Origin of the sequence: Comamonas sp. CAH-2 (assembly GCF_009668305.1) — a bacterium.
Taxonomy (GTDB): domain Bacteria; phylum Pseudomonadota; class Gammaproteobacteria; order Burkholderiales; family Burkholderiaceae_C; genus Comamonas; species Comamonas aquatica.
The window spans coordinates 1-57,097 of sequence record NZ_VSWF01000010.1 but is presented as its reverse complement, the minus strand read 5'-3'; the positions used below and the strand labels follow the sequence as shown (position 1 = coordinate 57,097).

The window sequence follows — 57,097 nt, the reverse complement described above, 5'->3', positions numbered from 1 at the left end:
TTTGCTGTTGAAGGAAGCCACCCATGCGCATCGACAAGCTCACCACCAAATTCCAGGAAGCCCTGGCCGACGCCCAGACCCTGGCCCTGGGCAACGACCACGCCTACATCGACCCCCTGCACCTGCTGGCCGCCATGCTGCGCCAGAACGACGGCCCCAAGGCCCTGCTGCAGCGCGCCGGCGCCAATGTGGCGGCCATGTCCACGGCCGTGGAAAACGCCGTCAAGCAGTTGCCCGAGGTTCAGGGCCACGACCAGGTCACCATCGGCTCCGAGCTGGGCAAGCTGATGCAGGCCACGGAAAAGGAAGCCATCAAGCGCGGTGACCAGTTCATCGCCAGCGAACTGTTTGTGCTGGCGCTGGCCGACAGCGACACCAAGGCCGCCAAGATCGCCAAGGAGCATGGTCTGACCCGCAAGGCCATGGAGGCCGCCATCAGCGCCGTGCGCGGCGGCCAGACCATGGACAGCGCCGAAGGCGAAAGCCAGCGCGAGGCCCTGAAGAAATACACCCTGGACCTGACCGAGCGCGCCCGCATGGGCAAGCTGGACCCGGTGATCGGCCGCGACGACGAGATCCGCCGCGCCATCCAGGTGCTGCAGCGCCGCAGCAAGAACAATCCCGTGCTGATCGGTGAGCCCGGCGTGGGCAAAACCGCCATCGTCGAAGGCCTGGCGCAGCGCATCGTCGAGGGCGAAGTGCCCGAAACTCTGAAAGACAAGCGCGTGCTGGTGCTGGACATGGCCGGCCTGCTGGCCGGCGCCAAGTACCGCGGCGAGTTCGAGGAGCGGCTGAAGGCCGTGCTCAATGACGTGGCCAAGGACGAGGGCCGCATCATCCTGTTCATCGACGAAATCCACACTATGGTCGGCGCTGGCAAGGCCGAAGGCGCCATGGACGCCGGCAACATGCTCAAGCCCGCGCTGGCGCGCGGCGAGTTGCACTGCATCGGCGCGACCACGCTGGACGAGTACCGCAAGTACATCGAGAAGGACGCGGCGCTGGAGCGGCGCTTCCAGAAGGTGCTGGTGGAAGAACCCTCGGTGGAGGACACCATCGCCATCCTGCGCGGTCTGCAAGTGCGTTATGAGGCACACCATGGCGTGGACATTACGGACCCCGCTATCGTTGCTGCAGCGGAGCTGAGCCACCGCTACATCACCGACCGCTTCCTGCCCGACAAGGCCATCGACCTGATCGACGAGGCCGCGGCCAAGATCAAGATCGAGATCGACTCCAAGCCCGAGAGCATGGACAAGCTCGAGCGCCGCATGATCCAGCTGAAGATCGAGCGCGAGGCCATGAAGAAGGAAAAGGACGAGGCCTCGCAAAAGCGCCTGCAGCTGATCGAGGACGAACTGCTCGAGCTGGAGCGCGAGTACGCCGACCTGGAGGAAATCTGGAAGGCCGAAAAGGCCAGCGCCCAGGGCTCCGAGCAGATCCGCAAGGAAGTGGATGCCATCCGTACCCAGATCGAAGAGCTCAAGCGCAAAGGTGACTTCAACAAGGTGGCCGAGCTGCAGTACGGCAAGCTGCCCGCGCTGGAAAAGCAGCTCAACGAGGCCCAGGCCAGCGAGGCCGATGGCGCCGCGCCCAAGCACAAGCTGCTGCGCACCCAGGTCGGGGCCGAAGAGATTGCCGAGGTGGTCAGCCGCGCCACGGGCATTCCCGTGTCCAAGATGATGCAGGGCGAAAAGGACAAGCTGCTGCACATGGAAGCCAAGCTGCACGAGCGCGTGGTGGGCCAGGACGAGGCGATCTCGGCCGTGGCCAACGCCATCCGCCGCTCGCGCTCGGGCCTGTCCGACCCCAACAAGCCGCTGGGCAGCTTCCTGTTCCTGGGCCCCACGGGCGTGGGTAAGACCGAGCTGTGCAAGGCGCTGGCCGGTTTCATGTTCGACAGCGAAGAGCACCTGGTGCGCATCGACATGAGCGAGTTCATGGAAAAGCATAGCGTGGCACGCTTGATTGGTGCGCCCCCCGGCTATGTGGGCTATGAAGAAGGTGGCTATCTGACCGAGGCCGTGCGCCGCAAGCCCTACAGCGTGCTGCTGCTGGACGAGGTGGAAAAGGCCCACCCCGACGTGTTCAACGTGCTGCTGCAGGTGCTGGACGATGGCCGCCTGACGGACGGCCAGGGCCGCACCGTGGACTTCAAGAACACGGTCATCGTGATGACCAGCAACATCGGCTCGCACCTGATCCAGGCCATGGTCGGTGAGGACAGCGAGGACATCAAGGATGCGGTGTGGGGGGAACTTAAATCCCATTTCCGACCCGAATTCCTCAACCGTATCGATGAAACCGTGGTCTTCCACGGCCTGGATGCGGCGCACATCGAGGCCATTGCCCAGATCCAGCTGCAGTTGCTGCAGCGCCGTCTGCAAAAAATGGACCTGGAAATGCACGTGACAGCGCCTGCTTTGGCAGAGTTGGCTAAAGTAGGGTTTGATCCGGTCTTTGGCGCACGTCCGCTGAAGCGGGCCATCCAGCAGCGCATCGAGAACCCGCTCTCGCGCCTGTTGCTGGAAGGCAAGTTCCCGCCCAAGAGCCGGATCGAGGTTTCGGTGGACCCTGTCCAGGCCCCCGGAGTCTTCAATTTCGGCCTGGATGCTGCCGACGGCAGCATCTGATCCGGAACGGCCAGCGCCGCAAGGGGCTGGCCGCATCGAGAAAGGGATTGCTTTGAACGATTTTTTGAACTGGGCCACCCGGTGGACCGTCCGCATCGTCCTGCTCATGGTCGGTGTCGTGTTCTTTCTGAGCCTGCTCACCGTGGGCTGTCTGCTGGCAGCCCTGTGGGGGCTGCGGGCGCTGTGGGCCAAGCTCACCGGTCAGCCTGTGACGCCCTGGGTCATGCCCATGCGCGCGGCCAGCAGCTGGACCAGCATGTACCAGCGCGCCGGCGGTTTTGGCGGCATGGCGGCGCAATCGGCGGCGGCTGCCGAAACGGCGCCCCCTTTCAGCACTGCGCCCGGCAGCAAGCGTGGCGGCATCCTGTCCCAGGTCGCCGGTGATGTGAGCGACGTGCAACCCCGCGAAGTCCACGAGCGCTGAGCCGGCCTTCCCAGGAAGGTCCCAACGAGAGAGAACGCGACGGAGACAACGCCAGCATGCACCTTCCTTCCCCCTGGCAGCAAGCCTTTGAGCTGCAATACCAGGCCAGCCGCCAGCACGTGGACGTGCCCGAGCTGGTGCGCCGAGAACGCCTGTTGCGCCTGCAGAAATTGCTGCACGAACATGGCACCACCCTGGCGGCCGCAGTGCAGGCCGACTTTGGCGTGCGCTCTCCCCAGTTGACCGAGATGGCCGACCTCATGGTGCTGCGCACCATGCTGCAACAGACGCTGCGCCAGCTCAAGCGCTGGATGCGCACGCAGCGCGTCTGGACCCCCTTGCACCTGTTGCCCGCCACGGCGCGCATCGAACGCCAGCCGCTGGGGGTGGTGGGCATCATCTCGCCGTGGAACTATCCCCTGCAGCTGGCCCTGGGCCCGGCGATTGCGGCCCTAGCGGCCGGCAACCGCGTGCTGCTCAAGCCCAGCGAACTGACACCGCACACCTCGGCCCAGCTGGCGCACGTGATCGGCCAGTTCTTCAGCCCCGAGGAGTTCTGCGTCATCCAGGGCGATGCCCAGGTGGCCAGCCAGTTTGCCGGCCTGCCCTTCGACCACCTGGTGTTCACCGGTTCGACCGCCGTTGGCCGCAAGGTGGCCATGGCCGCGGCCCAGCACCTGACGCCGACCACGCTGGAGCTGGGTGGCAAGTCCCCCTGCATCATCGGCAACGACTGCGATCTGGCACAGGCCGCCGTGCGCATTGCCCACGGCAAGCTGCTGAACGCCGGGCAGACCTGCATCGCCCCCGACTACCTGCTGCTGCCGCGCGGGCGCGAGCAGGCTTTCGAGCAGGCCTACCGCAAGGCCGTGGCCCAGCTGTTTCCCGCCCTGGCCGGCAACCCGGACTACGCCGCCATCATCAACCAGAAGCATTTCAACCGCTTGCGCAACTTGGCCCAGCAGGCGGAAAGCGAGGGCGCACATGTGCAGTGGCTGGAGGCCGGTCCTGCCAGTGCCAGCCCCGCGTCGGCCGCACCCGGCTGGGGCGATGCGGTGCAGCGCCAGATGACACCGGCCCTGGTGTGGAACGTGCACTCTGAGATGGACATCATGCGCGAGGAGATCTTCGGGCCCTTGCTGCCGGTGATCAGCTACGACCACCTGGACGATGTGGTGAAGGCCATCAACGCCGGGGAGCGGCCGCTGGCCCTGTACTGGTTCGGGCAGGATGTGCAGCAGCGTGACAGCGTGCTGCGCCGCACGGTCAGCGGTGGCGTGACCGTCAACGACACCCTGATGCACGTGGCGCACGACAACCTGCCGTTTGGCGGCGTGGGCTCCAGTGGCTGGGGGGCGTACCACGGAGAGCATGGATTTTTACGCTTTTCTCACCAAAAGGGGGTCTTTTTGCAAGCAAAATGGAGCCCTGCTGCTTGGCTCTACCCCCCGTATGGCGCCAAGTTCGAGCGTGTCATGGCGCTCCTCAAGCGCTTGCACTGAGCGCTTGCCACTCTGAAAACGCCCCGAATGGCCTGGCGTGGCTTGCGCTGCGACAGGCCTAGCACATCCTTTTTGAAGGGGCAAGAAACCGGATACAGCCGTACTTGGGCAAATGGCTACAAACGAAAGGCCTGAGGTGAAAAACCGTTTTCACTGACAATTGCCGACTTTCGTTTTCAACACCTGTTCCCGTTTCCGGTTTTTCCATGTCCAATTACCAGGTTCGTCCTGCAACCCTTCGCGATGCGAAGGCGATTGCACAAATCCACACTGCTTCTGCGCTGGAAGCCTACCGTGGCATCGTGCCTGACGATCAACTGAAAGCCATGTCTTCCGTCGAGAAGCGCCAAGCTTACTGGCGTGAGGCCATTGAGTACTGCGAGCCGCAAGTGCAAGTGGCCATCGACGGCGACAAGATCGTAGGCTTTGTTGGCTTTGACCGTTCCCGTGACGAGAAGTCGCGCCAGACCACTGGCGAAATCTGGGCCATCTACGCGGCCCCTTCGCACTGGAACAAGGGCGTCGGCGTGACACTGTGGGACGCTGCGCGCGAAGGCCTGCTCGAAGAAGGCTGCACCAACGTCACCGCCTGGGTCCCTTTGCGCAACGAGCGTGCCCTGCATTTCCATGAGATGGCAGGCTTCAAGCGCGAGATGTCGACCGCCAAGACGGCGGTGATTGCCGGCATCAAGATCGAGGAAGTCCGCCTCAAGCGGCCCTTGAACTGATCGCTGTCCACGGCCCGCTTCGGCGGGCCGATTTTTTTGTACCCTGACCAAGGAAATTTCCATGCTGCACTGGCACCACCAAGGCGTTGACCACCAAGCTGCTTGGCGCAGTGAAAGCGGCCTGCCCGCGCCACGCCGCGTGGTGGTGGCGGACGACACCCTGTCCGCCGATACCGCCTACCGCCTGGCGTGCGAGGGCACGGCCCTGTTGTGGCAGGGAGACTTCCAGAACGCGCGGCACCTGCTGGATGCGCTCAAGCGCCGCCTGGACAAGCCCGCGCGCAAACCGGCCGGCAAGGCCGCAGGCCGGGGCAAGCCACGCCCGGCCGCGGAGCCGGTCAGCTCGGCCCAGGCCTTCCACCTGCACCGCCAGGCCCAGGGCCAGCGCGCCCGGGTGCTGAACAGCCTGCTGGTGCCGCTGCAGCCCGATTACGGCATGCAACTGCGCCGTGCGCCCGACTGGCGCGAAGCCTGCACCCAGGCCTGGGGCGCACCCAGCGGTGATGCCGGTGTGCAGGCGGTGGCGCTGCGCGAGTTGCTGGGCGTGGTCGGTGCCTATGAGTGGCGCAAGAAGGGCGTGGCCATGCCGGTGCTGGGGGCGCAGGCGCGCATCCATCCGCACTATGGCGTGTTCTCGCCGGTGCGCGGAGAGTATGTGGACCTGGTCGCCCAGGCGCCCTTGCCGGCCGTGGGCCAGGCGCTGGCCTTCGACATCGGGGTGGGTACGGGCGTGCTCTCGGCGCTGCTGGTGCAGCGCGGCGTGCGCCAGGTGGTGGGCACGGACCTGTCGCCACGCGCCCTGGCCTGCGCCCAGGAGAATCTGCAGCGCCTGGGCCTGTCGCAGCGCGTGCAGTTGCAGGCCTGCGACCTGTTCCCCGAAGGGCAGGCCGGCCTGATCGTCTGCAACCCGCCCTGGCTGCCGGCCCGCGCCGTGACCACGCTGGAGCAGGCCGTGTACGACGAGCACAGCGCCATGCTGCGGGGCTTTCTGACCGGTCTGCGCGCGCACCTGCTGCCGCAGGGTGAGGGCTGGCTGATCCTGTCGGACCTGGCCGAACACCTGGGCCTGCGCAGCCGTGCCGAGCTGCTGGACTGGATCGAGGTCGCCGGCCTGCAGGTGGTGGGCAAGCTGGACGTGCGCCCGCGCCATGGCAAGGCACAGGACGCGAGCGACCCGCTGCACGCTGCGCGCGCGCAGGAAGTCACCTCGCTGTGGCGCCTGCAGGCGCGTTGATGGCGAGCTGAGAGCGCTTCAGCTGGGCGTGTCCAGGCTGCGCTCGGGCAGCATGTCGGCCAGCTGCTGGCGCAGGGCTTCGGCCCGCTCGGCACCGGCATGCAGGTGCACGGCGCCCAGCAGCTGATCGCGGGCGTGCAGCATGCTGTCCACATCCCGGGCTTCGCGCAGCATCTGGCGCAGGTGGTGGGCGGTGTCGTGCAGGCGGTTGGCAAACATGCGTTCGCACAGGTCGAACAGGTGCATGCGCACGCCCGCCAGGCTGATGGGGGCGCTGGCACTGGGGGGCTCGGATGCTGCCGTGGTCCGTGCAGCGCTGGGTTGCTGCAGGTAGCCGTCCTCCAACAGACGCTGCACCAGCGCCGCCCCCTGGCCGTGGTACATGGCCTGCAGCTGGGTCAGGGGCGTGCCCTCGGCCAGCAGCAGCAGGGAACGCTCGCGCAGGCTCAGGTGGCGCTGGCCAGGGGCCAGCTCCAGCAGGGCTTTGGGCGTGCGTTGCAGGGACATCGGTCGATTGCACACAAGCTGTGTGACAGCACGATGAAGCCGCGGCAGGAATGCCCCAGGCTTGCGACAATGGCAGGCTTGGATGGCTACAAGCCCTCCATATTGATAGCTGCCTGCGCTTGATGGACAAGCGCTGGAGCGTGATTTTGATCTGAATGCACCCGTGGGTGCCGCTGAAAATTCCATGAGACTGTTGTTGGCCCCGATGGAGGGTTTGCTGGACTTTGTGCTGCGCGATGTGCTGACCCGGGTGGGCGGGGTGGACCGCTGCGTCTCGGAGTTCATCCGCGTCAGCGGCTCGCTACTGCCGGACCGGGTGTTTCTGCGCTATATGCCGGAGCTGCGGCACGGTAGCCGCACCCTGGCCGGCGTGCCGGTGCGGGCGCAGTTGCTGGGCTCGGACCCGGTCAGCATGGCCGAGAACGCGGCCGCGCTGGCGCGCCTGCAGCCCGAGGGCATCGATCTGAACTTCGGCTGCCCGGCCAAGACCGTGAACCGCCACGGCGGCGGGGCGTCGATGCTGCAGGACCCCGAGGCGATCGCCACCCTGGTGGCCGCCGTGCGCCGCGCCGTGCCGGCCCACCTGCCGGTGTCGGCCAAGATGCGCCTGGGTTTCAACGACAAAAGCCTGATGCGCGAGTGCGCGCTGGCCATGGCCGAAAACGGCGCCTGCGAGCTGGTGGTGCACGCCCGGACCAAGGTGGAGGGCTACCGCCCGCCGGCCTACTGGGAGCTGATCCCCGAGATTGCGGCCGCCGTGCGCGTGCCCGTGGTGGCCAATGGCGAGATCTGGACCGTGCAGGACGCGCTGCGCTGCCGTGCGCAGTCCGGCTGCAGCGACCTGATGCTGGGCCGCGGCAGCGTGGCCGACCCGGGCCTGGCCCTGGCGGTGCGCCAGGCGCTGGCGCAGGGCGCGCAGGAGGCACCCGCGCTGCCAGCCGCGCTGCCACCCGTGGTGGCCTGGGCGGATTTGCTGCCCCACATCCAGCGCTTTTGGTGGATGGTCTGCCGCGACCTGACGCCCAACCAGCGTGCTGGCCGGCTCAAGCAGTGGCTGAACCTGATGCGCCGTCGCTACCCCGAGGCCGAGGTGGCGTTCCAGTGCGTGCGTGTGATCACCCAGCAAAGCCTGGTGACGGCGTGGATCGAGCAGGAGTGCGCACGCTGCGGCGTGCCCTTCGTGCTACACAAACAAGAGCTCGCTGCGTACGAAGACCGCATGCCTGACGGCGATTACGTGCTGGAATGAAGCACTGACGAGCGCAGGCAGCTGCGCTTTTCAGAGCAAATGGTCGGGCGCCAGCGGGCCGATCAGCTGGATCATCAGCCGCAGCGGCAGGCTGGCATCGGGTTCGCTGCGGCGGTCGCCCCAGTCGCTGCCCGCCGGGGCGCGCCACACCAGGCCGTGCGGCGTGTCCTCGACCCGCCAGGCGGCCTCCTGCAGCGTGGCCTCGATGTTGGCCGTGGCTTCCTGGGCCAGCTGGCGCGAGGCGATGAGCAGGGCGATCTCGGTGTTCTGCAGCTGTGAGCGCATGTCCAGGTTCATAGAGCCGACCACGGTCAGCTTGTGGTCCAGCACCAGCATCTTGGAGTGCAGCATGGCGCGCGACTGGCCTTGCGAGCCGGTGATCGTGCCCGCCGTGCCGCGGAGCGTGCCGGTGCCGACGCGGCCGTCTTGGAGGCTGCGCAACTCATACAACTCGATCCCCTGCTGCAGCAAGGCCAGGCGGTGGCGCGCATAGCCGGCATGGGCCAGCGGTGCATCGTTGGAGGCCAGCGAGTTGGTCAGGATGCGCAGCCGGATGCCCCGCGCGCGTGCGCGGGTAAAGGCCTGCTTCATGTCGTCGCCCGGCACGAAGTAGGGCGAGACGATGAGGATGTCGCTGCTGGCCTGGTCAATCAGGGCCAGCAGACCGCTGACCACATTGTCCTGGCCGACCACCGGGGCCAGCACCTGGCGCAGGGCCTGGCGGTTGGGTGAGGTCGGCTGGCCGCGCGGCGCGGCCTCCTGCGTGGGCGGCAGGCGGATCGGCAGCAACTGGCTGGCATGGCTGTCCTCGGCATCGGCTGGCGGCGTGGCGGCTGTATCGCCGACGGCGGCGCTGCCGGTGTCTGGTGGCGCGTCCTCGGGCGGCGGCGGAATCTTCCCCGGGGCGTCGGCCAGCACCAGGGCTGGCGCCCAGATCCAGGGTACGGCACGCAGGTCCATGGGCTGCAGCTCTGCGGTTTTGCTGCTGGCGATGGCGGCCTGCACCAGCGCCTGTTCATGGTCTTCACTGGTGCGCGCGCGCAGGCGCAGGCGCAGCAGTTCGCGCTCGGACACCAGCGCGCTGACGGGGTAGGCGCGGGCGTCGTTCCAGTAGCGGTCGAAGCTGGCGGACAGCTGGCGCACGGCGGCGCCGGCGGCCATCACATCCAGGTCGATGAAGTTGTCGCTGTCCAGGGCATCGAAGTAGGCGTCGCCCAGGTTGCGCCCGCCGGTGATGCCGATGCTGTTGTCGGCAATGAACAGCTTGTTGTGCATGCGCTGCTGCGCGCGCTGGAAATCGGTCAGCGTGGACAGCGCCCGCAGCATGGTCGAGCCGCGTGGCCCCGTCAGCGGGTTGAACATGCGCATCTCGATGCCGGGCACAAACGCCAGGCGCATGACCTGCGCGTTCTTGCCGGCACCATGGAAGTCATCCAGCAGCACCCGCACGCGCACCCCACGCTGTGCGGCCTGGACCAGGGCTTCCAGCAGGCGGGCGGTGCTGGCATCGGCGTGGATGGCGTAGTACTGCAGGTCCAGGGTCTGGGTGGCGGCCTGCACCAGGGCCAGGCGGCTGGTGAAAGCTGCCTGGGCGCCGCCCAGCAGGGTGAAGCCCGAGGTGTAGCGCGTGCCGGCGGCCTGGCGCTGGTTCTGCACCATCTGCCCCAGGGGCGTGGCCTGTGGGGCCGCCAACGCCGTGCTGGCCGTGCGTGGCGGCATGGGCGGCAGGCTGCCGCAGGCCGTCAAGCCCAGGGCACTGGCGCAGAGCAGGCCGTACAGGGCCAGGCGTCGCCGGGCGCGGCCAAAGCGTGCAGGCAGAAGAAAAGGCATGCAGGAATTTATAAGACGGCGCGGTGGCGCAGGCCTGTCAGACGCCAGAGGTTTTGCACGGGGGCTCAGGCCTAAAACTGGTCGCGTCCCGCCACTCGGGCCACAATGCGCAGGTCGTTGCCGATGCGGCTGACGTCCTGCCACTGCAGCGGCACACCCTGTGCCAGCTCGTCCAGCGGGCCGAAGTTGGCCAGCCCCATGCCGCCGGTGCCCAGCAACTGGGGGGCCAGGTAGAGCAGCAACTCATCGACCAGGCCTTCGCGCAGCAGGGAGCCATTGAGCTTGAAGCCGGCTTCCACATGCAGCTCGTTGGTGCCGCGGGCGGCCAGATCGCGCAGCATGGCGGCCAGATCGACCTTGCCGTGTGCGTTCGGCAGTGCAATCACGGTAGCGCCCAGCGCTTGCAACGCCTGGGTTCTGGATGGATTGTGGCTGGAGGTGTAGATGGTGCAACCGCTGGGTGCTTTTAAAATATGCGCATCGAGGGGCATGTCCAGGTGGCTGTCGATCACTACCAGCTTGGGCTGGCGGGGCGTGGCCACCTCGCGCACATTCAGGCGCGGGTTGTCTTGCAGCACGGTGCCTATCCCTGTGAGGATGGCGCAGGCCCGGGCCCGCCAGGCGTGTCCGTCGGCACGCGCAGCGGGGCCGGTGATCCACTGGCTGCGGCCGTTGTGCAAGGCCGTGCTGCCATCCAGCGAGGTGGCCGCCTTCATGCGCACCCAGGGTGTGCCCCGCACCATGCGGCTGAAGAAACCCAGGTTCAGCTCGCGCGAAGCCAGGCCGGCATCGGTATCCACCTCGACCTGCACCCCGGCGGCCCGCAACTTGGCAAAGCCTTGGCCGGCCACCTGCGGGTTGGGGTCGGTGATGGCGCCGACCACCTGGGCGATGCCGGCGTCGATCAACGCATGGCAGCAGGGGCCGGTGCGCCCGGTGTGGGAGCAGGGCTCCAGCGTGACATAGGCCGTGGCCCCCTGGGTGCTGTGGCCTTGCGCCGCGGCATCGCGCAGCGCCATGACCTCGGCATGCGGCCCGCCGGCTTGCTGGGTGAAGCCCTGGCCGATGACCTGGCCCGTGGCGGACACCAGCACACAGCCCACGCGCGGGTTGGGGTTGGAAATGAAAAGCGCCTGACGGGCCAGATCAAGCGCTTGTTGCATGAAGGGGGAGTGGGTCATCTTGCCCCGGATGGTAATCCAAGCGCGACCAGGCTCATTTGTCCCAGCAACTGGCGTTGTAGCTGCTGTCGCCTTGCTTCTTACCCGCCGCCCCGCGAATGCCGGTGTGGGTCAGTGTGTAGGTACCGCACTGGTCGCTGGCCTGGGGGCCCGGCGATTTGGGGGTTGCCGCCAGGCTGAATGCCATTTCTGTATTGTTGGCGGCAAACCCGATCGTGTAGCGCTTGCTTTTGTCATTCGCCCAGGTCAACGCGTCGGGTAGTTCGGTGGGATAAACACCGGTGGCGGTGGAGGCGCGCTCCAACCACTGCTGGGCCTGAAGCAGCCCCGCCCGAGCATCGGCCCGGTGGCCACGCTGCACATAACTGGTGTAGCTGGGGTAGGCGATCCCCCCCAGAATGCCGATGATCGCGACCACGATCATCAATTCGATGAGAGTAAAACCATCTTGTCGGCTGTGCGAATGCTGGTGCATGAGGTTTGCGTTCCTTCTTCTTACTTCAATTGGCGCCAACTGGGGCGCATGGAGCTTTCTGGCATGCGTGCCAGGGTATCGCGGCCACCCCCACCCCCGGTTAGGTCGACAATCCGGTCTCGTTTGGTGATCAGAATAGGGGTGCCCGTCTTGACCGCCGCACGGTCCACGTTCAGGTCGTCGGCGTTGTAGAGGCCATCGCCGTTGTAGTCCACAAGTTGAATGGTGGCGCGTTTACCGTCCATGATGTTGATCAGGGTGCGGAACTGGCTGCCGGCGCTGGTGTCGACCTTCACCGGGACACAGCTTTCATTGATGTTGTCGCTTTCGCTGTTCTTGATGCCTGAGGGCGTCTCTGAATAAACGGCCAGAATGTTGCTGCCATCAAAGAACTGCATGGGCTTGAGCAGACGCTCACCAGTGACCGGAAAATCGAGGTACCAGCCCTTGTAGTTTTTCCAGGTCTCCGCCTTCAGTTCCTGTGTGGCGGTGACGGTGGCAAAGTCACCGTCCACGGTCGTGATACTCTGTTTGGCCAAGGTCACGCCGGTTGCTCCCATGGTGCCTACAGGGGCTGGCGTGGGAACGCAGCTGGTGTTGGTGCTGCAATCGTTGCTCCCAGGGTGAACCTCCAGCGAGGTTTTGTCGGCATTCATGCGGTAACGCGTGCTGTCGAGCACGGAATACAGTGTTTGCACGTTCTGCGTGATGTCAGTGCGTCGGTCGTTGGATGTGACGTTGCGGCCGGTGCCGAAAGCCACCATCATGCCTCCCACGGGAACCGTCTTGGCATTCTTGCCCTCGCCCACCACCATGCTCCGGTCGTTGGCCCGCACAGTAGGCGGTGCAGTGATGGGTTGAACTTGATTGCGTGTGCCATTCAGTGCCACAGGGCCGCGTGCGGTGAAAAGCGGTCTGTTGTTTCCGAATGCCACCTGCCAATTGCTGTCATTGGCGCTGGTGAGATCAAACTTCCAGAGATTGCCCAGGTTGTCGCCGGCATACACGATGTCGGTTGTGCCGTCTCCGTCTAAATCCGCCAGAGCTGGCGAAGACAATCCGTTGTCCAGTGCATTGCCGGAACCTGTGGCGTCGGTCGTGGCCTGGATGCGCTTGAGTGCCTTGTTCCCATCCAGGTATTGCACCAGTAGCACCGGGCGCTGGTTGGTGCTGTTGTAGCCGTTGCCCATCACCACGGCCCAGCGGCCGTTGTTCATGCGTGTGATTTGCGTGGCCTCCTGCAGGTTGGCGGGGTTGCGTCCGGGTTGGGCTGTGATATGACCAATGTCGCCATCTTCAGCGACGGTTGCGTTACAAGCGGTTTGTGCAGAACCGCTGAGTGCGCTGCAATTCTGGGCGGCTTCCGAGCTGGCGCGGGTGCGGTCCAGCACCACCAGATCGGAGGCTGGCGTGCTGCTGAAGGTCGATGGATTGGTGACGTTCAGCAAGAAATAGCCTTTGCCACCAGCTCCCAGCGTGCCAACCAGCAGGGTCTTCCATGTTTCGTTATCACGGATGTCGCCAGTCATTGGCGAGCCATCCACGTAATAGCGGTGCTGATAATCCTTGTCAGACAGGCTTTTCAGCCCTGGGACCACACCGCGTGGTACATAGGCGAGCAACTCCTTGCCGTCCTTGGCCGAGAAGCCATGCAGCATCCCGTCATTGCCTCCTACGTACAGGATGGGTGTACGATCTTTTTGCGCTTTGACAAAACTTGAATAGCCGAGTGAGTAATTCCCGATGGGGCCACCCGTGTACCAAATTTCAGAGTTGACCACGTCACCTTGTCGGCTATGGCGTATGCGCATCGGCCTTTCTGCCGTTGTGCCTTCCAGGGATTTATCGCCCCGGATGTAATTGATGATGTTTTGTGCCTGGATTTTTTGGGCTGCGGTCAGGTCGCCGGATGTGGTCACACCCAATAAGTTTTTGATTTGGGCTGTGCTGTAGCCGATGGGCGTTTCCATGGATGGCCATTTGAACGCGGTGCCCGCATTGGTGCTGTCACTCCAAGTCAAAATTAGCCGGTTGTCCAACGATGTCAATTCATCCAGTCGCATGGCGGTGGTTTTGCTTTCCCAGCCAGAAATGACATCGGGAAAGCGAATGCATGTTTTTTCAGGTTCGGTTTTGGTTGGGCAAGCGTATTCTTCCGGCTCAATCGCACGTGATGCCGTGATGTAGCCACTCCAGCCATCCTTGGGACTGTAAACCGAGGCAAAGATGCCCGCATTGTTTTGCGATACGTTATAGCCGCTGGTGCTGCCACCGCCCGCTATTTCGTCAGGCAAGGGTGCGCTTTCCTCGTTGATTTTTCCGATGATTTCGGTGAAAGCCTTGGCGAGGTCTTCGGCCTCTGTGATGGCATAAAAGCGGCCGCGTCCATTGATTGCCGAATGCCATAAATCGAGCGATCGCCTGTTTTCATTGCCCATATTGGGCCAGGTCTGCCAGCCAGTGATTAAATCGACAAAACTATTGTCATAACCGAATGGAACTTTGGTGGATGGTGCAATAATTTCGCTGGCTCCAGGCCAGGTAACAGCTTCATCACTGAAGCCGATGGTGTAAGTCACCATGTGAGGCCAAGTGGCTGGATTGTATTTGGGATTCCAATACTTTTGTAAATCTACTGATTTTGTCTCTTGGCGAGTTCCTATTTTTACTTGTTCTGTGCCAATTTGTCCGGTTCCCCATTGGTTGCAGCCCCACCATCTATTGTCTATGCATATTGGGCCATATATAGGTCTGGTTTCGAAAACATCCACGGTTTTTGTCTTGGTGAAGGACTCGATGGCGCTTGCATCATCATAAATTTTGGATGGTTTTAGATTTTCTGAGTCTTTGAGTTTGGTTGGGTCTTGGAGGGGATCCATCCAACTTTTGAAAGCCCAGTCGGACAACGTGTCTGAGGTGTCATCCTGATAAATTCTGGTTTGATCAGAATTGGTGTTATATGCTTGACGTCCATTCAACGCTGACCAGTTTGTCCCGTCCTGATTACCTCCCGATGTATCGCCATTCCATCGGCCGTCGGTCATCATGATGTGGTAGTTGCGACGACATCCTAAATATTCAGTAGATTTGCTGCCAGTCCCGCCGGGATCGGTCGACCAAGGGCTGTTCTTGCTGAGTGTGCGACGCATATAGGCATCGGCTTGACTGAACATCTTGTGCGAAGGGGTGCCGTTGTCAGCCTTGATGCCAGCGACAAAACTCAAAAAATTGGCGCGGTGTGATTTGTTGCTGACGATGGCGTCGATTGGGCGCATGGAGTTTGTATTCATGCTGCTACTGTTGACGTTGCCAGCATCGCTGGATTTGGCGTTGTTATGCATGGTTTGCCATGCAATACGTATTTTGTTATCTGGAATCAGTGTTTTATCTTCAAAAACTGTTTTGAGTGAGTATTTTAAAACGTTGATGCGTTTGGCATTGTCTTTCCACTTTCCATTCGAGTCTGGGTAGGTGTAACCAGCCCCCGTACTGGATGAGCCATCTCGGGATGTCTTGATGCCGTATTCCATACTTCCAGAGTCATCGATCGAGATAATCACGTTCGGTGCGACAAAAGCTGATTTGGAGGTCGGGAGAGGTGGTTCCTGGACCAATTCCAGCGACCAACTGGTTGGTGTGGTTAATACGGCAATAATGGCAATAGTGAGTGCGCTGTACTGAAAGGGCAGCTGCTTGATGCAATGCATGACGTGCTCCTTGTTCGCTAAATAAGAATAGAAGTAAAAATACTGGCTAAGACACAGAAATTGGCCAGCACTCCATGGGTTTCGATGCCTGGTTTCAATCCCTGAGCCGTTGACGTGCGTAGGTTTGCTGCAGGACGACGGTAGTGCCAGGCTTGCGTCCCACAGCTAATGCGGTGATGCGAAATACAACGTAAACATCCAGGTTCAATGGCAGTTGACTGGTGGACGCATCCACGATGAGATTGGCGCTTTTGGCAGCATCGCTGTAGCGCATGATTTCTATCCAGTACCAGCCGCCGCGGTCAGCATCGGTCTCAGTCAGGATGGGGTTGAGCGGACCATTGGCGGTGGTGTTGGCGGCGCCGGTGTACTGACCGTAGCGTGCCCCTACGGCTTTAAGCGCTGAAAGAGGCGCCTCACCCAATGCGGTATTTGCCGCAGGCTTGACCACCGTCCCAGGTGTCGCGTAATTCCAGAAATCCTGCCTTCCTACGCGCCGTGTGCAGAGCGCATCTTTGCAGCGTGTGCTTTCGACCTCCAACAGCGTAAGCAGGGGATTGATTTCCTTGGAGTCGCCTGGGAACTGCAGGCTGCTGGTATAAGCGCGACATGGGGCAGCGCTACAAGTCGATCCATCGGCCATTTCCCCGCGAATATCGAGTTCTGCATCTTGGAGTAGGGCCTGGGCGGCCTCAACTGCGCGTTGGTAGTCGGCATCGTTGCCTGTCAGCATTTCGTTAAACAGCGAAGTGCGCGATGCCCACAGCGCCAGCAACATCGAGAGCATGACAAAGATGATGACGATGAAGAGTGCCACCCCGCGTTGACTGCTCGGCCGAGCATGTCGCTGGCGGGTGTGGATGGACGGTGTCATGGCAAGAGGTCTTGGGCGGTATGGCATGACGATGCTTAAAGGGTTGGAAGCCCTTGGCTGCGCAGCTGGAAGGTATTGCGAAACAGCATGTGCATGCGGTTGGTGCGTGGGCTGGGAAGTTGGGTCATGTCGATGGATTGGCCATCGCAGTCGGTATACCTGCTGCCTTGTGGCATGTCGATCGCGTCGCTGCCGTAGAGCACCAGGCAGACTTGCACGCCTTGTACACGGCGCCATGTGGGATCGGTTGTGTCCGTGGGCATGCTGCTGCCCTTGCGGTATTGGACGGTGGTGCCGGAACCACCCACCACGGTTTGGACCAAGTAGACAATCTGAAATTGTGCAACGTTTTGTGTAATTGGTTGGGCGTTGACGACGCCGTTTCCTCTGCAGCGCAAATTGCCGTCGGCTAGCGTGAAAATGCTCTCAATCCGTTCGTCTGTCTTGGTGTTGGCTGGGGCACCAACACAGTTGCGCGCCAGAAAATCCGTACCTACCGTCGAGTTGGTAGCGTTGTCTGCAATGAACACGTTGTCCTTGTACCGGCGAAAGCCCGTGGTCAAGGTGTCGTCGCCGCCTGCAAGAATGTTTTGCAGTTCAAAGTTGTTGCCTCCACTTTGCCCCAGGGCTTTGATTTCAAAAACGACAGCACTCAGTACGTCCGTGGGGGCGGTTCCCGTGGGGTCGGGGTTCAGATAGAGCGATCCGGCTTGGCGCAACTGCTGACCCAGCACCCGCAGGGTATGGGCACCTTGTTGCTGAAGTCCGCTGGCGTCGCTGACATTGCTGGAAACGTTGCGTGATACAAGCAATGCACCGATGGCCACGGCCACGACCAGCAAACCGATGGAGAGGCCCACCAGCAACTCGAGAAAGGACATGCCGCGCTGCTTGGGTGAAAGTGTCAGAGCGGGGTGCATACGTAGAGTAGTTTTCATGACGAGGCTGTGCTTGGTCATGAGCAATAGGGCGTGCCGCCGCTGCCGTAGGGCGCGCAGCGTGCTGCAACGGACAGGTATTGCAAGTGGCAGGTAAAGCCTTCCGGACAGGCGTTGTCATCGTCGGTGCCTGCGCTGAAACTGCCATCGCTGTTGCGCACTTGGCTGGCGTCAATGGCGTCGGTTTTGGTGTCTGCTCGTTCGTTCTCCCGCCATGCAATCATCACGCCCACTTGGCGGCGGTTGGCATCCACGGTTTCACCGGGAGCCAGAAAGATGCTGGACTGGCCTGCCGGGAGGTTTTGCTGGACTGCAGCCTTCCATTGTTGCAAGTCGTACTCGGCTTGTTGTAAAGGCGTACAGGCGCTGCTCTGGCAACTGACTGTGACTTTGCTTTCGTTGGCTTCCGGTGGTGTATAGCCGGAGATGTAGCTGTTGATGCTGATCAGTGCGTTGGGGTTGACCCGCATACGTTCGCCGAGGTCTTCAATCAGTCGTATCGCCTGACCACGGCGTACGCTGGTCTGGGTGTCCGACAGGGTACGCATTTGTACGCCCAGGATGCCAAGAATTCCTAGCGCGCTGACTAGGATGGCGATCAGGGATTCCAACAGCGTGATGCCTTGCTGGCTATGTGCGTGGTGTGGGATTAGTTGTTGCATGGAACGTCTTCCTGGTTGACCACTCGTATTCGTCCGCCCGACGCCATGCAAAGGCCTTTGGTTGCGGGCGAGGAGATGCCTTGCGGGTGTGGTGCAATCGTGAATCCCACCAGATTGGCTCCATCCATCATTCCCCAGCGGTCTGCGCTGATGGTGACGCCAGATTTGCTTCGGGTCACCGTGATGTTGGGCGGTGTGGTGTAGCTTTGAATTTCTTCGCCTGCGTTCCAGCGTTTGTTGCCGTTGGCGTCCAGAAACACCACCCAGCCGCAATCCCAATCCTGGTTGGTGTTGTCTGTGATGCACCCCGCCGTAGTTGGCGGAAGCTTCTCTAAGTAAACGTTACCGCCGTGTTTGATGGCTTCAGATCGCGCCAGCATCAATGCGGATTTCAGGCCCTCAACGGCCTGCGCGACACGCCAGCGCTCGAGCAATGGCGTAAAGCTGGGGGCTGCCAAGCCTAAGAGCACCGCCAGTATGGAGATGGTGATCAAAAGCTCGATCAGCGTGAGTCCGCGCCGATGGCGGCGTCTCAGGGGTAGGACGGGCAACTGTGAAGCTGTAGGCATGCCGCTAAGCTAAATCGCTCCGTGGCCGAAGAGGGCGCTTGGCAGACTGGTGGATATGTCGACAGGGATGAGCGGCCTGTCTGGGCGGCGGAGTAGACGGTTCGGTGCGGAGGCGGACAGCCTGGAGCGGAGCTGGGGTTTGAGGCGGAATTGCGCGATCGGCTACAATGTCTGGGTTTTGCATGGTGCAAGACGCACGCCACAGGCCCTTCCAGCCCGCGGCGCAAGTAACCAAGGCGGCTCGCAAGGGGCGCCGTAGACAAGGAAATCAAAATGATCGCTGCCTCCAAAAAGGCTGAAGTTGTTAAGGCCAACGCTCGTTCCGAAAACGACACCGGTAGCCCAGAAGTGCAAGTTGCACTGCTGACAGCTCGCATCAACGAACTGACTCCCCACTTCAAGGCCAACGCCAAGGACCACCACGGTCGTCGCGGTCTGCTGCGCATGGTGAGCCGTCGTCGCAAGCTGCTGGACTACCTGAAGTCCAAGGATGCGGACCGCTACACCGCCTTGATCGCCAAGCTGGGCCTGCGCAAGTAAGCACAGTGCAAGATCGAAACGCCTGAGTTAGATGGCCTAGCTCAGGCGTTTTTTACTTTGGAGTTAGCTGAGACAGAGCGAAGCTGTGTCATTCCACCACCGTGTTTATGGCTGAGTGCTTGAGTTTTTATAGCTGTAAGCGCGCTTGTGGAATGGCATCGTGTTCTGTTTAGCCTCCAAGTCATTGCTGGATGCGCGCATCCAGCTATTTCAATAGGAGTACATACATGACCATGTTCAACAAAGTGACCAAGACTTTCCAATGGGGCCAGCACACGGTCACCATGGAAACCGGTGAAATCGCCCGCCAGGCTTCCGGTGCGGTGCTGGTGAACATCGACGACACCGTGGTGCTGGCCACCGTGGTGGGTTCCAAGCAGGCCAAGGCCGGCCAGGACTTCTTCCCCCTGACCGTCGACTACATCGAGAAGACTTATGCCGCCGGCAAGATCCCCGGCAGCTTCTTCAAGCGCGAAGCCAAGCCTTCCGAGCTGGAGACCCTGACCAGCCGTCTGATCGACCGCCCCATCCGCCCACTGTTCCCCGAAGGTTTCTACAACGATGTGCATGTGGTGATCCACACCATCTCGTTGAACCCCGAAGTGGATGCCGACATCGCCGCCATGATTGCCGTGTCTGCCGCCCTGTCGGTCTCGGGCATCCCGTTCAACGGCCCCATCGGTGCCGCCCGTGTGGGTTACATCAACGGCGAATACGTGCTGAACCCCGGCCAGACCCTGCGCAAGAATTCGCTGATGGATCTGGTGGTCGCCGGTACCGAAGCGGCCGTGCTGATGGTGGAATCCGAAGCACAGCAACTGCCCGAAGAAGTGATGCTGGGCGCCGTGGTGTTTGGCCACGAGCAGGGCAAGATCGCCATCGACGCCATCCATGAGCTGGTGCGCGAAGGTGGCAAGCCCGTGTGGGACTGGACTGCGCCTGCCAAGGACGAAGCCCTGATCGCCAAGGTGGCCGAGCTGGGCGAAGCTGCCCTGCGCGCCGCCTACCAGCAGCGCAACAAGCAAGTGCGCACCCAGGCCTGCCGCGAAGCCTATGCGGCGGTGAAGGCTGGCCTGACAGCCCAGGGCGTGGAGTTTGACGGCGTCAAGGTCGAAGGCATGCTGTTCGACATCGAAGCCCGTATCGTGCGCAGCCAGATCCTGGCCGGCGAGCCTCGCATTGACGGTCGCGACACCCGCACCGTGCGCCCCATCGAAATCCGCAACTCCGTGCTGCCTCGCACCCACGGTTCCGCCCTGTTCACGCGCGGTGAAACCCAGGCGCTGGTGGTGACCACGCTGGGTACCGAGCGTGATGCGCAGCGCATCGACGCGCTGGCCGGTGAGTTCGAAGACACTTTCCTGTTCCACTACAACATGCCTCCCTTTGCCACCGGCGAAGTGGGTCGCATGGGTTCGACCAAGCGCCGCGAAATCGGCCACGGCCGTCTGGCCAAACGCGCCCTGGCCGCTTGCCTGCCCACCAAGGAAGAATTCCCCTACACCATCCGCGTGGTGTCGGAAATCACCGAATCCAACGGCTCTTCGTCGATGGCCTCGGTGTGCGGTGGCTGCCTGTCGATGATGGACGCCGGCGTGCCCATGAAGGCGCACGTGGCCGGTATCGCCATGGGTTTGATCAAGGAAGACAACCGCTTCGCCGTGCTGACCGACATCCTGGGTGACGAAGATCACCTGGGTGACATGGACTTCAAGGTGGCTGGCACGACCGCCGGTATCACGGCCCTGCAGATGGACATCAAGATCCAGGGCATCACCAAGGAAATCATGCAAGTGGCCCTGGCCCAAGCCAAGGAAGCGCGCATGCACATCCTGGGTAAGATGCAGGAAGCCATGGGCGAAGCCAAGACCGAAGTGTCGTCCTTCGCGCCCAAGCTGTTCACCATGAAGATCAACCCCGAGAAGATCCGTGACGTGATCGGCAAGGGTGGCGCCACCATCCGTGCGCTGACCGAAGAAACCGGCACCCAGATCAACATTGAGGAAGACGGCACCATCACGATTGCCGCCACCGATGGCGACAAGGCTGAAGCGGCGAAGAAGCGCATCGAAGAGATCACGGCTGAAGTGGAAATCGGCAAGGTCTACGAAGGCCCCATCGTCAAGATCCTGGAGTTCGGCGCACTGGTGAACCTGCTGCCTGGCAAGGATGGTCTGCTGCACATCAGCCAGATCGCGCACGAACGCGTGGAGAAGGTCACCGACTACCTGCAAGAAGGCCAAGTGGTCAAGGTCAAGGTGCTGGAGACCGACGACAAGGGTCGCGTCAAGCTGTCGATGAAGGCGCTGCTGGACCGCCCTGCCGGTGAGCAGCGTGGCGAGCGTCCTGCCCCTGCAGAGCGCCAGTCGCGTGAGCCCCGCGCTCCCCGCGAGCCACGTGCGCCCCGCGGCGAGCAGACCGGTGCCGAGCAGCAGCAACAACAGCAGCAGCAATAAAGCCTCGGCTTTATGGCAAGTGCCATGACCTGTCGGACTGGTTCGTCAGGGCATGGTGCTGCTATTGAGAAGTGAGCTGCTTGCGCTTGTTGCATAAGGATTTAAGTCGTTTTTGGCTTAAATCCTTTTTGTGTCAAGTTGCAGCGGTGCAGGGCTTTTCAAGGCAGTGATCAATTCCATCTTGATGATGTTGTGACCCCATGAAGAAGAAACTGATTGTTGGCAACTGGAAGATGAATGGCAGCCTGTCGGCCAATGTCGACTTGGTGTCGGCGCTGGTCCAGGGGTTGCCAGCCCCGCTGAACTGCGGTGTGGGCGTGGCTGTGCCGGCTGCCTACCTGGCCCAGGTGCAGGCACTGGTGCAGGGATCCGGTGTGGCGCTGGCTGCGCAGGATGTGTCCCAGCACGACAAGGGGGCCTACACCGGCGAGGTGTCGGCGGCGATGTTGCAGGATTTCGGCGTGCGTTATGCCCTGGTGGGGCATTCCGAGCGCCGCCAGTACCACGCCGAGACCGATGCTGTCGTGGCGGCCAAGGCGCAGGCTGCGCTGGCCAAGGGCATCACGCCCATCGTCTGCGTGGGTGAGACCCTGGAAGAGCGTGAAGCCGGTCATACCGAGCAGGTGGTCAAGCGCCAATTGGCGGCGGTGATCCACCAGGTCGGGCATTGCGTGAGTGAGCTGGTGGTGGCTTACGAGCCGGTGTGGGCCATTGGTACGGGCAAGACCGCTTCGCCTGAGCAGGCGCAGGCTGTGCACGCCGTGTTGCGTGCGCAGCTGGCAGCAGCGACCGAACACGCCGACCGTGTGCCGCTGCTCTACGGTGGCAGCATGAATGCCGCGAATGCGGCGCAGTTGCTGGCGCAGGCGGACATTGATGGTGGTCTGGTGGGTGGTGCATCGCTCAAGGCGGCAGACTTTTTGCAGATCGTTGCGGCGGCCCACTGATGGGTTGGCTGAAGGTATTTAACTGAGGAGTGGGAATGAGCGCATTTGCGACATTGATTTTGGCTGTGCAGATGTTGTCGGCCCTGGCCATGATTGGCCTGATCTTGATCCAGCACGGCAAGGGTGCGGACATGGGGGCGGCCTTTGGCAGCGGAACTTCGGGTAGCCTGTTTGGTGCCAGCGGGAGTGCCAACTTCCTGTCGCGCAGCACCGCGGTGCTGGCCACGGTGTTCTTTGTGGCGACTCTGGCGCTGGCGTACCTGGGCAATGCCCGTCCTGCCAGCACGGGGAGTGTGTTGGAGAGCGTGCCCGCGGCCGTGACGGCGCCAGCAGCCCCTGCTGTCGACAGCACCGTGCCTACAGCACCTGTCCAAGGCGTGGATCAGATTCCCGCCAAATAATTGGATCAAACGCCTGATGAATGCTGTGTTGCAGCATTTTTCAGGCTAAAATCCGAGGATTGCTTGGCAAGCGATAGCCCAGTTAGAGGGGGCTCCTCATGCGAGCCAAGCAGTTGAGACTTACAAGCCGTCGTGGTGAAATTGGTAGACACGCTATCTTGAGGGGGTAGTGGCGAAAGCTGTGCGAGTTCGAGTCTCGCCGACGGCACCATCATAAATACAGCCTGCCCATGATCAGGCAGTGGTCGAGGGCAAGGTCAACAAGCGGAAAACGCGACCTCACATGAACCTCGATCAATATCTCCCCGTCCTGCTTTTCATTATGGTGGGCATCGCAGTGGGAGTCGTACCTCTCGCTCTTGGCTATGTGCTGGGTCCGAATCGCCCGGATGCGGCCAAAAACTCTCCCTATGAGTGCGGTTTTGAGGCCTTTGAAGATGCACGCATGAAGTTTGATGTGCGCTTCTACCTGATCGCCATTCTCTTCATCCTGTTTGACCTGGAAATCGCATTCCTGTTGCCTTGGGCCGTTGCGCTGCAAGACGTGGGTATGACCGGTTTCGTTGCTGTTCTCATCTTCCTGACCGTCCTTGTCGTGGGTTTTGCCTACGAATGGAAAAAGGGCGCCCTGGATTGGGAATGAGCACTACGTAATCCTCAAAAAAGGAAACACGATGATTGAAGGCGTGATGAAGGAAGGCTTCGTCACCACGAGCTATGACGCTGTGGTGAACTGGGCCAAGACCGGTTCTATCTGGCCGATGACATTTGGTCTGGCTTGCTGTGCCGTGGAAATGATGCACGCTGCGGCTGCGCGCTATGACTTGGCGCGTTTTGGTGCGGAAGTGTTCCGTCCCTCGCCGCGCCAGTCGGACCTGATGATTGTGGCGGGAACGCTGTGCAACAAAATGGCCCCCGCGCTGCGCAAGGTGTATGACCAGATGTCGGAGCCCCGTTGGGTGCTGTCGATGGGGTCGTGCGCCAATGGTGGCGGCTACTACCACTACAGCTATTCGGTGGTGCGTGGCTGTGACCGGATTGTTCCTGTGGATGTGTACGTGCCGGGCTGCCCGCCCACGGCCGAAGCGCTGATCTACGGCATCATCCAGCTGCAGCAGAAAATCCGCCGCACGAACACCATCGCCCGCGTTTAAGGAGCCGAGAGGATGTCCGCATTTGCAATTCAGCCCGAAGCACTTCGGGATCTGGTGGCGACCGCATTGGGAGACCAGGCGCGCAATGTCACTGTCAAGCATGGCGAGGTGACGGTTGAAGTCGCTGCCGTGCACTACTTGGATGTCATGCGCAAGCTGCGCGACACACCCGGTTGTCAGTTTGAGCAACTGATCGACCTGTGTGGTGTTGACTATTCGACCTACCAGGAAACTGGTGTGGAGGGTGCTCGTTTTGTCGTGGTGTCGCACCTGTTGTCGGTCAGCCTGAACCAGCGTGTGCGCGTGCGTGCCCTGTGTGCAGACGATGACTTCCCGATGATGGCTTCGGTGTGCGAGCTGTGGAGCAGTGCCAATTGGTACGAGCGTGAAGCGTTTGACCTGTATGGCATCGTCTTCGAAGGCCACACCGACCTGCGCCGCATCCTGACCGACTATGGTTTTATCGGTCACCCCTTCCGCAAGGACTTCCCGTTGTCCGGTCACGTGGAAATGACCTATGACACCGAGCAACGCCGCGTGGTCTATCAACCTGTCACGATTGAGCCACGTGAGATCACGCCGCGCATCATCCGTGAGGAGAACTACGGAGGACTGCACTGACAGACGCATTGCGTCTGCCGGTTGACAACCATGGCTGAAATCAAAAACTATTCCATCAACTTCGGACCCCAGCACCCTGCCGCGCACGGTGTGCTGCGCTTGGTGTTGGAGCTGGACGGTGAAGTGGTCCAGCGTGCCGATCCGCACGTGGGTCTGCTGCACCGCGCCACTGAAAAGCTGGCCGAGCACAAGACCTACATCCAGTCGCTGCCCTACATGGACCGACTGGACTACGTGTCCATGATGTGCAATGAGCACGCCTACTGCCTGGCGATCGAAAAGCTGCTGGGCATTGAGGTGCCCAAGCGCGCGCAGTACATCCGTGTGATGTTCAGTGAGATCACGCGCCTGCTGAACCACCTGATGTGGCTGGGCTCCAACGGCATGGACTGCGGTGCATCCACCGTGCTGATGTGGACATTCCGCGAGCGTGAAGACCTGTTCGACATGTACGAGGCCGTATCTGGCGCCCGCATGCACGCTGCCTACTTCCGTCCTGGTGGCGTCTACCGCGATCTGCCCGATACCATGCCCCAGTTCAAGGCCAGCAAGGTGCGCAATGCCAAGGGCATTGAGAAGCTGAATGCCAACCGCCAAGGCTCGTTGCTGGACTTCATCGAAGACTTCACCAACCGCTTCCCCAAGTGCGTGGATGAGTATGAATATCTGCTCACCGAAAACCGCATCTGGAAGCAGCGCATGGTGGGCATTGGCGTCGTGACCCCTGAGCGCGCGCTGAACATGGGTTTCACAGGCCCCATGCTGCGTGGATCCGGGATTGCCTGGGATCTGCGCAAAAAACAGCCGTACGAAGTCTATGGTGAGCTGGACTTTGATGTCCCAGTGGGCAAGACCGGCGATTGCTACGACCGTTACCTGGTGCGCGTCGCAGAAATGCGCCAGTCGAACGAGCTGATCAAGCAGTGTGTGAAGTGGCTGCGTGCCAACCCAGGTCCGGTCATTACCGAGAATCACAAAGTGGCGCCGCCGGCCCGTGAGGACATGAAGTCCAACATGGAGTCACTGATTCACCATTTCAAGCTGTTCACCGAAGGCTTCAAGGTGCCTGAAGGTGAAGCCTATGCGGCGGTGGAGCACCCCAAGGGGGAGTTTGGTATCTACCTGGTGAGCGATGGTGCCAATAAGCCTTATCGCCTGAAGATTCGTGCCCCCGGCTTCGCCCACTTGGCGATGATGGACGAAGTGGTCAGCGGCCACATGCTGTCCGACGTGGTGGCCGTGATCGGCACCATGGATATCGTGTTCGGAGAGATTGACCGATGATTACTGAAGCGACCAAAGCGCGCTTTGCGCGTGAAGTGGCCAAGTACCCGGCCGACCAAAAGCAGTCCGCGGTGATGGCCTGCCTGTCGATTGCCCAGCAAGAGCTGGGCTGGGTCACGCCTGAGAGCGAGGCAGTGATTGCCGAAGTGCTGGACATGCCGCAGATTGCCGTGCATGAAGTCACGACTTTCTACAACATGTACAACCAAAAGCCCGTGGGCAAGTACAAGTTGAACGTGTGCACCAACTTGCCCTGCCAACTGCGCGATGGCTACAAGGCATTGCACCATCTGGAAGCCAAGCTCGGCATCAAGATGGGTGAGACCACGCCGGACGGCATGTTCACTCTGCAGCAGTCGGAGTGCCTGGGCGCTTGCGCTGATTCCCCGGTGATGCTGGTGAACGACCGTTGCATGTGCAGCTTCATGAGCAATGAGAGGCTGGACGAGTTGGTGGACGGCCTGCGTGCAGCGGAGGGCAAGGCATGACGACCATCTTGAACAACCCCGCCGCCAACGATGTGCTGGCCAAATTCGCCGCGTCGGGCAGCGAAACCTGCTTTCACGGTCGCCATATCGAGCCCCAGATCTACAAGGATTTGAACGGCAAGAACTGGACCCTCAAAGATTACGAAGCCCGTGGTGGCTACCAGGCCCTGCGCAAGATCCTGGGCCAAGATGGCGGTCCCGGCCTGACCCAGGACGAGGTGATTGCCACGGTCAAGGAGTCAGCACTGCGCGGTCGTGGTGGTGCAGGCTTCCCCTCGGGTCTGAAGTGGAGCTTCATGCCCCGCCAGTTCCCAGGCCAGAAATACCTGGTCTGCAACTCGGACGAGGGTGAACCAGGCACGTGCAAGGACCGCGAAATCCTGATGCACAACCCCCACATCGTGATCGAAGGCATGGCGATTGCGGCCTATGCGATGGGCATCAACGTGGGCTACAACTACATCCACGGTGAAATCTTTCAAGCCTACGAACGCTTTGAAGCGGCGCTGGAAGAAGCGCGTGCCGCAGGTTTTCTGGGCGACAACATCATGGGTTCGAACTTCAGCTTCCAACTGCATGGTCACCATGGTTTTGGCGCTTACATCTGTGGCGAAGAAACGGCGTTGCTGGAGTCGCTAGAAGGCAAGAAGGGGCAGCCCCGCTTCAAGCCACCCTTCCCTGCCAGCTTCGGCCTGTATGGCAAGCCCACCACGATCAACAACACCGAGACATTTGCCGCGGTGCCCTGGATCATCCGCAACGGTGGCAATGCCTACTTGGAATGCGGCAAGCCCAACAACGGTGGCACCAAGATTTTCTCGGTCAGCGGCGACGTGAATCTGCCCGGTAACTACGAAGTGCCCATGGGGACACCTTTCAGCAAGCTGCTCGAACTGGCCGGTGGCGTGCGCACAGGTCGCAAGCTCAAGGCCGTGATCCCAGGTGGTTCTTCTTCGCCCGTGCTGCCCGCTGACATCATCATGGGGTGCACGATGGACTACGACTCCATCTCCAAGGCTGGTTCCATGCTGGGTTCGGGCGCTGTGATCGTGATGGACGATTCGCGTGACATGGTGGAAAGCCTGCTGCGCCTCTCGTACTTCTATCAGCACGAGTCCTGTGGCCAGTGCACACCTTGCCGCGAAGGCACAGGTTGGCTGTGGCGCGTGGTCAAGCGTATTCAGGAAGGCGAAGGCCGTCCCGAAGACATTGAACTGCTGGATTCCGTATCCGTGAACATCATGGGCCGCACGATTTGTGCGCTGGGCGACGCGGCTGCCATGCCCGTACGCGCCATGATCAAGCATTTCCGCCACGAGTTTGAAGCCAAGATTGCCGCGGCTGCGAAGTCGGGCTCTACAGCTGCCTGATCGCGAGAGGCGAGAGACATATGGTTGAAATTGAACTAGACGGCAAGAAGGTGGAGGTTGCTCCTGGCAGCATGGTTATGCATGCGGCCGAGCGAGCAGGCACCTACATTCCGCACTTTTGCTACCACAAGAAACTTTCCATTGCTGCCAACTGCCGCATGTGTTTGGTGGAAGTGGAAAAGGCCCCCAAACCACTGCCTGCTTGCGCGACCCCGGTCACGCAAGGCATGATCGTGCGCACCAAGAGCGACAAGGCCATCAAGGCCCAGCAGTCGGTCATGGAGTTTCTGCTGATCAACCACCCCTTGGATTGCCCCATCTGCGACCAAGGCGGTGAGTGCCAGCTGCAAGATCTGGCGGTCGGCTATGGCGGTACCGGTTCGCGCTACGAAGAAGAAAAGCGCGTGGTGGCCCACAAGGATGTGGGTCCACTGATCTCGATGGAAGAGATGAGCCGCTGCATCCACTGCACCCGCTGTGTGCGTTTTGGCCAGGAAGTGGCCGGCGTCATGGAGCTGGGCATGGTCAACCGCGGCGAGCACTCGGAGATCACCACCGTGGTGGGCGATACCGTGGACTCCGAGCTGTCGGGCAACATGATCGATCTGTGCCCTGTGGGTGCGTTGACCAGCAAGCCCTTCCGCTACAGCGCCCGTACCTGGGAACTGTCGCGCCGCAAGTCGGTGTCGCCACATGACTCCACCGGTGCCAATCTGATCGTCCAGGTGAAGAACCACAAGGTGATGCGCGTCGTGCCCTTCGAGAACGAAGCCATCAACGAGTGCTGGATTGCCGACCGCGATCGCTTCTCTTACGAAGCCCTGAACAGCGACGAACGCCTGACACAGCCCATGATCAAGCAGGGCGGTGCATGGAAGACGGTCGACTGGCAAACCGCGTTGGAATACGTGGCCAACGGCCTGAAGCAAATCAAGGAACAGCACGGTGCACAAAGCATTGGCGCCTTGGTGAGCCCCCACAGCACACTCGAAGAGCTGTTCCTGACAGGCCAGTTGCTGCGTGGCATCGGTAGCGACAATATCGACTGGCGTCTGCGCCATGCACAGTTCAACGCTGCCGAAGGCGTGCGTTGGCTGGGCATATCGATTGCGGCGTTGTCCGAGCTGCAAGCTGTGCTGGTCGTGGGTTCTAACCTGCGTAAGGACCACCCCTTGTTCGCACAACGCATTCGCCAGGCTGCCAAGAAGGGTGGGCAGGTGTTTGCGCTGAATGCACAGGTGTACGACTGGGCCATGCCCGTCAGCGCATCGGTGGTGGCTGCGCAAGACTGGGCACAGGCTCTGGCCGATGTGGCCGCAGCCGTGGCACAGGCCAAGGGCGTGCAAGCACCCGTGGCAGCACAGGCCAACGCAGAAGCCCAGGCGATTGCCCAGGCCCTGTTGGCGGGTGAGCGCAAGGCCGTGTTGCTGGGCAACGCTGCCGCGCACCATGCACAAGCCGCCGAATTGCTGGCCCTGGCCAACTGGATCGCGGAGCAAACCGGTGCCACCGTGGGTTACCTGACTGAGGCTGCCAACACCGTGGGTGCGCAGTGGGTGAAGGCACAACCTCAGTCCAATGGTCTGAATGCGGCACAAATGGTGGCAGGTGGCCTGAAGGCCGCGATCCTGCTGAACACCGAGCCTGCATTCGACACGGCTGCTGGCCAGCAAGCTCTGCAAGGCCTGAACAAGTCGGAAATGGTGGTGACCTTGAGCCCGTTCAAGGCCAACCTGGACGTCAGCGACGTGCTGCTGCCGATTGCACCGTTCACCGAAACCTCGGGCACCTTCGTGAACGCCGAGGGCCGTGTGCAAAGCTTCCACGCCGTGGTGAAGCCTTTGGCCGAAACCCGCCCCGCCTGGAAGGTGCTGCGTGTCTTGGCCAATCTGTTGGGTGTCCAAGGCGTGGATTACGAATCCTCGCAGGATGTACTGGCCACCGCGATTGGCGCTGCCACCAGCGAAGTGCCAGCCCAGGCGCTGAGCAATGCGACCCAAGCGGCTGCGCAAGTGTTTGGCGGTGCGGTCACTGAGCCGGCTGTGGCAAGCATCTATCAACTGGACAGCATTGTCCGCCGCGCGACGTCGCTGCAACTGACAGCCGATGCGCGCCAGGCACGTGAGGGAGGTGCTGCATGATTGACGCACTCAAGACGGCAGGCGCAGGCCTGATCGAGGCAGCGTGGTGGACCGATGCCGCATGGCCTGTCATCTGGATTTTGCTGGGCATTATCGCCATCGTGGCCCCGCTGATGATTGCGGTGGCCTACCTGACCCTGTGGGAGCGCAAATTCCTGGGGTGGATCCAGGTTCGTCCAGGTCCCAACCGTGTGGGGCCCTGGGGCTTGCTGCAGCCGATGGCCGACGGCCTGAAGTTGTTGACCAAGGAACTGATCATGCCCACGGTGGCATCTAAGGGGCTGTTCTACGTCGGCCCTGTGATGGCCATCATGCCCGCCTTGGCGGCGTGGGTGGCGGTGCCTTTCGGACCTGAAGTTGCCTTGGCCAACGTCAATGCCGGCATCTTGCTGATCATGGCGATCACTTCGATCGAAGTGTATGGCGTGATCATTGCAGGCTGGGCCTCCAACTCCAAGTACGCCTTCCTGGGCGCGCTGCGTGCTTCGGCACAGATGGTGAGCTACGAAATCGCCATGGGCTTCTGCTTCCTGGTGGTCATCATGGTCACCGGCAGCATGAACCTGACGCAAGTGGTGCTCAGCCAGGGTCAAGGTCAGTTTGCCGACATGGGCCTGAGCTTCCTGTCCTGGAACTGGCTGCCCCTGCTGCCGATCTTCCTGGTCTACCTGATCTCGGGTGTGGCAGAAACCAACCGCGCGCCGTTTGACGTGGTGGAAGGCGAGTCGGAAATCGTGGCCGGCCACATGGTCGAGTACTCGGGCATGGGCTTCGCGATCTTCTTCCTGGCGGAATACGCCAGTATGTGGCTCGTCTCGATCCTGGCCGTGATCATGTTCCTCGGCGGTTGGTTGCCACCCGTAGAAGCCCTGGGCTTCATTCCTGGCTGGATCTGGTTGGCGGCCAAGACCGCGTTCGTGGTCACCTGCTTTGTGTGGATCCGTGCCACGTTCCCGCGCTTCCGCTATGACCAGATCATGCGTCTCGGCTGGAAGATCTTCATCCCTGTCACCCTGGTGTGGCTGGTCATCGTGGGTGCATGGTTGCACTCGCCTTGGAATATTTGGAATTAAGCGGGGACACCAATGGCTGCTGTTGCTGCTACACCTTTCTCTATCAAGGACTTCTTCAAGAGCTTCATGCTCGTGGAACTGTTCAAGGGCATGGCCCTGACAGGTCGCAAGGCGTTTTCGCCCCATGTGACCATCCAGTTCCCCGAAGAAAAAACCCCTCTGTCGCCACGTTTCCGTGGCCTGCATGCATTGCGTCGTTATGACAACGGTGAAGAGCGCTGCATCGCCTGCAAACTGTGCGAGGCCGTCTGCCCCGCGATGGCGATCACGATCGAGTCGGACGTGCGGGATGACGGTTCGCGCCGCACCACGCGCTACGACATCGATTTGACCAAGTGCATCTTCTGCGGTTTCTGCGAAGAAAGTTGCCCGGTCGATTCGATCGTGGAAACACAGATCTTCGAATACCACGGTGAAAAGCGTGGCGACCTGTACTTCACCAAGGACATGTTGCTGGCTGTGGGTGATCGCTACGAAGCCGACATCGCTGCTGCCAAGGCAGCGGATGCCAAGTACCGCTAAAGCGGCTCCTGATCCAGAAAGATTCGAATCATGGACGCCAAAACTGGTTTCTTCTATCTCTTCTCGGCGGTGATGCTGTTTGCAGCCTTCCGAGTCATTACATCGCGCAACCCGGTGCACGCCGTGCTCAACCTGATTCTGGCCTTCTCGCAAGCCGCTGGTATCTGGTTGATGCTGAAGGCGGAGTTCCTGGGTATTGCCCTGGTGGTGGTCTACCTGGGCGCCGTGATGGTGCTCTTCATGTTCGTGGTGATGATGCTGGACATCCGCATCGACCGTGTGCGCCAAGGCTTCTGGAAGCATTTCCCGGTCGCGGCGTTTGTCGGTGCCGTGGTGGCGCTGGAGATGGCCCTGGTCCTGATGGCAGGTTTTGGCACCGTGGACGAGGCCAAGCCGGTGGCCGAGCTGCTGAACAAGCAGGGTGAGGTGCTGCCATACTCCAACACCCAGGCCCTGGGTCGTCTGCTGTACACCCAGTACCTGTACCCCGTGGAAATCGCCGCCATCCTGCTGCTGGTGGCCATGATCACCGCGATTGCCCTGACCATGCGTAAGCGCAAGGACACCAACAAAGCGATCAACCCTGCAATCCAGGTGCGAGTGCGTGCGCAAGACCGCATCAGCCTGGTGAAGATGGAGGCCACCAAGGCCCCGGTGGCTGCGGCTGCCGAGGGTGAGACGGCCGTGGAGGAGAAAAAATGACGCTCACACTAGGGCACTTTCTGACGCTGGGAGCGATGCTGTTCGCCATCTCGGTGATCGGTATTTTCCTGAACCGGAAAAACCTGATCGTCTTACTGATGTGCATCGAACTGATGCTTTTGGCGGTCAACACCAACTTCGTGGCCTTCTCCCACTACCTGGGTGACATGCACGGTCAAGTGTTTGTGTTCTTCATCCTGACGGTTGCGGCCGCGGAATCGGCGATTGGCTTGGCCATCCTGGTGCTGCTGTTCCGTAACAAGTCCAGTATCAATGCGGAAGATCTCGACACCCTCAAGGGTTGAGGCACCGGTATTTGCAAGGTTCTGAAGAATGAGTCAAACACTTTCTGCATCCATGCTCCTGGCGGTACCGCTGGCTCCGCTGGCCGGTTCTGTCCTGGCGGGCATATTCGGCACCGCATTTGGTGGCAACAAGTTCGGTCGCGGAGTCAGCCACTCGCTCACCATCCTGGGCGTGCTGGTTTCCTTCATCCTGTCGGCACTGACCTTCCAGGCAGTGGTTTCCGAGGGCGCACGCTTTGATCAGACCATCTATGAATGGATGGTGGTCGGCGGTCTGAAGATGGAGGTCGGTTTCCTGATCGACTCCATCACCGCCATGATGATGTGCGTGGTGACCTTCGTGTCGCTGATGGTGCACATCTACACCATGGGCTACATGGAAGAAGACGACGGCTACAACCGTTTCTTCTCCTACATCTCGCTGTTCACCTTCTCCATGCTGATGCTGGTGATGAGCAACAACCTGCTGCAGCTGTTCTTCGGCTGGGAGGCTGTGGGCCTGGTGTCCTACCTGCTGATCGGTTTCTACTTCAAGAAGGAATCGGCCATCTTCGCCAACATGAAGGCCTTCTTGGTCAACCGTGTGGGTGACTTCGGCTTCATCCTGGGCATCGGTTTGATTGCGGCCTACACGGGCACGCTGAACTACGGCGAAATCTTTGCCAAGTTGCCAGAGCTGCAACAGGCCACCATGCCTGGCACAGGCTGGCTGCTGGTGACCGTGATCGGCATCTGCCTGTTCATCGGTGCCATGGGCAAGTCTGCGCAGTTCCCGCTGCACGCCTGGCTGCCAGACTCCATGGAAGGCCCTACCCCCATCTCCGCCCTGATTCACGCGGCGACCATGGTGACGGCCGGTATCTTCATGGTTTCGCGCATGTCGCCGCTTTATGAGCTGTCGGATGTGGCGTTGAACTTCATCCTGGTGATCGGTTCCATCACGGCCCTGTTCATGGGTATCCTGGGCATCATCCAGAACGACATCAAGCGCGTGATTGCGTATTCCACGCTGTCGCAGCTGGGGTACATGACGATTGCACTGGGTGTGTCGGCCTACTCCGTGGCCACGTTCCACCTGATGACGCACGCCTTCTTCAAGGCCTTGCTGTTCCTTGGAGCCGGTTCTGTGATCATGGGCATGCACCACAACCAAGACATCCGCTGGATGGGTGGCGTGCGCAAGTACATGCCCATCACCTGGATCACGTTCCTGTTGGGCAACCTGGCACTGATCGGTACGCCGTTCTTCTCGGGCTTTTACTCGAAGGACGCGATCATCGAAGCCGTGCATGCCTCGAACCTGCCCGCCTCCGGTTTTGCGAACTTTGCCGTGCTGGCCGGTGTGTTCATCACCGCGTTCTATTCGTTCCGTCTGTACTTCATCGTGTTCCACGGTAAAGAGCGCTACGACCAGAATCCGGATGCCCACCACGATGACCACCATGGTCATGACGATCACGGCCATGGTCACGATGCCAAGCCGCACGAATCGCCTTGGGTGGTGACGGCACCGCTGGTGCTGCTGGCCATTCCTTCGGTGGTGATCGGTGCCATCGCGCTGATGCCCATGCTGTTCGGCGACTTCTTCAAGGGCGTGATCTATGTCGACGCCGCCAAGCACCCCGCGATGACCGAGCTGGCCGAGAAAATCCATGGTTGGCTGCCCATGGCGCTGCATGGCTTCCAGACCGCTCCGTTCTGGCTGGCGCTGGCCGGTGTGGTGGTGTCCTACCTCTTCTACATGGTCAAGCCAGAGATTCCTGCCGCCATCATGGCCTTCTCCAAGAAGATCGGCCTGTACCAGGTGCTGGAAGGCAAGTACGGTGTGGATTGGGTGTACGAAAACATCTTCGCACGTGGTTCGCGCGCCTTCGGTACCGCCTTTTGGAAGGTGGGCGACCAGGCCATCATTGATGGTGCTGTCGTGAATGGTTCCTGGAAGCTGGTCGGCAAGATCGCTGCAGTGGTCCGCTGGTTCCAGTCGGGTTACATCTATCACTACGCGTTGGTCATGATCCTGGGCATCTTCCTGCTCATGACGTACTTCGTGTGGCTCAACAAGTAAGGGAAGAACAAAAATGGGTTTGTTGAGTCTTTCCATCTGGACACCCATCGTCTTTGGTGTCCTGTTGCTGGCCTTCGGCCGCGACAACTGCGCGCGTGGCGTGCGCTGGGTGGCACTGATCGGCTCCTTGCTGGGGCTGGCGGTGACCATTCCGCTGATCACGGGTTTTGACACCTCTTCGGCGCAGATGCAATTCGTCGAGAAGGTGCTGTGGATTGAGCGTTTCAATATCCACTACCACCTGGGCCTGGACGGTCTGTCCTTCTGGTTCGTGCCGCTGACGGCCTTCATCACCGTGATCGTGGTGCTGGCCTCGTGGGAAAGCATCACCGAGCGCGTGAACCAGTACATGGGCGCGTTCCTGGTGCTGTCGGGCCTGATGATCGGCGTGTTTGCGGCCCTGGACGGCTTGCTGTTCTACGTGTTCTTCGAAGCCACCCTGATCCCGATGTACCTGATCATCGGTATCTGGGGCGGTCCCAACAAGATCTACGCGGCGTTCAAGTTCTTCCTGTACACCCTGATGGGCTCGCTGCTCACCCTGGTGGCCATCATCTACCTGTACAACGTCTCGGGTGGCAGCTTTGACATCCAGACCTGGCACAAGCTGCCCCTGGGCTCCTTGCCCCAGACCCTGGTGTTCTTTGCCTTCTTCGCGGCGTTTGCCGTGAAGGTGCCCATGTTCCCGGTGCACACTTGGCTGCCCGACGTGCACGTGGAAGCGCCCACCGGCGGTTCTGCCGTGCTGGCGGCCATCATGCTGAAGCTGGGTGCCTACGGTTTCCTGCGTTTCTCGCTGCCGATTGCACCCGACGCCTCGCGCGAATGGGCCTGGCTGATGATTGCGCTGTCGCTGATCGCCGTGGTCTACGTGGGCATGGTGGCCCTGGTGCAAAAGGACATGAAGAAGCTGGTGGCTTATTCGTCCGTGGCGCACATGGGCTTTGTGACCCTGGGCTTCTTCATCTTCAACGACCTGGGCGTGTCCGGCGGTATCGTGCAGATGATTGCCCACGGCTTTGTCTCGGGCGCCATGTTCCTGTGCATCGGCGTGCTGTACGACCGTGTGCACTCGCGCGACATCGCGGCCTACGGCGGCGTGGTCAATACTATGCCCAAGTTCGCGGCCTTTGCCCTGCTGTTCGCCATGGCCAACTGTGGTCTGCCAGCCACCGCTGGTTTCGTGGGCGAGTGGATGGTGATCCTGGGCGCCGTGAAGTTCAACTTCTGGGTGGGCCTGCTGGCCGCCACCGCACTGATCTTCGGTGCGGCCTACACCCTGTGGATGTACAAGCGCGTGTACCTGGGGCCCGTGGGCAATGACCATGTGAAGGAACTGCAGGACATCAACTGCCGTGAGTTCTTGATCCTGGGCATCCTGGCTGTGGCGGTCCTGTACATGGGTCTGTACCCCAAGCCCTTCACGGATGTGATGGATCCTTCGGTGGCGCAGCTGTTGCAGCACGTGGCCCAATCCAAGCTTCCCTGACCAGACTGAACTGAGAGATTGAGATGATTGACAACATCAGCTGGCTTTCGATCTACCCCGAGATCGTGCTCCTGGTCATGGGATGCGTGATTACCTTGGTGGACCTGAGCGTGAAAAGCGCTCGCCGCACCGGCACCTATGTGCTGACCATGTTGACGCTGGCCGTGGTGGCCATCATGCAGGCCAACTACGCGGCCAGCGGCAACACCTTCTACGGCTGGGGCAACATGGTGGTCTCCGACGCCATGGGCAACTGGCTCAAGTGCTTTGCCACCGTGGCCATGATGGTGACCCTGGTGTATGCACGCCCTTATGCCGCAGACCGCGACATGTTGCGCGGCGGTGAGCTGTTCAGCCTGTCGACCTTTGCGTTGCTGGGCATGTTCATCATGATCAGCGCCAACAACCTGCTGCTGGTCTACCTGGGCCTGGAGCTGCTGACTCTGGCCAGCTACGCCCTGGTGGCCCTGCGCCGCGACCACGCGCCTGCGACCGAAGCGGCCATGAAGTACTTCGTGCTGGGTTCGCTGGCATCGGGTTTCCTGCTGTATGGCCTGTCCATGGTCTACGGTGCGACCGGTTCGTTGGACATCGGCGAGATCTTCAAGGCCATCAGCTCCGGCGAGCTCAAGCACCAGGTGCTGGTCTTCGGTCTGGTGTTCGTGGTGGCCGGTCTGGCGTTCAAGCTGGGTGCCGCGCCCTTCCACATGTGGGTGCCTGACGTCTACCACGGTGCGCCGACGGCCATCACCGCGCTGATCGGTGGCGCGCCCAAGCTGGCAGCCTTCGCCCTGGTGATCCGCCTGCTGGTGGATGGCATGCTGCCCCTGGCGTTCGACTGGCAGCAAATGCTGGCGGTGATGGCGATTGCCTCGCTGCTCGTGGGTAACCTGGCCGCTATTGCCCAGACCAACCTCAAGCGCATGCTGGCGTACTCGACCATCGCGCAGATGGGCTTTGTGCTGCTGGGTCTGCTGTCGGGTGTGATCGGCGGTGAAGTGGATCCGGCCCGTGCGGCCAACGCCTATGGGTCGTCCATGTTCTACGTGGTGACCTATGTGCTGACTACCTTGGCCACCTTCGGTGTGATCCTGCTGCTGTCGCGTGAAGGCTTCGAAAGCGAAGAGATCGCCGACCTGGCCGGTCTGAACCAGCGCAGCCCGCTGTACGCCGGCATCATGGCCGCCTGCCTGTTCTCCATGGCCGGTATCCCTCCGCTGGTGGGTTTCTATGCCAAGCTGTCGGTGCTGCAGGCACTGGTGGCTTCGGGTGACAGCTTCTACATCGGCCTGGCCATCTTCGCCGTGGTCATGTCGCTGATCGGCGCCTTCTACTACCTGCGCGTGGTCAAGGTCATGTACTTTGACAAGCCCTTGACCGCCACCACCGTGTCCGCCCCCTGGGATGTGCGCGCGGTGCTGACCGTGAATGGTGCCCTGGTCTTGATCTTGGGCATTGTTCCTGGTGGTTTGATGGCGCTGTGCGCCGATGCCGTGGTTCGCGCCCTGGCATCCTGACCGATAATGTGAAGCGTGACTCAAACTGCTTCCATTTGGTTAATCATCTTGGCGGCCCTGGTGGCCGCCAATTTGCCTTTTATGAACGAGCGCTGGCTGGTGGCCGGCCCTGTGGCGGCGACCCACCGCAAGCCCCTGTGGGGCCGCCTGGCCGAGCTGGTGCTGCTGTACTTCGTGGTCGGTGGTCTGACCTTGTTGCTGGAGCGCCGTGCAGGGCAGATCTATCCCCAGGGCTGGGAGTTCTACGCCATCACCGCCACGCTGTTTCTGACATTGGCCTTTCCGGGCTTTGTCTGGCGCTACCTCACCAAACGTCGCAGCCGCTAAACTGCGCGCTACGCACACAAGGCAGGGTTGCGACTCTGCCTTTTTTCTTTGGCCCGCTCTTTTTGTTTGTTTGCACCATGAAGGTGTTTGACCTGCGCTGCACCCAGGACCATGTGTTTGAAGGCTGGTTTGGCTCGGAAGATGATTTCCGCAGTCAGCTGGACCGTGGCTTGCTGGAGTGCCCGATGTGCGGCAGCCAGGAGATCACCAAGGGCCTGAGCGCGCCGCGCCTGAACCTGGGCGCGCAGCCGCCTGCAGCGGCTATGCCGGCGCCACGCGACGCGGCTGCCCCGGTGCAGGAGCACCAGCGCAAGTTGCATGCCTTGCAGGCGGCCTGGCTGGAGGCCTCGCGCAAGATCGTGGAAAAGACCGAGGACGTGGGCGATCGCTTCGCCGATGAAGCCCTGCGCATGCACAAGGGCGAAGAGCCCGAGCGACCCATCCGTGGCCAGGCCACGCCCCAGCAGGCCCTGGAGCTGCTGGAAGAGGGCGTGCCAGTGCTGCCCCTGGCCTTGCCCAAGGGCAGCAAGCAAACCTTGCAATAAGGGCCGGCCTGCCACCGGTCTGGCCGTGGCCTCCATCCGGGGCTTATACAAAAAAGTGAGTACTCAGCGCTTGGTTTTCAAGCGTTGCACAGCCTTTGGGCTGCTCAACGCGCTCCAGAAGTGCGCAATCTGCTCCTGATTTATGCAGGTACCCAGCCGGAACCTTCCGGGCTTGGATCAACAAAGCTTACAAAAAGCTGCCAACGACGGAATTGGGCGACAACCAAAAATGCTGGAGAGTGAGTGAATGCTCTTCTTGATGGGACCGCCCAGCAGTGGCCTGGTGCGCGCCCAGGTGGGGATAGGGTAAGTGCTTAGGTTGTAAGTCTTAGGCACAACTCCCAGTGCTTTTGCCAGAACCGCCACATACGATGCACCGCAACATACGACACGGTGCACGCTCCGGAAAAGCCCCCAGCTTTCCGCGCTGCACCCCAACCACGGAGCAGCCTGGGCGCATGAGCGACGTTATTCTTCAAACCACCCATCTCACCAAAGAGTTCAAGGGTTTCACCGCCGTGAGCGATGTGAACCTGTCGGTGCAGCGCGGCAGCATCCACGCACTCATCGGACCCAACGGTGCCGGCAAGACCACCTGCTTTAACCTGCTAACCAAGTTCCTGGAGCCCACTTCGGGGGAAATCCGTTTCAACGGCCACGACATCACCCGCGAGGCCCCGGCCCAGATCGCCCGCCGTGGCGTGATCCGTTCGTTCCAGATTTCGGCTGTGTTCCCGCACCTGACGCTGATGGAGAACGTGCGCGTTGGCCTGCAGCGCAAGCTGGGCACCGAGTTCCACTTCTGGAAGAGCCAGCGTTCGCTGGACCAGCTCAACGGCCGCGCCATGGAACTGCTGGCCGAGGTGGGCCTGGACGACATGGCCGATGAGGTCACGGTCAATCTGCCGTATGGCCGCAAGCGTGCGCTGGAAATTGCCACCACGCTGGCGATGGAGCCCGAGCTGATGCTGCTGGACGAGCCCACCCAGGGCATGGGCCACGAGGACGTGGACCGTGTGACGCAGCTGATCAAGAAGGTCTCGGCCGGTCGCACCATCCTCATGGTGGAGCACAACATGAAGGTGATCTCCACGATTGCCGATCGCATCACCGTGCTGCAACGCGGCGCGGTGCTGGCCGAAGGCAACTACGCCGAAGTTTCAAGCAACCCGCAAGTGATGGAAGCCTATATGGGGACAACCGACGGCCAACTGCAAGGAGCGCACTGAGCCATGGCCGACAACAAGCACACAACACCTGCGCTGGAAATCCGCAATCTCGAAGCCTGGTATGGCGAATCCCATGTGCTGCACGGCGTGGACATGGTGGTCCACCCCGGTGAGGTGGTGACCCTGCTGGGCCGCAATGGCGCGGGCCGCACCTCCACCATGCGCGCCATCATGGGGCTGACCGGCGCCCGCAAGGGATCGGTCAAGATCAACGGCCAGGAAACCGTGGGCCTGCCCACGCACAAGATTGCGCACTTTGGCGTGGGCTACTGCCCCGAGGAGCGCGGCATTTTCTCCAGCCTGTCGTGCGAAGAGAACCTGCTGCTTCCCCCGCCGCTGAAGACCGGCCACGACGGCATGAGCGTGGAGGAAATCTACGCCATGTTCCCCAACCTGGCCGAGCGCCGCCACAGCCAGGGCACGCGCCTGTCGGGCGGCGAGCAGCAGATGTTGGCGGTGGCCCGCATCCTGCGCACCGGCGCACGCCTGCTGCTGCTGGACGAGATTTCCGAAGGGCTGGCGCCCGTGATCGTGCAGGCCCTGGCTCGCATGATCCATACGCTGCGCCAGAAGGGCTACACCATCGTCATGGTGGAGCAGAACTTCCGCTTTGCCGCGCCGCTGGCCGACCGCTTCTACGTGATGGAGCACGGCCGCATCGTCGAGACCTTCGAAGCGGCGCAGCTGGACGCCAAGATGCCCGTCCTCAATGAGTTGCTGGGCGTCTAAGCCCAGGCAGCAAGCTACCGATTTCACACACCACAACAACAAGGAGACTGCAAGATGCACCCCATTCGTACGCCCCTGACCGCCCTGGCCCTGTCGCTGGCTGTGGCAGGCATGGCCCACGCGCAGGAGCCCGACAAGATCAAGATTGGCTTCATCACCGACATGTCCAGCAACTACGCGGACGTGGACGGCAAGAACGGCGCCCTGGCCATCCAGATGGCCATCGATGATTTCGGTGGCAAGGTGCTGGGTAAGCCCATTGAGCTGCTGACCCAGGACCATCAGCACAAGCCTGACATTGCCGCCACCAAGGCGCGCGAATGGATCGACACGCAGAACCTGACCATGCTGTTCGGCGGCACCAACTCCGGCGTGGCCCTGGCGCTGGCCAAGGTGGCCCAGGAGAAGAAGCGCGTCTACATCAACAACGGCGCCGGCTCCTCGGCCCTGACCAACGAGCAGTGCTCGCCCTACACCATCCACTATGCCTATGACACTGTGGCCCTGGCCAAGGGCACGGGCGGTGCGGTGGTGGACAACGGCGGCAAGGACTGGTTCTTCCTGACCGCGGACTATGCCTTCGGCCACTCGCTGGAAGCCGACACCACCAAGGTCATCAAGGCCAAGGGCGGCAACGTCAAGGGCAGCGTGCGCCATCCGCTGAACGCTTCGGACTTCTCCAGCTTCCTGCTGCAGGCGCAGAACTCCAAGGCCCAGATCCTGGGCCTGGCGAATGCCGGCGGCGACACCATCAACGCCATCAAGGCCGCGCGCGAGTTCGGCATCAACAAGAGCATGAAGATGGCCGGCCTGCTGGTGTTCCTGACCGACATCCACTCGCTGGGGCTGAAGAACACCGAAGGCCTGCTGCTGACCAGCAGCTGGGACTGGAACCTGAACGACGAGACCCGTGCATTCGGGCGCAAGTTCCAGGCCAAGACCAAGCGCATGCCCACCGACATCCAGGCGGCCAACTACTCGGCCACCACCAACTACCTGAAGGCCGTCGAAAAGGCTGGCACCACCGATGCGGACAAGGTGATGGCCGTGCTCAAGAGCACGCCGCTCAAGGACTTCTATGCCGAAGGCGTGATCCGTCCGGACGGCCGCTATGCCCACGAGATGTACCTGATGCAGGTCAAGTCGCCCTCGGAGTCCAAGGAAGCCTGGGACTACTACAAGGTGGTCTCCAAGCTGCCAGCAGCCCAGGTCTGGACCACCAAGGAAGAGAGCAAGTGCGCTCTGTGGAAGTGATCGCCTGAGTGCGGCAGCACCCGCCGGACCCGGTGCGGTGCTACCGTGATCAGACGGTGTTTGTGTTCGCGTTATCGAGTTTGCCGCCCCCGCGTCGTCGGAACAAGGGCACTGGTTTTACAAGGCGTCAGCCACACCACCAAGGAGACAAGGCAATGACCAAACAGCGCAATTTCACTCGACTGGCTTGGATGCTCGGTGCCGCCGGCCTGATGGCCGCGACGGCGCATGCGCAGCCGCAGGACAAGGTGCGTATCGGTTTCGTGACCGACATGTCCAGCCTGTATGCGGATGTGGAGGGCAAGAACGGCGCGCTGGCCATGCAGATGGCCATCGACGATTTCGGCGGCAAGGTGCTGGGCAAGCCCATCGAACTGCTGTCGGCCGACCACCAGAACAAGGCCGACATTGCCGCCAGCAAGGCGCGCGAGTGGATTGACACGCAAGGTATCAGCCTGATCTTCAGCGGCACCAACTCCGGCACGGCCCTGGCCGTCTCGCAGGTGGCGAACGAGAAGAAGCGCGTGCACATCAACAACGGCGCCGGCTCCTCGGCCCTGACCAACGACCAGTGCAACCCCTACACCATCCACTATGCCTATGACACCGTGGCCCTGGCCAAGGGCACGGGCGGCGCGGTGGTGGAGCGCGGTGGCAAGGACTGGTTCTTCCTGACGGCGGACTACGCCTTCGGCCAGGCGCTGGAGTCGGACACCACCAAGGTGATCCTGTCCAAGGGCGGCACGGTCAAGGGCAGCGTCAAGCATCCGCTGAACGCCTCGGACTTCTCCAGTTTCCTGCTCCAGGCGCAGAACTCCAAGGCCCACATCCTGGGTCTGGCGAACGCAGGTGGCGACACCATCAACGCCATCAAGGCGGCCAAGGAGTTCGGCATCGACAAGAGCATGAAGACCGCGGGTCTGCTGGTGTTCCTGACCGACATCCACTCCCTGGGCCTGAAGAACACCGCGGGTCTGCTGCACACCACCAGCTGGTACTGGGACATGAATGACGAATCGCGCAAGTTCGCCGAGAAGTTCTTCGCCAAGACCAAGCGCATGCCCACCGATGTGCAGGCCGCCGACTACTCGGCCGTGACGCAGTATCTCAAGGCCGTGCAGGCCGTGGGCAGCACCGATGCCGACAAGGTCATGGCCCACCTCAAGAGCACGCCCTTGTCGGACTTCTATGCCAAGGGAACCATCCGTCCCGATGGCACCTACGCCCACGACATGTACCTCGTGGAAGTCAAAAAGCCTGAGGAATCCAAGCGTCCTTGGGACTATCTGAAGGTTCTGTCCACCTTGCCGGCCGACCAGGTCTGGACCACCAAGGCGGAAACCAAATGCGCCCTGTGGAAGTGACGTAAGCCGTTGCAGCACGCCGCTGGCGTGCTGCGCGCAGTGACTGACGGGCACCTTGTTCACCCAATAGCGTCTCTCTCATGGAAATCTTCGGTGTTTCTTTACCGGGCTTGCTCAGCCAGCTTCTGCTGGGGCTGGTCAACGGCTCGTTTTATGCGATCTTGAGCCTCGGGCTGGCGGTGATCTTCGGCCTGCTCAACGTGATCAACTTTGCGCACGGCGCCTTGTTCATGTTGGGGGCCATGGTCACCTGGATGGCCATGAACTACTTCGGCATCAACTATTGGGTGATGCTCATCCTCGCGCCGATCATCGTCGGGGCGTTCGGGGTGTTGATCGAGCGCTTCCTGCTGCGCTGGATCTACAAGCTCGACCACCTCTACGGCCTGCTGCTGACCCTGGGTCTGTCGCTGCTGATTGAGGGCGTGTTCCGCTCCATCTACGGGGTGTCGGGCCTGGGCTACGATACGCCGGAGCTGCTGGAGGGCGCCACCAACCTTGGCTTCATGATCCTGCCCAACTACCGGGCCTGGGTGGTGGTGGCCTCCATCGTGGTCTGCTTGGCCACCTGGTACGTGATCGAAAAGACCCGCCTCGGGGCCTACCTGCGCGCCGGCACGGAAAACCCGCGCCTGGTCGAAGCCTTCGGCATCAATGTGCCGGTCATGGTCACGCTGACCTATGCCTTCGGCGTGGGTCTGGCGGCCTTCGCCGGGGTGCTGGCGGCACCCGTCTACCAGGTGACGCCGCTGATGGGGCAGAACCTCATCATCATCGTCTTCGCCGTGGTGGTGATCGGTGGCATGGGCTCCATCATGGGCTCCATCCTCACCGGCCTGGGGCTGGGCGTGATCGAAGGCCTGACCAAGGTGTTTTACCCCGAAGCCTCCTCCACCGTGGTGTTCGTCATCATGGTCATCGTTCTCCTGATTCGCCCCGCGGGCCTGTTCGGCAAAGAGAAATAAGCAGGGGCACACCACATGAATTCCAAGCAAATCTCCTTCATCGGCTACGGCGTGCTGCTGCTGGCCCTGATCGTTGCGCCCTTCTTTGGCGCCTATCCCGTGTTCGTCATGAAGCTCATGTGCTTTGCACTGTTCGCTTCGGCCTTCAACCTGTTGCTGGGCTATACCGGTCTGCTGTCCTTTGGCCATGCGGCCTTCCTGGGTGGCGCGGCCTACATGGCCGGCCATGCCATCAAGGTCTGGAGTGTGACGCCCGAGGTCGGCATCGTGCTGGGCACCCTCGGGGGGGCGGCCCTGGGCCTGCTGGCCGGCTGGCTGGCGATCCGCCGCCAGGGCATCTACTTTTCCATGATCACGCTGGCCCTGGCGCAGATGCTGTTCTTCGTCTGTCTGCAAGCCCCGTTCACCGGCGGTGAAGACGGCCTGCAAGGCGTGCCGCGCGGCAAGCTGTTCGGCGTGATCGATCTGGCCAACGACCTGACCATGTACTACGTGGCCCTGGTGATCTGTGTCCTGGGCTTCCTGGTCATCGTGCGCACCGTGCACTCGCCGTTTGGCCAGGTGCTCAAGGCCATCAAGGAGAACGAGCCCCGCGCCATCTCCCTGGGCTATGACGTGAACCGCTTCAAGCTGCTGGTGTTCGTGCTGTCCGCCGCCATCACTGGCCTGGCCGGCTCGCTCAAGACCGTGGTGCTGGGCTTTGCCACCCTGTCCGACGTGCACTGGACGGCTTCCGGCCACGTGGTGCTGATGACGCTGATGGGCGGCATGGGCACGCTGTCCGGCCCCATCGTTGGCTCTGCCATCGTGGTGGCGCTGGAAAACAAGATCGGCGACTTTGGCAGTTTCCTGGCCAAGCTGACGGGCGTGGAATGGTTCACCACCCTGGGTGAGTCCGTGACCATCGTCACCGGCTTCATCTTCGTGCTGTGCGTGCTGGCCTTCCGCCGTGGCGTGATGGGCGAAATCATCGCCTGGCTGGCGCGCCGCCGCGGTGCGGGCAAAACCCTGTAAGCGCACCCACTGCTGCAGCTGCAAAAAAACCGCCTCTTGGGGCGGTTTTTTTATGGTGGGACCGTGGTCCGGTGGCCTCAGCGCATGGCCTGCCGGGCGTGGGCCGGCAGGCTGGTCGGGCGCTCCTTGCGCGGCGCATCGCGCCAGCGCAGGGCCCAGCGCTCCACCGTGTAGAAGGACAGGGCCGCCAGCGCAGCGGAAATGGCCAGACCCAGCACCAGCACCACGGGCCACGAGAACTCGGCCCGCAGGTAGCGCACCACGGGGTAGTGCCACAGGTAGATGCCGTAGGACAGGCGGCCCAGCTGCACCAGGGCCGGTGCGGTCAGCATGTCGTAGACCAGGCCCTGGCGTTGCACGGCCACCAGGATGACGATGGCCGCGCACTCCACCACCGTGATGCCCCAGAGCATGGCGTCCTGGTTGTCCCAGCCCAGCGACATCAGCAGGGGGATGGCCAGGGGCAGCCACATGAGGTGGTGCAGCCGGGACTGGATGGCTTCGGCGAAACCGGTGCGCTCGTGCAGCAGGGCGGCCAGCAGGCTGCCGGCCAGCAGTCCGGTGGCCCGGGTGTCGAAGCGGAAGAAAATCTCGTAGAACTGCTGGCCCTGGAACACCCAGAAGATGCGCCAGGCCCAGGCCAGTAGCCACAGCAGCAGGATGGTGCGCCACAGCTTGCCGGGCGCGGCCTTGCGCACCAGGAAAGCCAGCAGCGGCGGCCAGATCAGGTAGAAGTGCTCTTCCACCGCCAGCGACCACATGTGCAGCAAGGTGTCCGGGCTGTCAAAGAAGGCGATGCCGTAGTCAGCCAGGTACAGCAGCGAGACCAGGGCGTCCTGGTAGATGTCATCCAGATCGGGCCACAACAGCGGTGCGAACAGCACATAGGCGGCCAGGAACAGGGCCAGCGCCGGCATCAGCCGGAAAAAGCGCCGGCGGTAAAAACGCCAGTAGTCGAGCCGGCCCTCGGTGTGCCATTCGATCAGCAGCAGCGAGGTGATCAGGTAGCCGCTGAGCACAAAGAACAGGTCCACGCCCAGGAAGGCGCCATCGAACAGCGGCACATGGGCATGCGACAGCAGCACCAGCACGATGGCGATCCCTCGCAGGCCGTCCAGCGCCGGGTTGTAGCGCAGTTTGAATTCCGTCAAAACCGACTTACCTCTTGATGTCAGGTGGTCCAGGCCAGGGCTGGACCAGGCAGAAAAAACAGCACAGCGACCACCAGGGCGCGGGCAGTCCGCACGCAGACCCGGATCGGACGCCAGGAACATCGCCGTGGTGGGGGTGGCCTGTCCGCGCAGGCGGCATGGCCAAGGGCATCCGTGTCCGCAGCCGGAGGCGGGCCGCTGGCGCGCTGGGCGCGGTAGACACTGCCATGGCAAGCATGGCGAAGGGATGCTACTGCAATTCGGGTATCTACCCGGTAACAGAGTTTTTCGATTTTAGTCTTACTGCCGATTACACCCAGTGCTATCAAGTTCTTTAACTCAACGGCGGTGGCGTGTGTCCAAGGGGCGGAGGCAGGGGCGAATGGCCGGCGTGCCCGCAGGCCTGGGGGCAAGCCTGGACGGTGGGTCGGATGGGGGAGGTCGGTGTGCCGCGCGCCAAAGGCGCAGTGAGTCTGCCTGCGGGCAGCCGGTGCGGGGTGTCGCCCGGGATCGTGGGTTGCCGCAGTCCGGCGCGCCAGATCGTGCGGTGGCGCACCGCGACGGCGTGCACCACCACTGCAGCGGTGGGTCTGGCACTTGCCACCGACCATCGTGGCACCGCATGACACCGGTATGCCCAGGTACCGGGGGCAGCCTGGGCGGCGCAGCCATCAAGGCCCAAAACGGCCAAAGCCCAGGCAGAGCCTGGGCTTGGTGCTATTGATGCTGTCAGCTGTCAGCTGTCAGCTGTCAGCAGCCAGCTGCCAGCTGCCAGCTGCCGTGCCGCAGGCCGCTGGTGCTGCCGGCTCAGGGCTGGAACTGTTCGACCGGTACGTCGTTGGGCTGGGCCAGCAGCTTCTTCAGCGTGCTGCCCATGGGCAGGTTCAGGTTCACCTGCTTGGGCGGGATCGGCTGCGTGTACCACTTGGCGTACAGGCGTTCGATCTCGCCGTTGGCCATCATCTGGCGGATGGCGCCGTCCACGGCCTGCTTGATGGCCGGGTCCTGCTTGCTGAACTGGATGGCGATCGGCTCCGCACCGATCACCTCGCCCACGATCTTGTAGCCCGCGGGGTGCTTGCTCTGGGCGATCACGCCGGCCAGCATGTTGTCATCCAGCACAAAGGCGTCGACGCGGCCCGACTCCAGCAGCAGGAAGGCCTCGAACTGGTCCTTGGCCATCAGGGTCTGGAACTGGATGCTGTGCTCGGCCGCATAGCGGCGCAGGATCTGCACGGCCGTGGTGCCCGTGATGGCCGACACCTTCTTGCCGTCCAGCTGCTTGAAGCTGGTGATGGGCGCCTGCTGGGCCACGGCCATGCGCACCTCGCTGACATAGGTGGTCAGGCCGAAGGCCACCTGGTCCTGGCGCTTGAGGCTGTTGGTCATGCTGGCGCAGTTGAAGTCGGCCGTGCCGTTCTGGATCAGCGGCATGGTGTTCTGCGCTGTCAGCACCATGTACTTCAGCTGTGCCTGCGGGGCGATGGCGCGCACCACCTTCTCGCACAGCTCCACGTGGTAGCCCACGAACTTCTCGTTGGCGCCCAGCGCATAGGCCATGGGCGTGGCGCTTTCGCGCACGCCCAGCACCACGGTGCCACCGGCCTGCCAGCGCTGCAGCGTGGGCGAATCGCTGGCGCCGGGGGCCGCGTGTGCGGCCGCAGAAAAAACGGCGGCCACGATGGCCGCCGACAGCAGGGAAAACTTCACCACAGACTTCATGGAACGAGGCACTCAAGCAGGCGGGCCGAGCACATCCGGCCCCATGGCGGTGCATTCTCCCACTGGCTTCAGACATCCCCGTGTTATGCAAATTCCGGGCGGCGCGATGGCGGCCGCCGGGGTTCACGAAGGCTGCAGCGCAGCCTGCAGGCGCTGGTGCGCCGGGCTGTGGGGGTTGGGTGGCACCTGGTTCTTGGCGCACAGGTAGTGGTGGGTGTAGACCTCCAGGTAGCGCTCCAGCACCTGGCCGGCGCGCGCGTCCTGCGGGTGCTGACTCAGCTCCAGGCACAGCGCGGCCACTTCGCTGGTGCAGAAGTGGTCTTCGCGCTTGGAGCGGCGCAGCTGGTAGCGCGAGAACTGCTCGGGCTGCAGGCTCAGTACCGGAAACTTGTCCAGGTAGGGGCTCTTGCGGAACATCTTGCGCGCCTCGGACCAGGTGGCGTCCAGCAGGATGAACAGCGGCCGCTGGCCGCTGTCGGCCTGGGCTTCGGGCAGGGCGTGGATGACGCGCTCGGGCGGCTCGACAAACTCCCCCGGGAACACCAGGTAGGGCTGCCACTGCGGGTCCTGCAGCAGCGCCTGCAGGCCGGGGTCCAGCTCTAGGCGGCTCCAGCCGAAGGCAAAGGTGTCCTGCACCACATCGGCGATCAGCCAGCCGGTGTTGCTGGGCTTGAGCGGTTCGGCATCGTGCATCACCAGGCACACCCCGGCGTGCGTGGGCAGGTGGGGGCGCAGGGCGCACATGCAGTGGCTGGTGCGCAGGCGGCAGCCTTCGCAGCGGTCGCCCTTGGGGCCGCCACGGGCCAGGAAGGGGCGCGTGCTGCGCGTCAGGCGGGCATCGCGCAGGCGCGCGACGGCATGGGGAAAGGGGGTGGGGGAGGCAGACATGGGCAAGCCGGCGATTGTCGCAGCTGCCGTGCACCGGCGCTGGGGCGCTGCGCTTGACCTGCCGCCCCGGTGGCCGGGCGTGGGCTCAGTGGCCGCCGCCGGCGCACTCCAGCTCGAACACCGGCACCTGGGACTTGCGGCTCAGCCACAGACCGCCGCCCAGTTCGCTGAAGCTGGCCGACAGCCCCTGGCGGTACAGCGCGGCGCGGTGGCGGAACAGGCGCGGGTCGGTCAGATCCTCGTCGATGATGTCGCGCTCATAGTCCTCGCGCGCCACGGCCTCCAGGTACAGGGCACCGCGCGAGAGCTGGCCCAGGTTCTTCAGCGCTTGCTTCAGGTCGGCCGGGCTCAGGTAGGGCAGCACGCCCTGGCAGATCACCAGGTCGAACGGCTCGCTGGCCTGGTAGTCCACGACCGAGCCGCGCTCCCAGCCGAAGCGGCCGCACAGGTATTCGCTGAACTCCACGCCGTGGTAGCTGCAGCCGGGGAACTGCTGCTGCACCACGTGCTGCCACAGGCCGATGCCGCAGCCCACATCCAGCACGCGCGCCACGGGCACGCGCAGGTACTTCAGGTAGCTGCAGACAAACGTGCCCAGACGTTCAATGTGTTCGGGGTCCACCACGCTGGTTTTCTTGTCGAAATAAAAGCGCTGGTAGTACGCCTCGTCAAACCATTGATCGCTTGCTGATTGCACGCATGCTCCTGGGCAGGGCCAGCCCTGGCGGCTGGCGGTGAACAACACCGGGCTGCCTGGGCCACCCGGAAAGTGAGCGCCCAAGTATCGTGCAGACGCAGTGCCGGCATGCGGCACTGCGGCATTGGAGGTGGTCAAACGTATTGAAAACCATAGCTGTATGCGATGGCTGTATCTGCGCTGAAGGCAGATTGGATGAGGATTTCTGGCGCAGGCGGCAGACACGCTGAACGATCGGTGTGCTGGTGCAGGCTTGCAATAATTGACCGCGGAGAGCGCCTATTGCGTCTTTTTGCGCAAAATTTTTGCGTGGTGGCGCCACCGCTGTGCTGCATTTCCTTGCTGTGATGCGATGGCGTGGCGCGTTGATGTTGTGTGAATCAATGCTGCGGCGCAGATAAACGGCGTGCTAGCCGAATTGCACCGCCCCTGCAAGCAATAAAGCTGCGCGATGCACCAGGTGCTTTCTGCGCAGCCTGTCGGTGCAGGCTTCCTAGAATCGGCCGCGGCGCCCCCTGCGCCCCTGCCGCTTGCGCAGTCCCTCTTCACCGAAAGCACCGTCCCCCATGATCTCGCGTCGCCAGTTGCTGGCTGCTTGCGCAGCGTCCACCACCACCTTGTCGCCCTGGGCGGCCAGCCGCAGCTGGGCCCAGGGGCAGCCCGTGCGGCTGGTGGTCGGCTTTGCCGCCGGGGGCTCTGCCGACTTTGTGGCGCGCCAGCTGGGGCAACTGCTGGCGGCCGAGATCGGCGCGCCCGTGCTGGTGGACAACCGCCCCGGCGCGGGCGGTCGCATCGCGGTCGAGGCCGTCAAGAACGCCAAGCCCGATGGCCTGACCCTGCTGGTCACGCCCGGCTCCATCCTCACCATCTACCCCCATGTCTACACCAAGCTCAGCTACCAACCGCTGACCGACCTGGTGCCCGTGGCCGCGCTGTGCGCCTTGCCGTACAGCGTCAACGTCGGTCCGCTGGTGCCGGGCAGCGTGCGTTCGCTGCAGGATTTTGGCGCCTGGCTCAAGGCCCATCCACAGATGGCCTCGTACGGCTCGCCCGGCGCCGGCACCACGCCGCATTTCCTGGGGGCCATGTTTGCCGCCAGCGTGGGGGTGGACTATGTGCACGCACCCTACAAGGGCGGGGCGCTGGCCCTGCAGGACGTGATGGCGGGCCAGCTCACCTCCAGCTTCAACGTGGTCAGCGAACCCGTGGCCCAGATCGGCAACCCCAAGCTGCGCACCCTGGCCGTCAGCAGCGCCCAGCGCATTGCGCAGATGCCCCAGGTGCCCACCTTTGCCGAGCAGGGCCTGGGCGATCTGACCTCCAGCGAATGGATGGGCCTGCTGGCCCCCAAGGGCACGCCGGCCGAACTGGTGCAGCGCCTGCACGCCGCCGCCAACCGCAGCATGGCCCAGCCCAAGTTGCAGCAGGCGCTGGCGGAAATGGCCTTCAGCGTCACCGCGTCCAGCCAGGCGGAATTTGCCCAGCTGCTGCAGCAGGACCTGCGCAAATGGGGCCCTGTGGTGCAGCGCACCGGCTTCAAGGCCGAGGGCTGAAGCCCTGCGTCAATAGCCACGAAAATAGGTTGCAAAACATTTTTTATGGCTATTGGTTATAATTGCCGGGTTGTTTGCGCAAACAATGCTGTATCTCACACCAGCACTTCGTGTACTGCGAAGAGAAAAATAAAAGTGACAGCTGCAGAGACGTTCTGCCGTAACACGGTGATCGCGTAAGAGTCGCCGTCCAACACCCCAAAAAAGCCCGCAGGCCAAGGCCGCGGGCTTTTTTTTTGCGCCATGGCGCCGTGCGTCGAAAGGCGCCACCGCGGTGGACCGCGCGACTGGCGCCTGCGCCCGCCGCGTGTGCGTCCGGCGGGGCCGCCAGGCTCAGGCCTTGGGCGGGCGGTGCATCACGCACACCTTGTTGCCCGCGGGGTCGCGCAAATAGGCCAGGAACAGCTTCATGCGCTCATCGCCGCGCCAGCCGGGGGCGTCTTCGATGGCGGTGCCGCCTGCAGCCAGTGCCGCTTCGTAGGCCTGCAGGGCCTGGTCGGTAGACTCGGCCGCAAAGCCCAGGGTGAAGCCGTTGGCCGCCGTGGCGGGCTCGCCATTGATGGGCGTGGTCACGCTGAAGGTGTTGCCCGCGTGGCGCCAGAAGTAACGGTGGCGGTCCTGCACGCCGGGCTTGGCCCCCAGCGTGCCCAGCAGGGCGTTGTAGAACTTGACGGACGCATCCAGGTCGTTGGCGCCGAGCATGACGTGGCTGAACATAGGGGGTGTCTCCTCAGTAAGCGGTAGTGGGTGAGGGCTGGGGGCGTTGCCGCGCACCAGCCTGCACGCATGCTAACGCTTGCCCAGCCAGGCCGCGCGTCACCCAGGCGATGCAGGCTATTATTTTTGATAGCTGCTGGCGCTGGCTGGGTGAGCGCCAGAGGTGTTTTTTGCTGTAAAGGATCAGCGCAGGGGCCGCAGGCCGCTGCACCCTGGCGGCGCAGGGCTTACAGCTTGTGGGGTGGTGTCTGGGCCTGGGTTGGGGTGGCATCCAACACTTCGGAGGACGTGCCCTCCAGAAGCTGCTCCCAGTCGTCGCCCCAGAACTCGCAAGGGTGGGGCGTGCGGTCGGAGCCATTGCCGCAGCGCAGGTCATCGGCCGGGCAATACAGGTCGCAGCCCCAGCACAGGCGCTCGGGGTGGGCGGGAGCGATCGGGAATTTCTTGGCCATCTCTGGTGGTGCGTGGGCGTGGTTGCCAGCCACAAGGCTACGCCCAAATGCACCGCCCCGGTGTGCCCGCGGTTTGTGAGAGATCAGAGGCCATGCGTTCTGGCGCCGCAGCCCGGGTGATGTGCTGGTGGGGGTCGGACCACTGCCCGTGCATGCTGGCCCAGTCTGGGGGGGCGATGGAGCAGGGAAGCGTGCGATGGGGAAGGGCCCATGCGCATCCACCGACAAGCGATGCGGGCAGACAGCGGCCAGGCCGCGCGGACGGAGCGAGCGTTGCGCAACAGGGGCACGCGACGGCACCAGTTCCCTCTTGCGAAGGAGCATGTCGGAGCCGCGGCAACGCACTCTGCGAAAAAGCGTCCCCTGCGCAGCGACGGGCCATCCGGCGCAACACCGCGCCGGTGGGACGCGTCGCCGTCAAACCAAGGGCAGCACCTAGGTGCTATGGCGGTTGGTAGGCGTGGCGCCCACCCGCGCAGGCATGGGGGCCATGCGGGCTGGGGTGCGCGGCGGGCAACGCGCGCTGGTGTGCCACCTCAGTTGGAAGTGTTGCGTATCCAATCGGTCTCTAGCGCTTATCCAGTGTGCGCTGACAGCTATGGTTTTATGTCGTCGTGCCTGCGGGGGCCGGCTGTGCCCAGATCTCGCGGAACATCAGGCACAGCTTGTGCCCGGCCGGGTCTCGCACATAGGCCAGATAGCGGTCATTGCCCGGCGCCTTGCGCCAGCCTGCAGGGTCTTCGATGGCCACACCGCCGTGGGCCAGGGCCGCATCCAGCGCACGGTGCAACTGCTCGATGGAGGTGGTTTTGAAACCCAGCGTGAAGCCGTTGTAGTGCGTGCAGGGCTGGCCATCGCGCGGCGTGGCGATCATCAGGCGCGTGCCGTCGTGGTCCCAGACATAGCGTTCAAAACCGTTGACCTGGATGTGGCTGGCGGAAGGCGCGCCCAAGACGCCGAGGACGGCGTCATAGAACTTGCGGCTGGCGGTGAGGTCGTTGGTACCGAGGAGGATGTGGCTGAGCATGATTAATCAAAGATAATCGACATTGAAACTAGAGGCTTATTAAATATACACTTAATATTTCCACCGTGTATTTTTACAATTTCTTTTGCTAGAAAAAGTCCAAATCCACCGCCTTCCTCTTTTTCTGAAAATCTTATTCCACGATCAAAGCATCTTTCTGGGTCAATATTTTCATCTGAATAATTTTCTATTAAGATTTCAATTCTTTTTTCATTTTTAATTATTGTTACATCAATATCTGAGTTATCTCTTCCATATTTTATGGCATTTTCAATGAGTGTTGCTAATATTATTGGGAAAGATTTTGAGCTTCCTTTTAGTTCTGCTTCTACATCGCCTTCAACAGATATTCTCATTCCTTTTTTATGAGCTAAATCTTCTAAGATTCTCTTCATTTTAAAAGCCAAAGAAAATATTTTTATAGAATTATCTTTGGGAAGAGCCTTCATCCCTTCAATATTTGATAATGCTTCTAGTATGTCAAAGTTATTTCTTATCAGCTCAGCTGCACCTTTAATGGCTTTCATATTTTTGGTATTGTGACCGCTACCAATTTCAATTTCTGCCTTTTGTAAAACAAGAGAGTTGAGTTTTCTTAATTCATGAAATGCTTGAGGGAATACTTCTAACCCAGAGAGAATTTGCTTAGTTCTTTCTTCTTCTATTTCTCTTAAAGATTTCGTATACTCATTAATTTCAATTATTGATGTTTTGTTATTTGTGTATTTTTTTGAAAGCAATCTTTGTTTTTGATCATCAAATCTTGGATGTACAATCAAACCATATATTGCATATCTTTTTGCACTATATGTGAATATGGTGGATGAGAATCCTTTGGGGCATAGATGATGACCATCTAATGATCTATTATAGAAATATTTACATGCTTCATCTAGATTGCATTCGGATGGTTTTTTGAATCTTTCTATTGTATTTATTTTGAACTCGGGAATTTCTATTATTGGAAATACTTTTGGGATACTCATCAAAAAATCTTGCCTAAATAAATGTCTACAGCTTTGTTTGCAGTGAATCGTAAAGTTTTGAATATGTGGTTTTCTATAGAGGTTTTATCGGATGAATTAATGGCGTTGTAAAGATTCTCTTTAATGGAATTTATTTTTTGACTATCCGTAATGTCTAATTCTTTAATTATTTTTGAAAATATTAAATTTTTGTCAAAACATAGATTTAATTCTGACTCAATTACTTCCATAGAGTCGGCTAAACCTAAGTCTTTAATTAAAACAGCGTGTGATAATTTGAAAAAATCTGCTTCACTAGCAGAAAGACTTCTAGATGTATAAGCAATAATTCTGGCGGGATTCCTATTTCTGCTCAAATAACGCATCAATTCAAGACCATGTTTATCTCCTAGATTAGTACCCACGCCATAATAGTCGAGAATTATCAAATCATATAAGCCAGAATCATATTTATTAAGATCATTTCCATTCTTGTCATGGTCAATAGAAAATCCCTGACTTCTTAAAAAATCTATTAATGTAATGTCATCATCATCATCAATAAACAAAATTCTTGATTTTCTTATAATTTCTTGTCTAGATAATTTTGGAAAATCTTCAAAAGTTTTTTTCTTTTTAATAAAGCTAAGCATATTAGGTCGATATAAGTAAATTTACTGATCTTGTTGTAGCCACATACGCCAATTTAGATTCCACTTCCAAATCTTCTTGGCTGATGTTTTCTTTGGGTTTTGACGTTAAAACTGCCACCACCGCCCATTCCAGTCCCTTGCTGGCGTGCATGGTCATGACCTGGATGGCGTTGTCTTGCGGTTGAAAGTCGCCCGCCTTTTTGCGCACGCGGTGGGGCAGGCCTTGGCGGGCCAAGGCGCGGCTGCAGATGTCCATGCCGTCCCAGTCGCGGCACAGCACGGCCATCTCGCCCCAGGCGTGGCCCTGGGCGTGCTGGTCGGCCAGCAGTTCGGCAATCTTGGTGGCGCGCTCTGGCAGGCTGGGCAGGTCGATGACGATGGGCTCTGGCCCTTCGCGCCCGCAGCCCAACGGGGCGAGCAGGGGGATGCTGTCTTCATCCTGGGCATCCTCGGGTTGGAGGAGGCTGCCTGCCACCCGATGGGCCAGCTGCAAGATTTGCCGGGTGTTGCGGTAATTGATTTTGAGGATGGTGGTGCGCCCGCTGGCCTGGATGCCCACGCTTTTGAGGCTGAAGCCCATCTTGCCGCTGCGCCGGTAAATGCTTTGCGCATCGTCGTACAGCAGGAGCAGGCTGTTGGTGGTGGGGTCCACCATCTGGGTGATGAGCTTGAGCCATTCGGGCGCAAAGTCGTGCCCTTCGTCGATCAGGATGGCGTGGTACTGGCCGGCGGGGATGTGGCCTTTGTCCACTGCGGCGATCAGGCCGTGCACATAGGCTTCCATCTTGCGGCCCACGTCCCAGTCCTTGGCGTAGGCGGGCAGTTGCTGGTAGGCCTTGAGTTGGGCATACACCCATTTGTGGAAGTGGCGCACCTGCACGCGCTCGCCCAGGCCTTTGGCGTCCAGCTGTGCGGCCAGTTTGACGGCCAGGGGTTCGTTGTAGCAGAGCACCAGAATGGGTTTGCTGCCGGGGCCCTGGGTTTGGGCCAGGTGTTCGGCGCGGTAGCCGAGGATCATGGTTTTGCCCGAACCGGCGACGCCATGGATGACGCGGTGACCGTCGCCCAGGCTGCGCGCCAGCTGTTCTTGCTGCAGGTCCATGACGCGCATGAGGTCGGGCAGGCGTTCTTCGGCGGCGTTTTCAGCCGCTGCCTCGGCGCTGGCATCGTCAAACAGGCTGTGCTGCTGGGGCACGCGCACTTCGGGGAACAGGATCCAGCGCACGCGGTCCAGCTGGGGCAGGGTGATGGCGCCTTTGCCAAAGCTGTGCGGGAACATGGCCCACAGGCGTGCTTGAAAGGCCTCGGGCTCCACGTGCTCAAACATTTCGTCCTGGCAGATGACCAAGCGCTCGGGAATGGCGCGGCCCAGTTCTGCGGCCTCAAACTGGGCGCGGGTGATGCGGGTGAAGACCACGCCATAGCCCCAGGGGAAGATGAGCTGGCCCTGGTGGGGCCCCTCGGGCTGTTGCAGCTGCGGGTCGCGCTGCAGGGCGTTGATGACCTGGATGGCGCAGTGGCGCGCCTGTACCAGTGGGTTGCTGACGGTTTTGGGCTGGCCGCTGCCGGCGTCCAGGATTTCGAACGTGTCGCGGCTGGCGTGGCGGATGGTGCTGATGTACCAGTCTTTGGTTTCCAGGATCAGCGCACCCCGGTGCGGGTGCAGCACCACAAAATCGGGGTGGGTCTGCTTGGGGCCAATCGGCACGTCGTACCAAAGCAGGTAGTCGTCTTCGAGTTTTTGCTCCAACCGCTCGGACAGGCGTTTTTCGCCGGTCGTCATGCGGTGCAAGCACGTGCTGCGTGCGGGAATCTGCGTTGCCATGTCTCGGAGTAGGGGGCGCTGCCCCTCCCTGGCAGGCTGCGCGGTTGTTGTAGCAATTCGTTGCGTTATAGGGGCGAACGGATGAACGGCAGTACATAGTCGAGTGAACTGTGTGCCATGGTCGCCTTGCGTGATCTGTATGTTTTTGGCTGGTAACTCTTATCTATTCAGCGCAAGCTGCTAGGAATTTTGATTTTTTGATTCACACTTGCTCACGATGAACGGTGGTCGCTGTGGACCCCTGCACGATGCACTGGGGCTGGTCCTGCGTAGGCAGCATGTGGCCCCAGCCATGCAGAGCACACAGCACAGGGGCATGGCTGCAGGGACGAGGTCATGCTTCCCCACACATCCCGCCGCTGGCGAAGCGTGCTCGGGGTTTGCCGTGCAGCGCATGCCTACCATCGCTGGGGTGCTGGGGTGCTGGGGTGC

52 protein-coding genes and 1 tRNA gene are annotated in these 57,097 nt (G+C 61.3%); 34 read left to right on the top strand and 19 right to left on the bottom strand.

What is annotated here, in order from left to right:
* Nucleotides 1-23: 23 nt before the first annotated feature.
* The 5 genes from clpB (at nt 24) to FYM52_RS08320 (ending at nt 6,521) form a co-directional block, all read left to right on the top strand.
* Nucleotides 24-2,633 carry an ATP-dependent chaperone ClpB gene (gene clpB, locus FYM52_RS08340; protein WP_154163742.1) on the top strand — a complete coding sequence of 870 codons (2,610 nt, stop codon included), beginning with the start codon at nt 24-26 and terminating at the stop codon, nt 2,631-2,633.
* 52 nt (nt 2,634-2,685) lie between these two features.
* Nucleotides 2,686-3,057, top strand: a complete 372-nt coding sequence (locus tag FYM52_RS08335) for a hypothetical protein (protein WP_154163741.1) — start codon at nt 2,686-2,688, stop codon at nt 3,055-3,057.
* A gap of 56 nt (nt 3,058-3,113) precedes the next feature.
* Nucleotides 3,114-4,559: a coniferyl aldehyde dehydrogenase gene (locus FYM52_RS08330; protein ID WP_045267284.1), complete on the top strand. Its 1,446-nt coding sequence runs from the start codon at nt 3,114-3,116 to the stop codon at nt 4,557-4,559.
* A 206-nt stretch (nt 4,560-4,765) separates the two neighbouring features.
* Complete coding sequence (locus FYM52_RS08325) at nt 4,766-5,287, top strand: GNAT family N-acetyltransferase (RefSeq protein ID WP_042411160.1); 522 nt, start codon at nt 4,766-4,768, stop codon at nt 5,285-5,287.
* A gap of 61 nt (nt 5,288-5,348) precedes the next feature.
* Nucleotides 5,349-6,521: a class I SAM-dependent methyltransferase gene (locus FYM52_RS08320; RefSeq protein ID WP_154163740.1), complete on the top strand. Its 1,173-nt coding sequence runs from the start codon at nt 5,349-5,351 to the stop codon at nt 6,519-6,521.
* Between the two features lie 18 nt (nt 6,522-6,539).
* On the opposite strand, the gene FYM52_RS08315 is transcribed toward FYM52_RS08320, so the two are convergent.
* Nucleotides 6,540-7,028 (bottom strand): hypothetical protein, encoded by a 489-nt coding sequence (locus tag FYM52_RS08315; RefSeq protein ID WP_154163739.1) that lies wholly within the window; start codon nt 7,026-7,028, stop codon nt 6,540-6,542.
* Between the two features lie 184 nt (nt 7,029-7,212).
* On the opposite strand from FYM52_RS08315, the gene FYM52_RS08310 reads away from it, so the two are divergent.
* Entirely contained in the window at nt 7,213-8,277 is a 1,065-nt protein-coding gene (locus FYM52_RS08310; RefSeq protein ID WP_154163738.1) for a tRNA-dihydrouridine synthase, read from the top strand.
* Nucleotides 8,278-8,307: 30 nt separating this feature from the next.
* Here FYM52_RS08310 and FYM52_RS08305 read toward each other — a convergent pair whose 3' ends face one another.
* The 8 genes from FYM52_RS08305 to FYM52_RS08270 form a co-directional block, all read right to left on the bottom strand.
* Nucleotides 8,308-10,107 (bottom strand): phospholipase D family protein, encoded by a 1,800-nt coding sequence (locus tag FYM52_RS08305; protein WP_154163737.1) that lies wholly within the window; start codon nt 10,105-10,107, stop codon nt 8,308-8,310.
* A gap of 71 nt (nt 10,108-10,178) precedes the next feature.
* Nucleotides 10,179-11,288, bottom strand: a complete 1,110-nt coding sequence (gene ribD / locus FYM52_RS08300; RefSeq protein WP_043379237.1) for a bifunctional diaminohydroxyphosphoribosylaminopyrimidine deaminase/5-amino-6-(5-phosphoribosylamino)uracil reductase RibD — start codon at nt 11,286-11,288, stop codon at nt 10,179-10,181.
* 34 nt (nt 11,289-11,322) lie between these two features.
* A complete protein-coding gene (locus FYM52_RS08295; RefSeq protein ID WP_043379241.1) occupies nt 11,323-11,763 on the bottom strand; it encodes a type IV pilin protein in 441 nt (146 codons plus the stop codon).
* 20 nt (nt 11,764-11,783) lie between these two features.
* Complete coding sequence (locus tag FYM52_RS08290) at nt 11,784-15,470, bottom strand: pilus assembly protein (protein WP_043379244.1); 3,687 nt, start codon at nt 15,468-15,470, stop codon at nt 11,784-11,786.
* Between the two features lie 94 nt (nt 15,471-15,564).
* Complete coding sequence (locus tag FYM52_RS08285; RefSeq protein WP_154163736.1) at nt 15,565-16,344, bottom strand: PilX N-terminal domain-containing pilus assembly protein; 780 nt, start codon at nt 16,342-16,344, stop codon at nt 15,565-15,567.
* A 35-nt stretch (nt 16,345-16,379) separates the two neighbouring features.
* Nucleotides 16,380-17,264: a PilW family protein gene (locus FYM52_RS08280; RefSeq protein ID WP_154163772.1), complete on the bottom strand. Its 885-nt coding sequence runs from the start codon at nt 17,262-17,264 to the stop codon at nt 16,380-16,382.
* Nucleotides 17,265-17,299: 35 nt separating this feature from the next.
* Nucleotides 17,300-17,944, bottom strand: coding sequence for a type IV pilus modification protein PilV (gene pilV, locus FYM52_RS08275; protein ID WP_043379250.1), 645 nt, complete (start codon nt 17,942-17,944; stop codon nt 17,300-17,302).
* Nucleotides 17,932-18,513: a GspH/FimT family pseudopilin gene (locus FYM52_RS08270; RefSeq protein WP_051519340.1), complete on the bottom strand. Its 582-nt coding sequence runs from the start codon at nt 18,511-18,513 to the stop codon at nt 17,932-17,934. Before FYM52_RS08270 ends, pilV begins: the two co-directional genes overlap by 13 nt.
* 273 nt (nt 18,514-18,786) lie before the next feature.
* On the opposite strand from FYM52_RS08270, the gene rpsO reads away from it, so the two are divergent.
* The 27 genes from rpsO (at nt 18,787) to FYM52_RS08135 (ending at nt 45,015) form a co-directional block, all read left to right on the top strand.
* Nucleotides 18,787-19,053: a 30S ribosomal protein S15 gene (gene rpsO, locus FYM52_RS08265; protein WP_042418801.1), complete on the top strand. Its 267-nt coding sequence runs from the start codon at nt 18,787-18,789 to the stop codon at nt 19,051-19,053.
* Nucleotides 19,054-19,280: 227 nt separating this feature from the next.
* On the top strand, nt 19,281-21,509 hold the full coding sequence (gene pnp, locus FYM52_RS08260; RefSeq protein ID WP_154163735.1) for a polyribonucleotide nucleotidyltransferase: 2,229 nt from the start codon (nt 19,281-19,283) through the stop codon (nt 21,507-21,509).
* A 200-nt stretch (nt 21,510-21,709) separates the two neighbouring features.
* Nucleotides 21,710-22,456 (top strand): triose-phosphate isomerase, encoded by a 747-nt coding sequence (tpiA, locus tag FYM52_RS08255; protein ID WP_154163734.1) that lies wholly within the window; start codon nt 21,710-21,712, stop codon nt 22,454-22,456.
* 35 nt (nt 22,457-22,491) lie between these two features.
* Nucleotides 22,492-22,857 carry a preprotein translocase subunit SecG gene (gene secG, locus FYM52_RS08250; RefSeq protein WP_042418794.1) on the top strand — a complete coding sequence of 122 codons (366 nt, stop codon included), beginning with the start codon at nt 22,492-22,494 and terminating at the stop codon, nt 22,855-22,857.
* A 126-nt stretch (nt 22,858-22,983) separates the two neighbouring features.
* Nucleotides 22,984-23,068, top strand: a tRNA-Leu gene (locus tag FYM52_RS08245).
* Nucleotides 23,069-23,140: 72 nt separating this feature from the next.
* Nucleotides 23,141-23,500: an NADH-quinone oxidoreductase subunit A gene (locus FYM52_RS08240; protein ID WP_042418811.1), complete on the top strand. Its 360-nt coding sequence runs from the start codon at nt 23,141-23,143 to the stop codon at nt 23,498-23,500.
* Nucleotides 23,501-23,531: 31 nt separating this feature from the next.
* The gene (locus FYM52_RS08235) at nt 23,532-24,011 is read left to right on the top strand and encodes an NADH-quinone oxidoreductase subunit B family protein (RefSeq protein ID WP_042418791.1); all 480 of its coding nucleotides are present in this window, start codon (nt 23,532-23,534) and stop codon (nt 24,009-24,011) included.
* A gap of 12 nt (nt 24,012-24,023) precedes the next feature.
* Nucleotides 24,024-24,632: an NADH-quinone oxidoreductase subunit C gene (locus tag FYM52_RS08230; protein ID WP_154163733.1), complete on the top strand. Its 609-nt coding sequence runs from the start codon at nt 24,024-24,026 to the stop codon at nt 24,630-24,632.
* A gap of 30 nt (nt 24,633-24,662) precedes the next feature.
* Nucleotides 24,663-25,916 carry an NADH-quinone oxidoreductase subunit D gene (locus FYM52_RS08225; RefSeq protein WP_042418784.1) on the top strand — a complete coding sequence of 418 codons (1,254 nt, stop codon included), beginning with the start codon at nt 24,663-24,665 and terminating at the stop codon, nt 25,914-25,916.
* On the top strand, nt 25,913-26,404 hold the full coding sequence (gene nuoE / locus FYM52_RS08220) for an NADH-quinone oxidoreductase subunit NuoE (RefSeq protein ID WP_043379270.1): 492 nt from the start codon (nt 25,913-25,915) through the stop codon (nt 26,402-26,404). The genes FYM52_RS08225 and nuoE overlap by 4 nt, the downstream gene beginning before the upstream one ends.
* A complete protein-coding gene (nuoF, locus tag FYM52_RS08215; protein WP_154163732.1) occupies nt 26,401-27,774 on the top strand; it encodes an NADH-quinone oxidoreductase subunit NuoF in 1,374 nt (457 codons plus the stop codon). The genes nuoE and nuoF overlap by 4 nt, the downstream gene beginning before the upstream one ends.
* 20 nt (nt 27,775-27,794) lie before the next feature.
* The gene (nuoG, locus tag FYM52_RS08210; protein ID WP_154163731.1) at nt 27,795-29,915 is read left to right on the top strand and encodes an NADH-quinone oxidoreductase subunit NuoG; all 2,121 of its coding nucleotides are present in this window, start codon (nt 27,795-27,797) and stop codon (nt 29,913-29,915) included.
* Entirely contained in the window at nt 29,912-30,988 is a 1,077-nt protein-coding gene (gene nuoH, locus FYM52_RS08205) for an NADH-quinone oxidoreductase subunit NuoH (protein ID WP_043379284.1), read from the top strand. The genes nuoG and nuoH overlap by 4 nt, the downstream gene beginning before the upstream one ends.
* A 12-nt stretch (nt 30,989-31,000) precedes the next feature.
* The gene (nuoI, locus tag FYM52_RS08200) at nt 31,001-31,510 is read left to right on the top strand and encodes an NADH-quinone oxidoreductase subunit NuoI (RefSeq protein WP_042418767.1); all 510 of its coding nucleotides are present in this window, start codon (nt 31,001-31,003) and stop codon (nt 31,508-31,510) included.
* Nucleotides 31,511-31,540: 30 nt separating this feature from the next.
* Nucleotides 31,541-32,212 carry an NADH-quinone oxidoreductase subunit J gene (locus FYM52_RS08195; protein WP_042418763.1) on the top strand — a complete coding sequence of 224 codons (672 nt, stop codon included), beginning with the start codon at nt 31,541-31,543 and terminating at the stop codon, nt 32,210-32,212.
* Entirely contained in the window at nt 32,209-32,517 is a 309-nt protein-coding gene (gene nuoK / locus FYM52_RS08190) for an NADH-quinone oxidoreductase subunit NuoK (protein ID WP_042418761.1), read from the top strand. The genes FYM52_RS08195 and nuoK overlap by 4 nt, the downstream gene beginning before the upstream one ends.
* A gap of 28 nt (nt 32,518-32,545) precedes the next feature.
* Nucleotides 32,546-34,582 carry an NADH-quinone oxidoreductase subunit L gene (gene nuoL / locus FYM52_RS08185; RefSeq protein WP_179954939.1) on the top strand — a complete coding sequence of 679 codons (2,037 nt, stop codon included), beginning with the start codon at nt 32,546-32,548 and terminating at the stop codon, nt 34,580-34,582.
* Nucleotides 34,583-34,595: 13 nt separating this feature from the next.
* A complete protein-coding gene (locus FYM52_RS08180) occupies nt 34,596-36,071 on the top strand; it encodes an NADH-quinone oxidoreductase subunit M (RefSeq protein WP_154163730.1) in 1,476 nt (491 codons plus the stop codon).
* A gap of 23 nt (nt 36,072-36,094) precedes the next feature.
* Nucleotides 36,095-37,588, top strand: coding sequence for an NADH-quinone oxidoreductase subunit NuoN (gene nuoN, locus FYM52_RS08175; RefSeq protein ID WP_045267267.1), 1,494 nt, complete (start codon nt 36,095-36,097; stop codon nt 37,586-37,588).
* 15 nt (nt 37,589-37,603) lie between these two features.
* Nucleotides 37,604-37,915: a DUF2818 family protein gene (locus FYM52_RS08170; RefSeq protein WP_162524679.1), complete on the top strand. Its 312-nt coding sequence runs from the start codon at nt 37,604-37,606 to the stop codon at nt 37,913-37,915.
* A gap of 77 nt (nt 37,916-37,992) precedes the next feature.
* On the top strand, nt 37,993-38,460 hold the full coding sequence (locus tag FYM52_RS08165; protein ID WP_042418752.1) for a DUF1178 family protein: 468 nt from the start codon (nt 37,993-37,995) through the stop codon (nt 38,458-38,460).
* A gap of 458 nt (nt 38,461-38,918) precedes the next feature.
* Nucleotides 38,919-39,689 (top strand): ABC transporter ATP-binding protein, encoded by a 771-nt coding sequence (locus FYM52_RS08160; protein ID WP_042418749.1) that lies wholly within the window; start codon nt 38,919-38,921, stop codon nt 39,687-39,689.
* A 3-nt stretch (nt 39,690-39,692) separates the two neighbouring features.
* Nucleotides 39,693-40,418: an ABC transporter ATP-binding protein gene (locus FYM52_RS08155; RefSeq protein WP_042418747.1), complete on the top strand. Its 726-nt coding sequence runs from the start codon at nt 39,693-39,695 to the stop codon at nt 40,416-40,418.
* A gap of 54 nt (nt 40,419-40,472) precedes the next feature.
* A complete protein-coding gene (locus tag FYM52_RS08150; RefSeq protein WP_154163729.1) occupies nt 40,473-41,672 on the top strand; it encodes an ABC transporter substrate-binding protein in 1,200 nt (399 codons plus the stop codon).
* Between the two features lie 155 nt (nt 41,673-41,827).
* The gene (locus tag FYM52_RS08145; protein WP_045267263.1) at nt 41,828-43,036 is read left to right on the top strand and encodes an ABC transporter substrate-binding protein; all 1,209 of its coding nucleotides are present in this window, start codon (nt 41,828-41,830) and stop codon (nt 43,034-43,036) included.
* 80 nt (nt 43,037-43,116) lie between these two features.
* Nucleotides 43,117-44,001 (top strand): branched-chain amino acid ABC transporter permease, encoded by an 885-nt coding sequence (locus FYM52_RS08140; protein ID WP_042418737.1) that lies wholly within the window; start codon nt 43,117-43,119, stop codon nt 43,999-44,001.
* Nucleotides 44,002-44,016: 15 nt separating this feature from the next.
* On the top strand, nt 44,017-45,015 hold the full coding sequence (locus FYM52_RS08135) for a branched-chain amino acid ABC transporter permease (RefSeq protein WP_042418735.1): 999 nt from the start codon (nt 44,017-44,019) through the stop codon (nt 45,013-45,015).
* Between the two features lie 77 nt (nt 45,016-45,092).
* Here the strand turns inward: FYM52_RS08135 and FYM52_RS08130 are convergent, their stop codons facing one another.
* The 4 genes from FYM52_RS08130 to FYM52_RS08115 all read right to left on the bottom strand — a co-directional run bounded on the left by FYM52_RS08130 (nt 45,093) and on the right by FYM52_RS08115 (nt 49,473).
* Complete coding sequence (locus FYM52_RS08130) at nt 45,093-46,289, bottom strand: acyltransferase (protein WP_154163728.1); 1,197 nt, start codon at nt 46,287-46,289, stop codon at nt 45,093-45,095.
* A gap of 684 nt (nt 46,290-46,973) precedes the next feature.
* Complete coding sequence (locus FYM52_RS08125) at nt 46,974-47,888, bottom strand: amino acid ABC transporter substrate-binding protein (RefSeq protein WP_154163727.1); 915 nt, start codon at nt 47,886-47,888, stop codon at nt 46,974-46,976.
* A gap of 123 nt (nt 47,889-48,011) precedes the next feature.
* The gene (locus tag FYM52_RS08120; protein ID WP_042418730.1) at nt 48,012-48,776 is read right to left on the bottom strand and encodes a tRNA-uridine aminocarboxypropyltransferase; all 765 of its coding nucleotides are present in this window, start codon (nt 48,774-48,776) and stop codon (nt 48,012-48,014) included.
* Between the two features lie 85 nt (nt 48,777-48,861).
* Nucleotides 48,862-49,473 (bottom strand): trans-aconitate 2-methyltransferase, encoded by a 612-nt coding sequence (locus FYM52_RS08115; protein WP_042418807.1) that lies wholly within the window; start codon nt 49,471-49,473, stop codon nt 48,862-48,864.
* 566 nt (nt 49,474-50,039) lie between these two features.
* On the opposite strand from FYM52_RS08115, the gene FYM52_RS08110 reads away from it, so the two are divergent.
* Nucleotides 50,040-51,026, top strand: coding sequence for a tripartite tricarboxylate transporter substrate binding protein (locus tag FYM52_RS08110; RefSeq protein ID WP_043379325.1), 987 nt, complete (start codon nt 50,040-50,042; stop codon nt 51,024-51,026).
* A 333-nt stretch (nt 51,027-51,359) separates the two neighbouring features.
* Here FYM52_RS08110 and FYM52_RS08105 read toward each other — a convergent pair whose 3' ends face one another.
* The 6 genes from FYM52_RS08105 to FYM52_RS08080 form a co-directional block, all read right to left on the bottom strand.
* Nucleotides 51,360-51,743 carry a VOC family protein gene (locus FYM52_RS08105; protein ID WP_043379329.1) on the bottom strand — a complete coding sequence of 128 codons (384 nt, stop codon included), beginning with the start codon at nt 51,741-51,743 and terminating at the stop codon, nt 51,360-51,362.
* 227 nt (nt 51,744-51,970) lie between these two features.
* On the bottom strand, nt 51,971-52,195 hold the full coding sequence (locus FYM52_RS08100) for a DUF3079 domain-containing protein (RefSeq protein ID WP_154163725.1): 225 nt from the start codon (nt 52,193-52,195) through the stop codon (nt 51,971-51,973).
* 604 nt (nt 52,196-52,799) lie between these two features.
* Nucleotides 52,800-53,222: a VOC family protein gene (locus FYM52_RS08095; protein ID WP_154163724.1), complete on the bottom strand. Its 423-nt coding sequence runs from the start codon at nt 53,220-53,222 to the stop codon at nt 52,800-52,802.
* 2 nt (nt 53,223-53,224) lie between these two features.
* Complete coding sequence (locus FYM52_RS08090) at nt 53,225-54,208, bottom strand: HAMP domain-containing sensor histidine kinase (RefSeq protein WP_154163723.1); 984 nt, start codon at nt 54,206-54,208, stop codon at nt 53,225-53,227.
* The gene (locus FYM52_RS08085) at nt 54,208-54,840 is read right to left on the bottom strand and encodes a hypothetical protein (RefSeq protein WP_154163722.1); all 633 of its coding nucleotides are present in this window, start codon (nt 54,838-54,840) and stop codon (nt 54,208-54,210) included. Before FYM52_RS08085 ends, FYM52_RS08090 begins: the two co-directional genes overlap by 1 nt.
* A gap of 1 nt (nt 54,841) precedes the next feature.
* Entirely contained in the window at nt 54,842-56,623 is a 1,782-nt protein-coding gene (locus tag FYM52_RS08080; RefSeq protein WP_154163721.1) for a 3'-5' exonuclease, read from the bottom strand.
* Between the last annotated feature and the right edge of the window lie 474 nt (nt 56,624-57,097).

Coding starts and splice junctions, on each gene's coding strand:
- FYM52_RS08325 (WP_042411160.1), top strand. CDS start 4,766: ATGTCCAATTACCAGGTTCGTCCTGCAACCCTTCGCGATGCGAAGGCG.
- FYM52_RS08105 (WP_043379329.1), bottom strand. CDS start 51,743: ATGTTCAGCCACGTCATGCTCGGCGCCAACGACCTGGATGCGTCCGTC.
- nuoI (WP_042418767.1), top strand. CDS start 31,001: ATGGCTGCTGTTGCTGCTACACCTTTCTCTATCAAGGACTTCTTCAAG.
- FYM52_RS08080 (WP_154163721.1), bottom strand. CDS start 56,623: ATGACGACCGGCGAAAAACGCCTGTCCGAGCGGTTGGAGCAAAAACTC.
- FYM52_RS08230 (WP_154163733.1), top strand. CDS start 24,024: ATGTCCGCATTTGCAATTCAGCCCGAAGCACTTCGGGATCTGGTGGCG.
- FYM52_RS08305 (WP_154163737.1), bottom strand. CDS start 10,107: ATGCCTTTTCTTCTGCCTGCACGCTTTGGCCGCGCCCGGCGACGCCTG.
- FYM52_RS08125 (WP_154163727.1), bottom strand. CDS start 47,888: ATGAAGTCTGTGGTGAAGTTTTCCCTGCTGTCGGCGGCCATCGTGGCC.
- FYM52_RS08120 (WP_042418730.1), bottom strand. CDS start 48,776: ATGTCTGCCTCCCCCACCCCCTTTCCCCATGCCGTCGCGCGCCTGCGC.
- FYM52_RS08195 (WP_042418763.1), top strand. CDS start 31,541: ATGGACGCCAAAACTGGTTTCTTCTATCTCTTCTCGGCGGTGATGCTG.
- FYM52_RS08270 (WP_051519340.1), bottom strand. CDS start 18,513: ATGCCTACAGCTTCACAGTTGCCCGTCCTACCCCTGAGACGCCGCCAT.
- FYM52_RS08160 (WP_042418749.1), top strand. CDS start 38,919: ATGAGCGACGTTATTCTTCAAACCACCCATCTCACCAAAGAGTTCAAG.
- FYM52_RS08285 (WP_154163736.1), bottom strand. CDS start 16,344: ATGACACCGTCCATCCACACCCGCCAGCGACATGCTCGGCCGAGCAGT.
- FYM52_RS08315 (WP_154163739.1), bottom strand. CDS start 7,028: ATGTCCCTGCAACGCACGCCCAAAGCCCTGCTGGAGCTGGCCCCTGGC.
- FYM52_RS08145 (WP_045267263.1), top strand. CDS start 41,828: ATGACCAAACAGCGCAATTTCACTCGACTGGCTTGGATGCTCGGTGCC.
- FYM52_RS08090 (WP_154163723.1), bottom strand. CDS start 54,208: ATGAGTATCCCAAAAGTATTTCCAATAATAGAAATTCCCGAGTTCAAA.
- rpsO (WP_042418801.1), top strand. CDS start 18,787: ATGATCGCTGCCTCCAAAAAGGCTGAAGTTGTTAAGGCCAACGCTCGT.
- FYM52_RS08130 (WP_154163728.1), bottom strand. CDS start 46,289: ATGTTCCTGGCGTCCGATCCGGGTCTGCGTGCGGACTGCCCGCGCCCT.
- pnp (WP_154163735.1), top strand. CDS start 19,281: ATGACCATGTTCAACAAAGTGACCAAGACTTTCCAATGGGGCCAGCAC.
- nuoG (WP_154163731.1), top strand. CDS start 27,795: ATGGTTGAAATTGAACTAGACGGCAAGAAGGTGGAGGTTGCTCCTGGC.
- FYM52_RS08320 (WP_154163740.1), top strand. CDS start 5,349: ATGCTGCACTGGCACCACCAAGGCGTTGACCACCAAGCTGCTTGGCGC.
- FYM52_RS08240 (WP_042418811.1), top strand. CDS start 23,141: ATGAACCTCGATCAATATCTCCCCGTCCTGCTTTTCATTATGGTGGGC.
- nuoN (WP_045267267.1), top strand. CDS start 36,095: ATGATTGACAACATCAGCTGGCTTTCGATCTACCCCGAGATCGTGCTC.
- FYM52_RS08100 (WP_154163725.1), bottom strand. CDS start 52,195: ATGGCCAAGAAATTCCCGATCGCTCCCGCCCACCCCGAGCGCCTGTGC.
- clpB (WP_154163742.1), top strand. CDS start 24: ATGCGCATCGACAAGCTCACCACCAAATTCCAGGAAGCCCTGGCCGAC.
- FYM52_RS08085 (WP_154163722.1), bottom strand. CDS start 54,840: ATGCTTAGCTTTATTAAAAAGAAAAAAACTTTTGAAGATTTTCCAAAA.
- FYM52_RS08095 (WP_154163724.1), bottom strand. CDS start 53,222: ATGCTCAGCCACATCCTCCTCGGTACCAACGACCTCACCGCCAGCCGC.
- FYM52_RS08155 (WP_042418747.1), top strand. CDS start 39,693: ATGGCCGACAACAAGCACACAACACCTGCGCTGGAAATCCGCAATCTC.
- ribD (WP_043379237.1), bottom strand. CDS start 11,288: ATGACCCACTCCCCCTTCATGCAACAAGCGCTTGATCTGGCCCGTCAG.
- tpiA (WP_154163734.1), top strand. CDS start 21,710: ATGAAGAAGAAACTGATTGTTGGCAACTGGAAGATGAATGGCAGCCTG.
- FYM52_RS08165 (WP_042418752.1), top strand. CDS start 37,993: ATGAAGGTGTTTGACCTGCGCTGCACCCAGGACCATGTGTTTGAAGGC.
- nuoH (WP_043379284.1), top strand. CDS start 29,912: ATGATTGACGCACTCAAGACGGCAGGCGCAGGCCTGATCGAGGCAGCG.
- FYM52_RS08235 (WP_042418791.1), top strand. CDS start 23,532: ATGATTGAAGGCGTGATGAAGGAAGGCTTCGTCACCACGAGCTATGAC.
- FYM52_RS08225 (WP_042418784.1), top strand. CDS start 24,663: ATGGCTGAAATCAAAAACTATTCCATCAACTTCGGACCCCAGCACCCT.
- nuoL (WP_179954939.1), top strand. CDS start 32,546: ATGAGTCAAACACTTTCTGCATCCATGCTCCTGGCGGTACCGCTGGCT.
- FYM52_RS08310 (WP_154163738.1), top strand. CDS start 7,213: ATGAGACTGTTGTTGGCCCCGATGGAGGGTTTGCTGGACTTTGTGCTG.
- FYM52_RS08295 (WP_043379241.1), bottom strand. CDS start 11,763: ATGCACCAGCATTCGCACAGCCGACAAGATGGTTTTACTCTCATCGAA.
- FYM52_RS08290 (WP_043379244.1), bottom strand. CDS start 15,470: ATGCATTGCATCAAGCAGCTGCCCTTTCAGTACAGCGCACTCACTATT.
- pilV (WP_043379250.1), bottom strand. CDS start 17,944: ATGCAACAACTAATCCCACACCACGCACATAGCCAGCAAGGCATCACG.
- nuoE (WP_043379270.1), top strand. CDS start 25,913: ATGATTACTGAAGCGACCAAAGCGCGCTTTGCGCGTGAAGTGGCCAAG.
- FYM52_RS08150 (WP_154163729.1), top strand. CDS start 40,473: ATGCACCCCATTCGTACGCCCCTGACCGCCCTGGCCCTGTCGCTGGCT.
- secG (WP_042418794.1), top strand. CDS start 22,492: ATGAGCGCATTTGCGACATTGATTTTGGCTGTGCAGATGTTGTCGGCC.
- nuoF (WP_154163732.1), top strand. CDS start 26,401: ATGACGACCATCTTGAACAACCCCGCCGCCAACGATGTGCTGGCCAAA.
- FYM52_RS08110 (WP_043379325.1), top strand. CDS start 50,040: ATGATCTCGCGTCGCCAGTTGCTGGCTGCTTGCGCAGCGTCCACCACC.
- FYM52_RS08140 (WP_042418737.1), top strand. CDS start 43,117: ATGGAAATCTTCGGTGTTTCTTTACCGGGCTTGCTCAGCCAGCTTCTG.
- nuoK (WP_042418761.1), top strand. CDS start 32,209: ATGACGCTCACACTAGGGCACTTTCTGACGCTGGGAGCGATGCTGTTC.
- FYM52_RS08135 (WP_042418735.1), top strand. CDS start 44,017: ATGAATTCCAAGCAAATCTCCTTCATCGGCTACGGCGTGCTGCTGCTG.
- FYM52_RS08330 (WP_045267284.1), top strand. CDS start 3,114: ATGCACCTTCCTTCCCCCTGGCAGCAAGCCTTTGAGCTGCAATACCAG.
- FYM52_RS08180 (WP_154163730.1), top strand. CDS start 34,596: ATGGGTTTGTTGAGTCTTTCCATCTGGACACCCATCGTCTTTGGTGTC.
- FYM52_RS08280 (WP_154163772.1), bottom strand. CDS start 17,264: ATGCACCCCGCTCTGACACTTTCACCCAAGCAGCGCGGCATGTCCTTT.